Annotated in this window: 38 protein-coding genes and 3 pseudogenes (2 of these 41 only partly in view); 17 read left to right on the top strand and 24 right to left on the bottom strand. The window is 60.0% G+C overall.

Annotation, left to right across the window (positions count from 1 at the left end; all coding sequences use genetic code 11):
* Positions 1 to 597: the 5' portion of an aspartate/glutamate racemase family protein gene (locus IEQ42_RS11660; RefSeq protein WP_210703630.1), read on the bottom strand. The gene continues 96 nt to the left of window position 1, outside the view; only the first 597 of its 693 coding nucleotides appear in the window; the start codon lies at positions 595 to 597; its stop codon lies off the left edge, out of view.
* A gap of 202 nt (positions 598 to 799) precedes the next feature.
* Here IEQ42_RS11660 and IEQ42_RS11655 point away from each other — a divergent pair, with 202 nt between their 5' ends.
* Positions 800 to 1,291 (top strand): hypothetical protein, encoded by a 492-nt coding sequence (locus IEQ42_RS11655; protein WP_210703629.1) that lies wholly within the window; start codon positions 800 to 802, stop codon positions 1,289 to 1,291.
* 234 nt (positions 1,292 to 1,525) lie between these two features.
* Here IEQ42_RS11655 and IEQ42_RS11650 read toward each other — a convergent pair whose 3' ends face one another.
* Together IEQ42_RS11650 and ccoN are read right to left on the bottom strand one after the other, a co-directional pair.
* Positions 1,526 to 1,747 (bottom strand): hypothetical protein, encoded by a 222-nt coding sequence (locus IEQ42_RS11650; RefSeq protein ID WP_042558980.1) that lies wholly within the window; start codon positions 1,745 to 1,747, stop codon positions 1,526 to 1,528.
* Positions 1,748 to 1,763: 16 nt separating this feature from the next.
* Positions 1,764 to 3,191 (bottom strand): cytochrome-c oxidase, cbb3-type subunit I, encoded by a 1,428-nt coding sequence (ccoN, locus tag IEQ42_RS11645; protein WP_210703628.1) that lies wholly within the window; start codon positions 3,189 to 3,191, stop codon positions 1,764 to 1,766.
* Between the two features lie 240 nt (positions 3,192 to 3,431).
* On the opposite strand from ccoN, the gene IEQ42_RS11640 reads away from it, so the two are divergent.
* From IEQ42_RS11640 to IEQ42_RS11620, 5 genes are all read left to right on the top strand, one after another.
* Positions 3,432 to 5,105 carry a nitrite/sulfite reductase gene (locus IEQ42_RS11640; protein WP_210703627.1) on the top strand — a complete coding sequence of 558 codons (1,674 nt, stop codon included), beginning with the start codon at positions 3,432 to 3,434 and terminating at the stop codon, positions 5,103 to 5,105.
* Positions 5,102 to 5,581 carry a DUF934 domain-containing protein gene (locus IEQ42_RS11635; RefSeq protein WP_210703626.1) on the top strand — a complete coding sequence of 160 codons (480 nt, stop codon included), beginning with the start codon at positions 5,102 to 5,104 and terminating at the stop codon, positions 5,579 to 5,581. The genes IEQ42_RS11640 and IEQ42_RS11635 overlap by 4 nt, the downstream gene beginning before the upstream one ends.
* Positions 5,582 to 5,803: 222 nt before the next feature.
* Positions 5,804 to 6,778 (top strand): hypothetical protein, encoded by a 975-nt coding sequence (locus IEQ42_RS11630; RefSeq protein WP_042558983.1) that lies wholly within the window; start codon positions 5,804 to 5,806, stop codon positions 6,776 to 6,778.
* Positions 6,779 to 7,249: 471 nt separating this feature from the next.
* Positions 7,250 to 7,927, top strand: coding sequence for a DUF3313 domain-containing protein (locus tag IEQ42_RS11625; protein ID WP_210703625.1), 678 nt, complete (start codon positions 7,250 to 7,252; stop codon positions 7,925 to 7,927).
* A gap of 370 nt (positions 7,928 to 8,297) precedes the next feature.
* Entirely contained in the window at positions 8,298 to 8,507 is a 210-nt protein-coding gene (locus tag IEQ42_RS11620; RefSeq protein WP_210703624.1) for a cold-shock protein, read from the top strand.
* An 89-nt stretch (positions 8,508 to 8,596) separates the two neighbouring features.
* On the opposite strand, the pseudogene IEQ42_RS11615 reads toward IEQ42_RS11620, so the two are convergent.
* A pseudogene (locus IEQ42_RS11615) lies at positions 8,597 to 8,837 on the bottom strand (YciI family protein); the annotation flags it as partial.
* A gap of 186 nt (positions 8,838 to 9,023) precedes the next feature.
* Here IEQ42_RS11615 and tpx point away from each other — a divergent pair.
* The 7 genes from tpx to IEQ42_RS11580 all read left to right on the top strand — a co-directional run bounded on the left by tpx (position 9,024) and on the right by IEQ42_RS11580 (position 22,155).
* Positions 9,024 to 9,524, top strand: coding sequence for a thiol peroxidase (gene tpx / locus IEQ42_RS11610; RefSeq protein WP_034155955.1), 501 nt, complete (start codon positions 9,024 to 9,026; stop codon positions 9,522 to 9,524).
* A 186-nt stretch (positions 9,525 to 9,710) separates the two neighbouring features.
* Positions 9,711 to 11,018 (top strand): MdtA/MuxA family multidrug efflux RND transporter periplasmic adaptor subunit, encoded by a 1,308-nt coding sequence (locus IEQ42_RS11605; protein ID WP_210703623.1) that lies wholly within the window; start codon positions 9,711 to 9,713, stop codon positions 11,016 to 11,018.
* The gene (locus tag IEQ42_RS11600) at positions 11,015 to 14,116 is read left to right on the top strand and encodes an MdtB/MuxB family multidrug efflux RND transporter permease subunit (RefSeq protein WP_210703622.1); all 3,102 of its coding nucleotides are present in this window, start codon (positions 11,015 to 11,017) and stop codon (positions 14,114 to 14,116) included. The genes IEQ42_RS11605 and IEQ42_RS11600 overlap by 4 nt, the downstream gene beginning before the upstream one ends.
* Positions 14,117 to 14,261: 145 nt before the next feature.
* Positions 14,262 to 17,369, top strand: coding sequence for an efflux RND transporter permease subunit (locus tag IEQ42_RS11595; RefSeq protein ID WP_210703621.1), 3,108 nt, complete (start codon positions 14,262 to 14,264; stop codon positions 17,367 to 17,369).
* Positions 17,366 to 18,826, top strand: coding sequence for an efflux transporter outer membrane subunit (locus IEQ42_RS11590; RefSeq protein ID WP_210703620.1), 1,461 nt, complete (start codon positions 17,366 to 17,368; stop codon positions 18,824 to 18,826). Before IEQ42_RS11595 ends, IEQ42_RS11590 begins: the two co-directional genes overlap by 4 nt.
* Positions 18,827 to 19,229: 403 nt before the next feature.
* Positions 19,230 to 21,311: a putative bifunctional diguanylate cyclase/phosphodiesterase gene (locus IEQ42_RS11585; protein WP_210703619.1), complete on the top strand. Its 2,082-nt coding sequence runs from the start codon at positions 19,230 to 19,232 to the stop codon at positions 21,309 to 21,311.
* Between the two features lie 97 nt (positions 21,312 to 21,408).
* Positions 21,409 to 22,155, top strand: a complete 747-nt coding sequence (locus tag IEQ42_RS11580; protein WP_210703618.1) for an SDR family oxidoreductase — start codon at positions 21,409 to 21,411, stop codon at positions 22,153 to 22,155.
* Positions 22,156 to 22,297: 142 nt separating this feature from the next.
* Here the strand turns inward: IEQ42_RS11580 and mapR are convergent, their stop codons facing one another.
* From mapR to IEQ42_RS11565, 3 genes are all read right to left on the bottom strand, one after another.
* Positions 22,298 to 23,707, bottom strand: coding sequence for a GntR family transcriptional regulator MpaR (mapR, locus tag IEQ42_RS11575; RefSeq protein ID WP_150591710.1), 1,410 nt, complete (start codon positions 23,705 to 23,707; stop codon positions 22,298 to 22,300).
* A gap of 226 nt (positions 23,708 to 23,933) precedes the next feature.
* On the bottom strand, positions 23,934 to 25,376 hold the full coding sequence (ccoG, locus tag IEQ42_RS11570) for a cytochrome c oxidase accessory protein CcoG (protein ID WP_210703617.1): 1,443 nt from the start codon (positions 25,374 to 25,376) through the stop codon (positions 23,934 to 23,936).
* Between the two features lie 195 nt (positions 25,377 to 25,571).
* Complete coding sequence (locus IEQ42_RS11565) at positions 25,572 to 25,820, bottom strand: DUF3203 family protein (RefSeq protein WP_210703616.1); 249 nt, start codon at positions 25,818 to 25,820, stop codon at positions 25,572 to 25,574.
* A 122-nt stretch (positions 25,821 to 25,942) separates the two neighbouring features.
* Between IEQ42_RS11565 and IEQ42_RS11560 the strand changes: the two genes are divergently transcribed.
* Positions 25,943 to 26,476 carry an MgtC/SapB family protein gene (locus IEQ42_RS11560; RefSeq protein ID WP_210703615.1) on the top strand — a complete coding sequence of 178 codons (534 nt, stop codon included), beginning with the start codon at positions 25,943 to 25,945 and terminating at the stop codon, positions 26,474 to 26,476.
* 58 nt (positions 26,477 to 26,534) lie between these two features.
* Here IEQ42_RS11560 and IEQ42_RS11555 read toward each other — a convergent pair whose 3' ends face one another.
* On the bottom strand, positions 26,535 to 26,693 hold the full coding sequence (locus IEQ42_RS11555) for a hypothetical protein (protein ID WP_210703614.1): 159 nt from the start codon (positions 26,691 to 26,693) through the stop codon (positions 26,535 to 26,537).
* 218 nt (positions 26,694 to 26,911) lie between these two features.
* On the opposite strand from IEQ42_RS11555, the gene IEQ42_RS11550 reads away from it, so the two are divergent.
* The 3 genes from IEQ42_RS11550 (at position 26,912) to glgB (ending at position 34,650) form a co-directional block, all read left to right on the top strand.
* Positions 26,912 to 28,909, top strand: coding sequence for an alpha-1,4-glucan--maltose-1-phosphate maltosyltransferase (locus tag IEQ42_RS11550; protein WP_210703613.1), 1,998 nt, complete (start codon positions 26,912 to 26,914; stop codon positions 28,907 to 28,909).
* Between the two features lie 165 nt (positions 28,910 to 29,074).
* Positions 29,075 to 32,416: a maltose alpha-D-glucosyltransferase gene (gene treS / locus IEQ42_RS11545; RefSeq protein ID WP_210703612.1), complete on the top strand. Its 3,342-nt coding sequence runs from the start codon at positions 29,075 to 29,077 to the stop codon at positions 32,414 to 32,416.
* A gap of 2 nt (positions 32,417 to 32,418) precedes the next feature.
* Positions 32,419 to 34,650, top strand: coding sequence for a 1,4-alpha-glucan branching protein GlgB (gene glgB, locus IEQ42_RS11540; protein WP_210703611.1), 2,232 nt, complete (start codon positions 32,419 to 32,421; stop codon positions 34,648 to 34,650).
* A 129-nt stretch (positions 34,651 to 34,779) separates the two neighbouring features.
* On the opposite strand, the gene IEQ42_RS11535 is transcribed toward glgB, so the two are convergent.
* The 16 genes and pseudogenes from IEQ42_RS11535 to glgA form a co-directional block, all read right to left on the bottom strand.
* Positions 34,780 to 35,850: an autotransporter domain-containing protein gene (locus IEQ42_RS11535; protein ID WP_210703610.1), complete on the bottom strand. Its 1,071-nt coding sequence runs from the start codon at positions 35,848 to 35,850 to the stop codon at positions 34,780 to 34,782.
* Between the two features lie 320 nt (positions 35,851 to 36,170).
* Entirely contained in the window at positions 36,171 to 38,714 is a 2,544-nt protein-coding gene (locus IEQ42_RS11530; RefSeq protein WP_210703609.1) for an autotransporter family protein, read from the bottom strand.
* 199 nt (positions 38,715 to 38,913) lie between these two features.
* The gene (locus IEQ42_RS11525; RefSeq protein ID WP_210703608.1) at positions 38,914 to 39,696 is read right to left on the bottom strand and encodes an endonuclease/exonuclease/phosphatase family protein; all 783 of its coding nucleotides are present in this window, start codon (positions 39,694 to 39,696) and stop codon (positions 38,914 to 38,916) included.
* Between the two features lie 127 nt (positions 39,697 to 39,823).
* Positions 39,824 to 39,967 (bottom strand): annotated as a pseudogene (locus tag IEQ42_RS27740) (DUF6124 family protein); the annotation flags it as partial.
* Positions 39,968 to 40,105: 138 nt separating this feature from the next.
* Entirely contained in the window at positions 40,106 to 43,873 is a 3,768-nt protein-coding gene (locus IEQ42_RS11520) for a YncE family protein (RefSeq protein WP_210703607.1), read from the bottom strand.
* A gap of 114 nt (positions 43,874 to 43,987) precedes the next feature.
* On the bottom strand, positions 43,988 to 44,746 hold the full coding sequence (locus tag IEQ42_RS11515; RefSeq protein ID WP_210703606.1) for a PIG-L deacetylase family protein: 759 nt from the start codon (positions 44,744 to 44,746) through the stop codon (positions 43,988 to 43,990).
* 155 nt (positions 44,747 to 44,901) lie between these two features.
* Positions 44,902 to 45,588, bottom strand: a complete 687-nt coding sequence (locus IEQ42_RS11510) for a glycosyltransferase family 2 protein (RefSeq protein WP_042559002.1) — start codon at positions 45,586 to 45,588, stop codon at positions 44,902 to 44,904.
* Positions 45,585 to 46,184 (bottom strand): SAM-dependent methyltransferase, encoded by a 600-nt coding sequence (locus tag IEQ42_RS11505; RefSeq protein ID WP_210703605.1) that lies wholly within the window; start codon positions 46,182 to 46,184, stop codon positions 45,585 to 45,587. Before IEQ42_RS11505 ends, IEQ42_RS11510 begins: the two co-directional genes overlap by 4 nt.
* Complete coding sequence (locus IEQ42_RS11500) at positions 46,181 to 46,951, bottom strand: PIG-L deacetylase family protein (protein ID WP_210703604.1); 771 nt, start codon at positions 46,949 to 46,951, stop codon at positions 46,181 to 46,183. The genes IEQ42_RS11505 and IEQ42_RS11500 overlap by 4 nt, the downstream gene beginning before the upstream one ends.
* Positions 46,948 to 47,946, bottom strand: a complete 999-nt coding sequence (locus IEQ42_RS11495; RefSeq protein ID WP_210703603.1) for an acyl-CoA dehydrogenase family protein — start codon at positions 47,944 to 47,946, stop codon at positions 46,948 to 46,950. The genes IEQ42_RS11500 and IEQ42_RS11495 overlap by 4 nt, the downstream gene beginning before the upstream one ends.
* Position 47,947: 1 nt before the next feature.
* The gene (gene glgX, locus IEQ42_RS11490; protein WP_210703602.1) at positions 47,948 to 50,107 is read right to left on the bottom strand and encodes a glycogen debranching protein GlgX; all 2,160 of its coding nucleotides are present in this window, start codon (positions 50,105 to 50,107) and stop codon (positions 47,948 to 47,950) included.
* Positions 50,108 to 50,329: 222 nt separating this feature from the next.
* Positions 50,330 to 50,659 (bottom strand): DUF2934 domain-containing protein, encoded by a 330-nt coding sequence (locus tag IEQ42_RS11485; protein ID WP_210703601.1) that lies wholly within the window; start codon positions 50,657 to 50,659, stop codon positions 50,330 to 50,332.
* A gap of 27 nt (positions 50,660 to 50,686) precedes the next feature.
* On the bottom strand, positions 50,687 to 53,455 hold the full coding sequence (locus IEQ42_RS11480; RefSeq protein ID WP_210703600.1) for a malto-oligosyltrehalose synthase: 2,769 nt from the start codon (positions 53,453 to 53,455) through the stop codon (positions 50,687 to 50,689).
* A complete protein-coding gene (gene malQ / locus IEQ42_RS11475) occupies positions 53,452 to 55,530 on the bottom strand; it encodes a 4-alpha-glucanotransferase (RefSeq protein ID WP_210703599.1) in 2,079 nt (692 codons plus the stop codon). Before malQ ends, IEQ42_RS11480 begins: the two co-directional genes overlap by 4 nt.
* Before the next feature lie 111 nt (positions 55,531 to 55,641).
* A pseudogene (gene treZ / locus IEQ42_RS11470) lies at positions 55,642 to 57,330 on the bottom strand (malto-oligosyltrehalose trehalohydrolase); the annotation flags it as partial.
* Positions 57,331 to 57,348: 18 nt separating this feature from the next.
* Positions 57,349 to 57,671: the 3' portion of a glycogen synthase GlgA gene (gene glgA, locus IEQ42_RS11465; protein ID WP_210703598.1), read on the bottom strand. 1,264 nt of this gene lie beyond the right edge of the window; only the last 323 of its 1,587 coding nucleotides appear in the window; the start codon falls outside the window, past its right edge — the gene reads right to left on this strand; its stop codon occupies positions 57,349 to 57,351.

The following is a 57,671-nucleotide window of genomic DNA, read 5'->3' as shown; positions in this document are numbered from 1 at the left end:
GATTTCCGTGCAACCCAGAATGATGGCCTGGGCGCCGCGAGCGGTCAGGGATTCGATCACCTGCTGGTAGATCTTGCGCGACGCCTCACTGATCACGCCGACGCAGAGTTCGTCGTAGATGATCCGGTGTACTTCTTTGCGCTCAGCGTCGTCCGGCACCACGACCGTCAAGCCTTGGGCGATCAAGCGCTGCTTGAGAAAATCCTGCTCCATGGTGAACGCTGTGCCCAACAGCCCGACCGTATGCGCCTCGATCTTCAACGCCGCTTGCGCCGCTGGTTCGGCAATGTGCAAAAACGGAATGCTGATTGCCGCCTGAATCTGTTCGGCCACCTTGTGCATGGTGTTGGTACACAGCACCACGCATTCGGCGCCGCCCGCTTCGAGCCTGCGCGCGGCGTCCACCAGGATCGCTGCCGCGTCGTCCCAACGCCCGGCATGCTGGGCCTGTTCGACCGGGCCGAAGTCGACGCTGTACATCAGCATCTGAGCCGATCGCAGCGGGCCGAGCTGATCGCGGACTTGCTGATTGATGAGGCGATAGTATTCGGCGCTGGACTCCCAGCTCATGCCGCCGATCAGACCGATGGTGCGCATTCGATTTCCCCGGGCAGGTGCCCAGACGAAAGGCCGGGCCGGAGCCGAGTGTCCATTTGTTCACCGGCGTGCGCCAGCGTAAATCAACTGTACCGATCATCCAGTTGCAAAGTGTTTCGGTGGTCGCTTTCGAGGTTAAACGTACGCCGGTGCTTCGATCTGTCACTATCGGGTATCGCAGGCTCCTCAGAGGAATGTACCCATGAACGACGTACAACAACTGGGCGAAATGCTTCGTCACTATGCCGAGAGTGAGTCGCACAAGAAGCAACAGTTCGAAACGCAGTCGCAGGTTTGGGCGACACGGATTACCGAATTGTTCGGGCAGATTCAGCAATGGCTTGAACCGGTGCAGGCACCGGGTTTGCTGGAGGTCAGCCGTGAGGCGTATGTCGCGTTCGGCCCGAGCACACCGGTCGAGACTTCAACCTTCAAGACCGAGAAACTGACCATTGTGATTGCCGGCAAACCGGTGGAGTTCGTGCCCGACGTGATGGGCAGCTCGGGACAGATTTCGTTGGCGGTGATGGGGTTGACAGCGGCGCGCTACGGCAGTATTTCGCTGGTAGGCCTGCCGGACGGGGAGTGGCAGTGGCGCAAGACCAACGGCCTGAAAGACCCGGATACCTTTGTGTTTGATGCAGACTTCCTGGCGTTGCAGTTGCAGAGCCTGATTCCTCGAGACCGCGGCTAAGATCAAGAGCTTACCCCCTCCCCAACCCTCTCCCCCAAGGGGGCGAGGGGGAAAGGGAGCAGATCTTTGTTGTTGTCAGAGTCTGCGTTCGGCGGGGACTTGAGCAGATTTTGCTGTTTTTGATATGGCATTCACTCTCGATATTTCAGGTCGACGTAGCTCGTATAAACCACTCGGTCAGTCCCCTCTCCCTGTGGGAGAGGGTTAGGGTGAGGGCATTCCAACTGACACCCCTCACATATCCAGGTTGACCCAACCCGGCTTCGCCACCTCCGGCGCCACCGCTTTCACGGCCTTGCCCGTCGCCAGTTCAACCCTTCGCGCCACCTCCGGGTCATCGGCAAACGGCACCATGCTCGCCTCATCCAGACTGTCTGCGGTCTCACGGCGCAAGCAGTACTCCACCGCCAGCCACAGAAACACCACGCCCAACCCATTCAAGAAAAATTCGAACATGACCCGGCTCCCTGTCTCAGGCGATCTGCGCTTCGCGGTGCGCCAGCGCGACGTCCGCGACCCGCACGGTGCGCCAGATGTTGTAAGCCATCAGCAGCATCCCGGTCAGGAAGAACACCCCACCAGCAAAGCGCACGACGAACCCCGGATGGCTGGCCTGCAGCGCCTCGACAAACGAATAGGTCAGCGTGCCGTCCTCATTGATCGCCCGCCACATCAGGCCCTGGGTGATGCCGTTCACCCACATCGAAGCGATATAAAGCACCGTGCCGATGGTCGCCAGCCAGAAGTGCAGGTTGATCAGCGGCGTGCTGTACATCTGCTCGCGGCCAAACACTTTGGGCACCATGTGATACGTCGCTCCGAAGGTGATCATCGCCACCCAGCCGAGTGCGCCCGCGTGAACGTGGCCGATGGTCCAGTCGGTGTAATGGGAGAGGGCGTTGACGGTTTTGATCGCCATCATCGGACCTTCGAAGGTCGACATCCCGTAGAACGCCAGCGACAGCACCAGAAAGCGCAGGATCGGGTCGGTACGCAACTTATGCCAGGCGCCCGAAAGCGTCATCATCCCGTTGATCATCCCGCCCCAGCTCGGCGCCAGCAGGATCAGCGACATCGCCATGCCCAGCGACTGCGCCCAGTCCGGTAGCGCGGTGTAGTGCAAGTGGTGTGGGCCGGCCCAGATGTACAGGGTGATCAGCGCCCAGAAATGCACGATCGATAACCGGTACGAATACACCGGCCGATTGACCTGTTTAGGCAAGAAGTAATACATCATCCCGAGGAAGCCTGTGGTCAGAAAGAACCCCACCGCGTTGTGCCCGTACCACCACTGCACCATGGCATCGGTCGCGCCGGAATACACCGGATAGGATTTGAACCAGTCGACCGGAATCGCCAGGTGGTTGACCACGTGCAGCATGGCGATCACCAGGATGAACGCGCCGAAGAACCAGTTGCCGACGTAGATGTGTTTGGTCTTGCGCTGCACCACAGTGGTGAAGAACACCACGGCGTAGGCAACCCAGACCACGGCCATCCACACGGCACCGGAGAATTCGATTTCGGCGTATTCCTTGGTGGTGGTGTAGCCCAGCGGCAGGGTGATCAACATGATCACGATCACCGATTGCCAGCCCCAGAACGTGAACGCGGCGAGCTTGTCCGAATACAGCCGCACCTGGCAGGTACGCTGCACGGCATAGTAACTGGCAGCGAATTGCGCGCTGCCGGCGAAACCGAAAATCACCAGGCTGGTGTGCAACGGTCGCAAGCGGCCGAAGGTGGTCCACGGCACGTCCAGATTCATCTGTGGCCATACCAGTTGCGAGGCGATCCATACCCCCATCGCCATGCCCACGACACCCCAAAAAACAGTCGCGATGACGAATTGGCGGACGACCTTGTAGTTATAAGCCTGTCCGATTGTTGCTGTGCTCATGGTCAGTTCATCCACGGTTGCAAAGTCTTGCCAGGCCACCCGGTCTGGCATGGGTTGCACTGTAGAAACCCCACCGGAAACAAAACAGGCTCAGGAATCTTTCATTTATGCGGATCAGATTGAAGTGCTGCCTGCGGCCATCTGACGCGCCCTGATACGGTTTTTATCCGTTCAGGTGAATCTGTAACGCGCTGCGCCGCTCCGTCATAGTGCTGTTACGAAAACTGTGGGAGCCGCTGCATGTATCAATACGACGATTACGACCGCGCACTGGTGTTCGAGCGCGTTGCGCAGTTTCGCGATCAGGTCGAGCGCTTCATGGCCGGGGAATTGAGTGAGGAGGAGTTCCTGCCGCTGCGTCTGCAAAACGGTCTGTACCTGCAAAAACACGCTTACATGCTGCGTGTGGCTATTCCCTACGGCACGCTCAGCGCCGCGCAAATGCGCACGCTGGCGAGCATCGCGGCTGACTATGATCGTGGTTACGGACACTTCACCACGCGGCAAAACATGCAGTTCAACTGGATCGAACTGGCTGAGGTGCCGGATATTCTCGAACGCCTGGCGCAGGTCAACATGCATGCGATCCAGACCTCCGGCAACTGCGTGCGCAACATCACCACCGAAGCCTTCGCCGGGGTTGCGGCAGATGAGTTGATCGACCCGCGCCCCCTGGCGGAAATTCTCCGGCAATGGTCGACGATCAACCCGGAATTTCTCTTCTTGCCGCGCAAGTTCAAGATCGCCATCTGCTCGGCGAAGCAGGATCGCGCGGCGATCATGATGCACGACATCGGCCTGTATCTTTACCCCGGGCGCGATGGGCAAATGCTTTTGCGAGTGATCGTTGGTGGCGGTCTGGGACGCACGCCGATCCTCGGTTTGCAGATCCGTGACGGCTTGCCGTGGCAGCACTTGCTGTCCTACGTCGAGGCGGTGCTGCGGGTTTACAACCGCCATGGCCGGCGCGACAACAAGTACAAGGCGCGGATCAAGATTCTGGTCAAGGCACTGGGCATCGAAGCCTTCGCCAAAGAAGTCGAAGAAGAATGGCAGCACCTCAAGGACGGCCCGGCGCAGTTGACCGAGGCCGAATATCAGCGGGTCGCCAGTGCTTTCGTGCCACCGACGTATCACACGCTGCCCGACACCGATCTGGACTACGGCACGCGGCTGGCCGAAAACCCGGCGTTTGCCCGTTGGGTCGCGCGCAACGTGCAGCCGCACAAAGTGGCGGGTTACACCAGCGTAGTCTTGTCGACCAAACCCGGTCAGGCCGCGCCGCCGGGGGACGTGACGCAGTTGCAGATGCTGGCTGTGGCCGATTGGGCGGAGCGCTTCGGTTTCGGCGAGATCCGCATCGCCCATGAGCAGAACATCGTCCTGCCCGATGTGCCGAAAGCCGATCTGTATGCGCTGTGGCAACTGGCGTGCGGGTTAAATCTGGGGACGGCCAACGTCGGCTTGTTGACCGACATCATTGCCTGCCCGGGCGGGGATTTCTGCGCACTGGCCAACGCCAAATCGATCCCGATCACCCAGGCGATTCAGGCGCGTTTCGACAATCTCGACTACCTGCACGATCTGGGTGACATCAGCCTGAACATCTCCGGCTGCATGAATGCCTGCGGCCATCACCACATCGGCAATATCGGCATCCTCGGCGTCGACAAGAACGGCAGCGAGTGGTACCAGATCACCCTCGGCGGCGCGCAGGGTAAGCACAGCGCGCTGGGCAAAGTCATCGGCCCGTCGTTCAGCGCAGCAGAGGTGCCGCAGGTGATCGAGCGGATCATCGGCACTTTTGTGCGTTATCGCGAGAGTGAGGAATTGTTTGTCGACACTTTGGCGCGGATCGGACTGGAGCCGTTCAAGGAGCGTGTGTATCCCAAAGCTCTGGAGGAGTCGGCATGAACAATCTGCTGCGGTTGCAGGAGGGCGTGGCGCAAATAGTCACGGACGATCCGTGGACGCTGGTCCGCGAGCCTGTGTTGGCCAGTGCTCCGGGATTGCTGATTCTGCCTTTGATTCATTGGCTGGAACGACCTTCGACCCACGCCGTGTGGCTCGGCCCGGATGATGACGTCGAAAGCCTCGTGCCCTGGCTTGCGTCACTGCCGCTGATTGCGCTGGACTTTCCGAGTTTTCGTGACGGTCGCGGCTACAGCCAGGCCTATCTGTTGCGCAGCCGTTTCGGCTGGACCGGGGAATTGCGCGCGATTGGCGACGTGTTGCGTGATCAACTCAGCCATATGCGCCAGTGCGGGTTTGACAGTTTTGCCGTGCGAGAAGACAAATCGGCTGAGGATGCGCTGAAGGGGTTGGCAGGGATGAGCGTGCTGTATGGCCGCTCGGTCATCGAGCCGCGCCCGTTGTTTCGTAGACGCTGATGAATCAAAAGATCGCAGCCTTCGGTAGCTCCTGCATGGGAATGCAGCTCCTGTAGGAGCTGCCGAAGGCTGCGATCCTTTGATCCTGGCCATACCGGGGAAACCCCTAGAACCCTGGCTCATTCGGGATTTTTCCTTGGGTCGATGGTGGCCTTTTGGTAGAGTCGCCGTCGCCAGCGGGTTTTCGGCTGGACGGTAGAATCGAAGAAGGGAGTCTGATCAGTGAGTCCGGGCAAGAAAATCCTGGGCCTCACCGCGTTGCTTTTGATGCTGACGCTGTGGGCCAGTTACTTTTATGTATTCAATCAAAACCGCGACGGCCAACTCGGCGGTGTCGGCGAAAGCACCGCATGGTGTGGCACGCCGCCGTCCACTGAAGCGGCGCTGCTGGGCAAGGACCAACTGACCTTGCGCGTCACCAACAACCTGCGTGGCGAGTTCATGCTCAGCGGTTCACTGGTGGTCTCCGAACGCACATTCAACCGCTACGATCTGGGCCGCAACGAACTGCGTCTGCGCCTGGAACCGTTGCAGTGGTCCTACGGCGCGACGCCGATCTTCCTTGAGCAGGTCAAGGTCCAGCCCCTGAGTCGCAACCTCTCAGCCACCAACAAAAGCGCATTTGCCGAACTTGAACCGCGTCCGATTGGCGTGCAGGGGCAGGTCACCGAGTTCCCGTTCGACACCTACCGTTACGGCTACAAACCGGTGCTGTATTACGTCAAAGGCAGCGAGCGCATCGACCTGCGCTTCAAGAACATCACCACGCTGATGGAGATGTCCAACACCTTCACGCCGATCCAGAAGTACAACCGCGTCGACTACATCAACGAGAAGACCTCGCTGATCCGCGACGAAGACTACAAGGCCTACGGCCCGCACGAATGCGCATTCAGCGTTGAGCGCAAGGGCTCGTTCAAAGCCGTGGTGCTGTTGTTTCTGCTGGTGCTGTGTCTGCCGCTGTTGCTGGTGTTCTATCGCGAAGAGCCGGGGATCGACTTCCTCGCCACGCTGGTGGGTGTTGCGCTGGTGCGGGTGCTGCTGATCGGGCCGGTGGAGGATTTCCGGTTGTACAACATCGACTTCCTGTTTGGCGCGGCGATTTTGCTGGTGGGCACGGTGTCGTTGTACAAGGCTATGCGCGCCAATACCCGGCGAGAGATAGCGTTGCGCAGTGGTGAAACCTCTTCCTGGTGACGGGCTGAAGATCAAAAGCCCCTCACCCTGACTCTCCCGAAACGTAGGACCGCCCGGAGGGAGAGGGGACTGACCGAGTAGTGCGACGATCTACACCGACTTGAAAGACCGAGTCGGCTATGGATTCACAGAGCATTGTTCTCGTCGATGAATCTCCTGAGCATCCCCCAATCGGTCCCCTCTCCCTCGGGAGAGGGCTAGGGTGAGGGGACAACAATCTCCAGCCGGTCACTTCAGCGCCGGGTCACCCATGTAAATCCTCTTCCACCCCTGCAACAGCACCTGCGCCCTTGGTTCCTCGCCGTTTTGCACCGCGAGAGCCGCGCATTGCGCTTCAACCGGTTGTACCTTGGACGACCCCTCCAGAATCACGCTTTTTTTGTGGTTTCAAATCGCAATTGCTGCGGTTTTAGCTATACCTGTATCTCCCCCTCACGCAATACATTCAGGCCTTCTGACAGGAGTTACAGCATGAAGCTAGCAGTAATGATGGGCACGCTGTGCATCGCCACCCTCGGCGTGGTGGGCTGCTCAAGCAAAACCGTCGCTCCCGATGAATATTCGGGGTTTCTCAAGGACTACAGTCAGCTGAAGGAGGCCAAGTCACCGTCCGGCGCCGAGGTGATGCGCTGGATGGACCCGAAACTCGACGTCAACACATTCACCAGCGTTTATGTCGAGCCGAGCCAGCTCTATCCCAAACCACAAGCGACTGCAAAGGTCCCGCAACAAACTCTCAACGGCATTACCAGCTACTACGATCAGGCGCTCAAGCGTGAGCTCGGCAAGTCGTTGCCACTCGCCACCGGCCCTGGTCCTGGGGTGATTGTCGTGCGTCCGGCGATCACCGCTGTGAGCAGCAAGACCAAAGGCCTGCAGGTTTATGAAGTGATCCCGATTGCACTGGTGGCGGCAGCAGTGAGCACTGCCACGGGGATCCGCGATCAGGAAACTACCCTGGCCACTGAAGCGGTGTTCATGGATGGCGGCACCAACAAGGTCGTCGCTCAGGTCGTGCGTAAAGGGACTGGCAAACCGCTGGAGAACGACTCGCAAGTGATGCAGGCCAATGACGTCAAAGCCGTGATCGATGGCTGGGCTTCGGATCTGCATCAGTCGTTTCTCAAGCTGAAAGCTGAAGCTAAATAATCGCGCACCCTGTAGGAGCTGCCGCAGGCTGCAATCTTTTGACTCTGATTGTTTAAAACAAGATCAAACGATCGCAGCCTGCGGCAGCTCCTACAGTGGGCAGCATCACTGCCCGACAAGCCACCGAAAATACCGAATCGCGCGATCTCCCTGCATCACCTCGCGAATATCACGTCCCCACGCATCCCGATCACCCTCATGCGCAGGATGACAGCGAAATTGTTTACCGAGTAGTTAGTGACGCAGACGCACTGTAGATATTTACACCCTGTCAGGTTTGACAGTTGTCGAGATTAGGGGAGGGGCGTTTGATGCTTGTGTACCGCGCAGCATTATTGGCGTGCGCGCAAATGAGCGAAGAGAGGTGGGTATGGCTACGGGGGTTGTGAAGTTTTTTAATGCAACGAAGGGTTTTGGCTTTATTCAACCAGATGACGGCAGCCAAGATGTATTCGTTCATATTTCCGCGGTTCAGCAGGCCGGACTGAATAGCCTCAGCGTGGGTCAGAAAGTTTCATATGAAATAACAGTTGATAATCGCAGTGGCAAACAGGCCGCTGAAAATATCCAGGCAATCTGACTAGTCAAATGTAGGAGCTGCCGAAGGCTGCGATCTTTTGACTCTAATTGTTTAAAACAAGATCAAAAGATCGCAGCCTGCGGCAGCTCCTACAGTAGGTCGCGTTCACGGAGGACTGCTCGGGGCTTTTTCGCTTGCTCGCGAATCCGCTCTTCCTGCTCCCGCAGCTCAGGCGTGAACTCTGCACCGAAATCCTCTGCCGAGAAGATCTGCCGAATCACAGCCCGGCATCGGGTTGGGGCAGCGCTTGACCCATTCGATAGCTTCCTCTTTCGACTTCACGTCCCAGATCCAGTACCCGGCCACCAGTTCTTTGGTTTCGATGACGGGTCACTGTGCGTTCATCACCCAAGCCCCTGAGCTGCGGAACGCCGCGCCTACAGGGGTTACGAGTTGTATGCAGTTTTCATTTCAGAACATGACAATTTCAGCGCGGGCATAGGTTGTCGAACAATTTCGTGGTTAACTTCGGCCCCTGCGTGATTTTCTAAAACAACGTTCAGAAGGACTCAAGTCATGGCTCAAGTCACCCTCAAAGGCAACCCGGTTCAAGTCAACGGCCAGTTGCCACAAGCCGGTTCCAAGGCGCCAGCCTTTTCCCTGGTTGCCGGCAATCTGTCCGACGTCACCCTGAAAGACTTCGCCGGCAAGCGCAAAGTGCTGAACATCTTCCCAAGCGTCGACACCCCGACCTGCGCCACCTCCGTGCGCAAGTTCAACGCTCAGGCCAACGACATCAGCAACACCGTGGTGCTGTGCATCTCGGCTGACCTGCCGTTCGCCCAGGCGCGTTTCTGCGGTGCCGAAGGTCTGGAAAACGTCCAGAACCTGTCGACCCTGCGTGGCGCCGAGTTTATCGAGAACTACGGTGTTGCCATCGCCGACGGCCCGCTGAAAGGCCTGACCGCCCGTGCCGTTGTAGTACTGGACGAGAACGACAACGTCCTGCACAGCGAACTGGTCAAGGAAATCGCTGAAGAGCCGAACTACGACGCTGCTCTGGCGGTACTGAAGTAAACTGCGCAACAGCGCTTTTACAATTGTTAACGGCCTGGCCCTGTCCAGGCCGTTTTCATTTGTGTATCAGTGTTTTGACTCACACCTTGAAACGTAAGTTGAAGGTAAATTGCCGGTAAAGCTGCTTTGCTTAATTCCCGTCAGTGCTTATCGTTCAGCCTCCCGTAGAAGAAGCCCACGCGCCCAATGGTTAATCACTCCATGCAATCGTCTCCCCGCAACTCCCGTCGCTGGCTGTTCAGCCTGCTTGTCTTGTTGGTTATCGCCGTACTGTGCTGGAAATTCTGGCCCGCCGGTTCAGCCGACAAGGAGGGCGGCGAGAAGGCTGCAGCCGGCCATACCGGGCGTTCCGGGATGATGCGGCCGGGCTTTGGCGGCGGCACCGGGCCAATTCCTGTGCGCGTGGCGCCGGCGGTCACGGGTGACTTTCCGCTGTATTACAAAGCGCTCGGCACCGTCACTGCGCTCAACACCATCAACGTGCGCAGTCGAGTGGGTGGCGAATTGGTGAAAATCCATTTCGAGGAAGGCCAGATGGTCAAGGCGGGCGATTTGCTTGCCGAGATCGACCCGCGCTCCTACCAGAACGCCTTGCTTCAGGCGCAAGGCACTTTGATGCAGAATCAGGCGCAACTGAAAAACGCACAGGTTGATGTCGAACGCTATCGCGGTCTGTTCAAGGAAGACAGCATCGCCAAGCAGACGCTGGACACCGCCGAAGCGCTGGTCGGCCAGTATCTGGGCACGGTCAAGACCAACCAGGCGGCGGTCAACGACGCGAAACTCAATCTCGAATTCACGAAAATCCGCGCCCCCATTGCCGGTCGCGTCGGTCTGCGTCAAGTGGACGTCGGCAACCTCGTTGCGGCCAACGACACCACGTTTCTGGCGGTGATCACCCAGACTCAGCCGATCAGCGTCGCCTTCACCCTGCCGGAAAACAACCTCGAAACCGTGCTCGCCCGTTATCGCAGCGGCGCCAAGCTGCCGGCTGAAGCGTGGGATCGCGGCGACACCAAACTGCAAGCCACCGGTGTGCTGCAAAGCCTCGACAACCAGATCGATGTGGCCACCGGCACCCTGAAATTCAAGGCCCGTTACGATAACCGTGATCAGTCGCTGTTCCCCAATCAGTTCGTCAACGTGCACCTGCTCGCCGATACCCTGAAAAACGTTGTGTTGGCACCGTCCGCCGCGATTCAGTTCGGCACCAACGGCACCTTCGTCTACGCGCTGGACGGCGACAAGAAAGTCACGATTCGTCAGTTGAAGATCGGCGCCAGTGACGGTGAAAACACCGTGATCACTGAAGGCCTGGCCGCTGGCGACCGCGTAGTGCTGGAAGGCACCGACCGACTCAAGGAAGGCAGCGAAGTGGAGGTGGTCAACGACAGCAATCAAGTGCCGACCACACCGACCGAACACCTGCAAGGCAAGTCCGCCGCTACCCCGACTGATGCCGCTGTTACTGACAAGGCCAAGAAGGGCGCATGAACATTTCGCGGCTGTTCATCCTTCGTCCGGTAGCCACCACCCTGAGCATGCTGGCCATTGTGCTGGCCGGCCTCATCGCTTATCGCCTGCTGCCAGTTTCGGCGCTGCCGCAAGTCGATTACCCGACCATCCGCGTCATGACCCTGTATCCCGGCGCCAGCCCGGACGTGATGACCAGCGCCGTCACCGCGCCGCTTGAACGTCAATTCGGGCAGATGCCGGGCCTGACACAAATGGCCTCGACCAGCTCCGGCGGCGCCTCGGTGCTGACCCTGCGTTTCAGCCTCGACATCAACATGGATGTCGCCGAGCAACAGGTGCAAGCGGCAATCAACGCTGCGACCAATCTGTTACCGACCGACTTGCCGGCGCCGCCGGTGTACAACAAGGTCAACCCGGCGGACACCCCGGTGCTGACCCTGGCCATCACCTCGAAAACCATGCTACTGCCCAAACTCAATGACCTGGTCGATACGCGCATGGCGCAGAAAATCGCCCAGATCAGTGGCGTCGGCATGGTCAGTATCGCGGGCGGTCAGCGTCAGGCCGTACGGATCAAGGTCAACCCGGAGGCGTTGGCCGCCAATGGTCTGAACCTGTCGGACGTGCGCACCTTGATCGGCGCTTCGAACGTCAACCAGCCGAAAGGTAACTTCGACGGCCCGACCCGGGTGTCGATGCTCGATGCCAATGACCAACTGACGTCGCCCGAGGATTACGCCAACCTGATCCTCGCCTACAAGAACGGCGCGCCGTTGCGGCTCAAGGATGTCGCGGAAATTGTCGACGGCGCCGAGAACGAGCGCCTGGCCGCGTGGGCCAATCTGAATCAGGCCGTGCTACTGAATATTCAGCGTCAACCGGGCGCTAACGTCATCGAGGTGGTCGACCGGATCAAAGCCTTGCTGCCAAGCATCACCGACAATTTGCCGGCCGGCCTCGAAGTCACTGTTCTCACCGATCGCACCCAAACCATTCGCGCCTCGGTCACAGATGTGCAGCACGAACTGCTGATCGCCATCGCGCTGGTGGTCATGGTGACGTTCCTGTTTCTGCGCCGTTTCAGCGCGACGATCATTCCGTCGGTGGCTGTGCCGCTGTCGCTGATCGGTACATTCGGCGTGATGTATCTCGCCGGATTCTCGGTCAATAACCTGACCCTGATGGCGCTGACCATCGCCACCGGTTTCGTGGTCGACGATGCGATCGTGATGCTGGAAAACATCTCGCGCTTCATCGAGGAGGGCGACAGCCCGATGCAGGCCGCGCTAAAAGGCGCGAAGCAGATCGGCTTCACCCTGATTTCCCTGACCCTGTCGCTGATAGCCGTGCTGATCCCGCTGCTGTTCATGGCCGACGTGGTCGGGCGGCTGTTCCGCGAATTCGCCATCACCCTGGCGGTGGCGATCCTGATTTCCCTCGTGGTCTCGCTGACCCTGACGCCAATGATGTGCGCGCGTCTGCTCAAGCGCGAACCCGAAGAACATGAGCAGGGCCGGTTCTACCGGGCCAGCGGCGCGTGTATCGACTGGATGATCGCCGAGTACGGTCGGATGCTGCGCTGGGTGCTCAAGCATCAGCCGCTGACGTTGCTGGTCGCCATCGGCACTCTGGCATTGACTGTGTTCCTCTATATGGTCGTGCCGAAGGGCTTCTTCCCGGTGCAGGACACCGGGGTGATTCAGGGTATTTCCGAAGCGCCGCAGTCGATTTCCTTCGCCGCCATGGGTGAGCGTCAACAGGCATTGGCCAAGGTCATTCTTGAAGACCCGGCAGTGCAGAGCCTGTCGTCTTACATTGGCGTCGATGGCGATAACGCCACGCTCAACAGCGGGCGGTTGTTGATCAATCTCAAACCACACAGCGAGCGTGATCTCACCGCCACCGAAATCATCGCGCGCCTGCAACCGCAACTGGACAAACTGGTCGGCATTCGTCTGTTTATGCAACCGGTGCAGGACCTGACCATCGAAGACCGCGTCAGCCGCACCCAGTACCAGTTCAGCATGTCCTCGCCAGACTCCGAGCTGTTGAGCCAATGGAGCGGCAGATTGGTCCAGGCCCTGGCGCAACGTCCGGAGCTGACCGACGTCGCCAGTGACTTGCAGGACAAGGGTTTGCAGGTTTATCTGGTGATCGACCGTGATGCGGCGTCGCGCCTCGGTGTGTCGGTGGCGAACATCACCGATGCGCTGTACGACGCCTTCGGCCAGCGGCAGATCTCGACCATTTACACTCAGGCCAGCCAGTACCGCGTGGTATTGCAGGCGCAGGCCGGGGAAAGGATCGGGCCGCAGGCGCTGGATCAGATTCACGTCAAGACCACTGACGGCGCGCAGGTGCGTCTGTCGAGTCTGGCCCATGTCGAGGAGCGCCAGGCGCAACTGGCGATCACCCACATCGGCCAGTTCCCGGCGGTGATGATGTCGTTCAACCTCGCACCAGGCGTAGCGCTGGGGCATGCGGTGGACGTCATCGAACAGGTGCAGAAAGACATCGGCATGCCGGTCGGCGTGCAGACCCAGTTCCAGGGCGCGGCCGAAGCGTTCCAGGCATCGCTGTCGAGCACCTTGCTGCTGATTCTGGCGGCGGTGGTGACCATGTACATCGTGCTCGGCGTGCTTTACGAGAGTTATATCCACCCGATCACCATTCTCTCGACTCTGCCGTCAGCGGCGGTCGGTGCGTTGTTGGCATTGCTGCTCAGTGGCAACGACCTAGGCATGATCGCGATCATCGGCATCATCCTGCTGATCGGCATCGTCAAGAAGAACGCGATCATGATGATCGACTTCGCCCTCGATGCGGAGCGCAATCAGGGTATGGCGCCGCAGGAGGCGATCTATCAAGCGGCGCTGCTGCGTTTCCGGCCGATCCTGATGACCACGCTGGCGGCGCTGTTCGGCGCCGTGCCATTGATGCTCGCCACCGGTTCCGGGGCTGAGCTGCGCCAACCGCTGGGTCTGGTGATGGTGGGTGGTTTGTTGGTGAGTCAGGTGCTGACGCTGTTCACCACACCGGTGATCTACCTGTATTTCGACCGTATGGGCCGACGTTTTGGCAAGACCAATGCCGACCGCGAAGAGGTGGCGGTATGACTTTGCAAACAGCGCACATCCCAGGTGGGAGCGAGCCTGCTCGCGAAAGCGGCCTGTCAGGCACCATCATTGTTGAATGCACGATTGCATTCGCGAGCAGGCTCGCTCCCACAGGGGAATTGTGTGAAGTCGGGGATCGCGGTCAATGAATTTGTCCGGTCCTTTCATCAAGCGCCCGGTGGCAACCATGCTCCTGAGCCTGGCGATCATGCTGCTGGGCGGTGTCAGCTTCGGTTTGCTGCCAGTGTCTCCGCTGCCGCAAATGGACTTCCCGGTGATCGTCGTGCAGGCGAGCCTGCCCGGCGCCAGTCCGGAAGTCATGGCGTCCACCGTGGCGACGCCGCTGGAGCGTTCGTTCGGCGCCATTGCCGGCGTCAACACCATGAGCAGCCGTTCGAGTCAGGGTTCGACCCGGGTCATTCTGCAATTCGATCTCGACCGCGACATCAACGGCGCGGCGCGGGAAGTTCAGGCCGCGATCAATGCTTCGCGCAATCTGTTGCCGAGCGGGATGCGCAGCATGCCGACCTATAAAAAGGTCAACCCGTCGCAGGCACCGATCATGGTGCTGTCGCTGACCTCGGATGTGCTCGAAAAAGGCCAGCTCTACGATCTGGCGTCGACGATCCTCTCGCAGAGCCTGTCGCAGGTGCAGGGTGTCGGTGAGGTGCAGATCGGCGGCAGCTCGCTCCCGGCGGTGCGCATCGAACTCGAACCGCAGGCACTCAACCAGTACGGTGTAGCGCTCGACGATGTGCGTAAAACCATCGCCGATGCCAACGTGCGCCGGCCGAAAGGTTCGGTCGAGGACGGTCAGCGGATGTGGCAGATCCAGGCCAACGATCAGCTGGAGAAAGCCAAGGATTACGAATCGCTGATCATCCACTACGCCGATGGTGCCGCGCTGCGCCTGAAGGATGTGGCCAAGGTCAGTGACGGTGTCGAAGACCGTTACAACAGTGGTTTCTTCAACGATGACGCGGCAGTCCTGCTGGTGATCAACCGGCAGGCCGGCGCCAACATCATCGAGACGGTCAACGAGATCAAGGCACAGTTGCCGGCGCTGCAGGCGGTGTTGCCGGCCAGCGTCAAACTGAATCTGGCGATGGACCGCTCGCCCGTAATCAAGGCAACCCTGCACGAAGCCGAGATGACGCTGTTGATCGCCGTGGGGCTGGTGATCCTGGTGGTGTTCCTGTTTCTGGGCAACTTCCGCGCCTCGCTGATTCCGAGCCTGGCCGTGCCGGTGTCGCTGGTCGGCACGTTTGCGGTGATGTACCTCTATGGCTTCTCGCTGAACAACCTGTCGCTGATGGCGCTGATTCTCGCCACCGGGCTGGTGGTGGACGACGCCATCGTGGTGCTGGAAAACATTTCCCGGCACATCGACGAAGGCGTCAAACCGATGCAGGCGGCGTATCTGGGCGCCAAGGAAGTCGGCTTTACCCTGCTGTCGATGAACGTGTCGCTGGTCGCGGTGTTCCTGTCGATCCTGTTCATGGGCGGGATTGTCGAGAGCCTGTTCCGCGAGTTTTCGATCACGTTGGCCGCGGCCATTGTGGTCTCGCTGGTGGTGTCCCTGACGTTGACGCCGATGCTCTGTGCGCGGTGGCTCAAGCCGCATACGCCGGGCCAGGAAAACCGCTTGCAACGCTGGAGTCGCAGAACCAACGACTGGATGGTCGCCAGGTACGCCACCAGCCTCGACTGGGTGTTGCGCCACCGTCGCCTGACGTTGCTCAGCCTGTTTATTACCATTGGCGTCAATGTCGCGCTGTACGTGGTGGTGCCGAAAACTTTCATGCCGCAGCAGGACACGGGGCAGTTGATTGGTTTCGTGCGCGGTGACGACGGTCTGTCGTTCAGCGTCATGCAGCCGAAAATGGAGATCTTCCGCCGCGCCGTGCTCAAGGATGGAGCGGTGGAGAGTGTCGCCGGGTTCATCGGTGGCAGCAACGGCACCAACAACGCCTTCATGCTGGTGCGTCTGAAACCGATCAAGGATCGCCAGTTGTCGGCGCAGAAGGTTATCGAGCGCCTGCGCAAGGAAATGCCCAAGGTGCCCGGTGCGCAACTGATGCTGATGGCGGATCAGGATCTGCAATTTGGCGGTGGCCGCGAGCAAACCTCGTCGCAGTACAGCTACATCCTGCAAAGCGGCGATCTCGGTGAACTGCGTAAGTGGTATCCGAAAGTGGTTGCCGCGTTGCGAGCCTTGCCGGAGTTGACGGCGATCGACGCCCGCGAAGGCAAGGGCGCACAACAGGTGACGTTGATCGTCGATCGCGACCAGGCCAAGCGTCTTGGCGTGGACATGGACATGGTCACTTCGGTGTTGAACAACGCCTACAGCCAGCGCCAGATTTCGACGATCTACGACAGCCTCAACCAGTATCAGGTGGTCATGGAGGTCAATCCGAAATACGCCCAGGACCCGGTGACGCTCAAGCAAGTGCAGGTCATCACTGCTGACGGCGCGCGGGTGCCGCTGTCGACGTTCGCTCACTATGAAAACAGCCTCGAAGACGATCGCGTCAGCCACGAAGGCCAGTTCGCTTCCGAAGATATTTCCTTCGACATGGCCGAAGGCGTGACCGTGGAGCAGGGCAGTGCCGCCATCGAGCGGGCGATTGCCAAGGTCGGCTTGCCGGAAGACGTGATTGCGAAAATGGCCGGCACCGCCGATGCCTTTGCCACGACGCAGAAGAGCCAGCCGTTCATGATTCTAGGTGCGCTGCTGGCGGTGTATCTGGTGCTGGGCGTGCTCTATGAAAGCTACATCCATCCGCTGACGATTCTGTCGACGCTGCCCTCGGCCGGGGTCGGCGCGTTGCTGTCGATCTATGCGCTGGGTGGTGAGTTCAGCCTGATCTCATTGCTCGGGTTGTTCCTGTTGATCGGTGTGGTGAAGAAGAATGCGATCCTGATGATCGACCTCGCTTTGCAACTGGAACGGCATCAGGGCATGACTCCGCTGGAGTCGATCCGCAGCGCGTGTTTGCAACGGCTGCGACCTATCCTGATGACCACGCTGGCGGCGATCCTCGGCGCCTTGCCGTTGCTGCTCAGCCGCGCCGAAGGTGCCGAAATGCGCCAGCCATTGGGCCTGACCATCATCGGCGGGCTGATTTTCAGCCAGGTGCTGACGCTTTACACCACGCCTGTGGTTTACCTCTATCTCGACAAGCTGCGCCATCGCTTCAACAAATGGCGTGGCGTGCGTACTGATGCCGCTCTGGAAACTCCGCTATGACTGACCGTTCGCTTTTCAATCTGGCCACTGCTCGCGGCTCGCGCCTGTTGAGCCTGTCATTGTGTGTGGCAATGCTCAGTGCCTGCGCCGTCGGCCCGGACTACCAGCGCCCACAGACAGCGGAAATCGCTCAATACAAGGAAGCCGAAGGCTGGCGCCAGGCCAACCCGAGCGATTCGCTGGCCCGTGGCGCCTGGTGGGAGTTGTACGGCGATCAGCAACTCAACGGCCTGATCGAGAAACTCAACAATGCCAACCAGACGGTCGCGCAGTCGGAAGCCCAGTACCGTCAGGCCCAGGCCTTGGTACGCAGTGCGCGTGGAGCGTTTTACCCCAGTGTCGACCTGAGCGTCGGCAAGACACGCTCCACTCAGGGCACCGGCAGCAGCAGTTCGAGCCTGAGCAGTTCTTCCAGCGGTATTCGCGATACCTACAACGCGCAATTGGGCGTCAGTTGGGAAGCCGATATCTGGGGCAAGCTGCGCCGCGGCCTGCAGGCCGATGAGGCCAGCGCCCAGGCGAGCTTCGCCGATCTGGCGGCGATGCGTTTGAGCCAGCAGTCGGAGTTGGTGCAGAACTACCTGCAACTGCGGGTCATCGATCAGCAGAAGCGTTTGCTCGAAGCCACGGTTGCGGCGTATGAGCGTTCGCTGAAGATGACCCAGAACCAATACCGCGCGGGCGTTTCCGGGCGTGACGCGGTAGCCCAGGCGCAGACGCAGCTCAAAAGTACCCAGGCTGATCTGGTCGATCTGATCTGGCAGCGGGCGCAGTTTGAAAACGCCATTGCCGTGCTGACCGGACAAGCGCCGGCAAACTTCGACATTGCCGAAACCCAGACCATTCCGAACCTGCCGCAGGTGCCGTTGAACCTGCCTTCGCAACTGCTTGAGCGCCGCCCGGATATCGCCTCGGCCGAGCGCTCGGTGATTGCAGCCAACGCCAACATCGGCGTAGCCAAAGCCGCCTATTACCCGGATCTGTCGCTGAGTCTGAGCGGTGGCTACAGCAGCAGTACGTCAAACGACCTGATCAGTCTGCCGAACCGCTTCTGGTCGGTGGGGCCGCAACTGAACTTGCCGCTGTTCGACGGCGGCATACGTTCGGCAGAGGTCGATCGTACTGAAGCGGTGTACGACCAGACGGTGGCTAAGTACCGTCAGACGGTGCTCGATGGTTTCCGCGAGGTGGAAAACTATCTGGTGCAACTCAAGGTGTATGAGGACGAAGCGGCGGTGCGCCAGGAAGCGCTGGATGCTGCCCGTGATTCGCTGCGCCTCACCGAAAACCAGTACAAGGCCGGGCTGATTGCCTATATCGATGTGGTGGTGGTGCAGGCCACGGCGCTGAGTAACGAACGCAATGTGCTGAATATCCTGCAGAGCCGGCTGATTGCCAGTGTGCAACTGATTGCTGCGTTGGGCGGTGGATGGGATGGGGACCTGCCAGCCGAATGACCTGTGCAGGAGCTGCGCAACGCTGCGATCTTTTTATCCTGGTCTCTAGAGGCAAGATCAAAAGATCGTCCGATCGCGGCCCGAGCCTTCGGCAGCTCCTACAGTTAACGCAATGACTACAGGTTAACGAATGACCTGTAGGAGCTGCGGCACGCTGCGATCTTTTGATCTTGTTTTTAGAATCAGGATCAAAAGATCGCAGCCTTCGGCAGCGCCTACAAGGGGTTTTTGGGGGCTGTGATTGCCGCGCCAGAGCCTTGTAGGGCGATCAAACAAGCGTTTCATCGGGTTGATGGCAAAATGGTTACTTTGTCAGTGCGTTCTTCTGCGCAATCAGTACAATCGCCGCATTTGCCCGACCGAGAATGGACGCAAGCCGGTATGGGTAGCCTCGAGAATCCGCATGCTCATCGGTAGTTATTCCTCCACTCTGGTTTTCATCTCGCTGTGTGTCGCGATTCTCGCTTCGTACACCGCGCTCGACCTCACCGGCCGCATCACCACCGCCAAGGGCCGTGCGGTGCATTTCTGGACTGCCGGTGGTGGTTTCGCCATGGGCATTGGCGTCTGGTCGATGCACTTCATCGGCATGCTCGCCTTCAAGCTACCGATCGAACTTGGCTACGATATCGCCCTCACGGCGCTCTCGCTGCTGATCGCGGTGCTGTCCTGTGGTTTTGCCTTGTGGCTGGTGAGTCAGCCGAAACTGCCAATTCTGCAATTGGCGTTTGGCGCGCTGATCATGGGCGCCGGCATCAGTGCCATGCATTACACCGGCATGGCGGCGATGCGCATGACCCCGGGAATCGACTACGATCCGACGCTGTTCAGTGCGTCCTTGTTGATCGCGGTCGGTGCTTCTGCAGCGGCGCTGTGGATCGCTTTTCGCCTGCGCCAGCATTCGCCCTATGTCCGTTTGATTCGCGCTGGCGCTGCAGTGATCATGGGCATCGCCATTGTCGGCATGCATTACACCGGCATGGCCGCCGCGCAGTTTCCGGACGGCAGTTTCTGCGGCGCGGCGATTGATGGCCTGAAAGGCAATGGCCTCGACAGTCTCGTGCTGATCACCACGCTGGCGGTGCTCTCGATTGCCTTGCTGACCTCGATACTCGACGCGCGTCTTGAAGCGCGCACCGCCGATCTGGCGCACTCCTTGACCGTGGCTAACCGCGAGCTCACGCAACTGGCGCTGCACGACACCCTGACCGGGCTGCCCAATCGCATGCTGCTGGACGACCGTATCAATCAGGCGATGAAAAAGGTCAATGAGCAGGGTGGCTGCTTTGCACTGATGTTCATTGATCTGGACGGCTTCAAGCCGGTCAATGACGCATTCGGCCATCACATGGGTGATCAACTGTTGCGTGAAGTTGGCGTGCGTCTGCGCGAAGATTTGCGCAGCCTCGACACGCTGGCGCGGATCGGCGGCGATGAATTCGTCTTGCTGGTGCGCCTGACCGAGCCTGACGACGCCTTGGGCCTGGCAGCACGCCAGGTCGGGCTGATCGCGCAGCCATTTCACGTGGCTGAACATGACTTGCAGATTTCCGCCAGCATCGGCATCGCCCTGTACCCTGGCAATGGCGAGAGTGCTCAGGAATTGCTGATGAACGCCGATGCGGCGATGTACCACGCCAAGGGGGGTGGCAAAAACGGCTACAGTTTCTTCGACGTATCGATGAATACCAATGCGCGCAAACAGCTGCAATTGCTGCAGGATTTGCGCGCAGCGCTGGAGCATGACCAGTTCAGCCTGCATTACCAACCCAAATTCGACGCCGCCAACGGTCGACCGGTCGGCGCCGAAGCGCTGCTACGCTGGCGGCACCCGATCCACGGCATGCTGATGCCAGACAAATTCATCGATCTGGCGGAGAAAACCGGAGTCATCATCCCGATCGGCGAATGGGTGCTCAACGAAGCCTGCCGACAGATGCGCGAGTGGTACGTGCTCGGCTACACCGACTGGCGCATCGCGGTGAACCTTTCGGCTTTGCAGTTCTGCCACGCAGGGCTGGTGCGCAGCGTTGCCAAGGCGCTGGCGACCCACCAGTTGCCGGCCAACAGCCTGACCCTGGAAATCACCGAAACCACGGCGATGAGCGACGCCGATGCGAGCATGACGGTGTTGCAGGAGTTGTCGGACATGGGCGTCGATTTGTCCATTGATGACTTTGGCACCGGCTATTCGAGCCTGATGTACCTCAAACGCCTGCCGGCCAACGAGTTGAAGATCGACCGTGGATTTGTCCGCGATCTGGAGCATGACAGCGACGACGCTGCGATCGTTTCGGCGATTGTCGCGTTGGGCCAGGCGCTGGGTTTGCGCATTGTTGCTGAAGGTGTTGAAACGGATTCGCAGCAGGATTTCCTGACGCAACTGGGTTGCGATTCGTTGCAGGGGTATCTGCTGGGGCATCCGCTACCGGCGGATCAGTTCATGCGTGACATTGCCCGGGGCGAGAGTCTGGCGACAGTTTGACAGAGCGCGTCATCGTTCATCGCGAGCATGCAAAACCCAACAATGGCGGTTATTCTTCCCTGCGACGGTTACGTGTGCATTTGGGGGAAAGGCCAGCATGGATAAAGTCATTGTGATCACCGGTGGCGGGCGCGGAATTGGCGCCGCCACGGCGTTGTTGGCTGCCGAACAGGGCTATCGGATCTGCATCAACTACCAGTCAGACGAACAGGCCGCGCACAGTGTGCTCGAGCAAGTCCGTGCGCTGGGCGCACAAGCCATTGCGGTGCGCGCCGACGTCAGCATCGAAGACGAAGTGATCCCACTGTTTCACCGGGTCGACACCGAACTGGGGCGAGTGACCGCGCTGGTGAACAACGCCGGCACCGTCGGGCATAAGTCGCGTGTCGATGAGATGTCCGAATTCCGCATCCTCAAAATCATGAAAACCAACGTCCTGGCGCCGATTCTCTGTGCCAAGCACGCCATCCTGCGCATGTCGCCCAAACACGGCGGGCAGGGCGGCAGCATCGTCAATGTCTCGTCGGTGGCGGCGCGCCTCGGTTCGCCGAATGAATACGTTGACTACGCGGCCTCCAAAGGCGCGCTCGATACCTTCACCATTGGTTTGTCCAAGGAAGTGGCGGGCGAGGGGATTCGGGTCAACGCGGTGCGTCCTGGTTACATCTACACCGATTTCCACGCGCTGAGCGGCGATCCGGATCGGGTCAGCAAGCTTGAGTCGGCGATCCCGATGGCCCGTGGCGGGCGGCCGGATGAGGTGGCAGAGGCGATTATCTGGTTGCTGTCGGACAAGGCTTCGTATGCGACGGGGACGTTTGTTGATTTGGGGGGCGGGCGCTAGATTGGCGGTGTCTGGTCTGGCCTCATCGCTGGCAAGCCAGCTCCCACAGTGATTTGTGTTGAACACGCAATTTGTGAGCGACATCGAATCCTGTGGGAGCTGGCTTGCCAGCGATAACGCCGGTGCCATCAACCTCAAACTGTCAGAACGACCGCACAATCCGCCCCAGCGTCTCCATCGCTTTCTCCGAATCCTCGGTCCACGGGCTGCCATAATTCAAGCGAATGCAGTTCCTGAACCGCTGCGTCGGCGAGAAAATCGGCCCCGGCGCGATGCTGATGCCTTGCGCCAGCGCCATCTGGAACAACTTCAACGAATCCATCTGCGGTGGCAATTCCAGCCATAGAAAGTAGCCCCCCGCCGGCTGACTGACCCGCGTCTGCGCCGGGAAATACCGGGCAATCGCCGCCAGCATCGCGCTCTGCTGTTCTTCCAGCGCATAACGCAGTTTACGCAGGTGCCGATCGTAGCCGCCGTGTTGCAGGTAGTCGGCAATCGCCGCTTGCGCCGGCATCGAGGCGCACAGCGAGGTCATCAGTTTCAGCCGTTCGATTTTCTGCGCGTAGCGCCCGGCTGCGACCCAGCCGATGCGGTAGCCGGGGGCCAGGCTCTTGGCGAACGAGCCGCAATGCATCACCAGCCCTTCGGTGTCAAAGGCCTTGGCCGGTTTTGGCGCCTGTTGGCCGTAATAGAGTTCGGCGTAGACGTCGTCTTCGATCAGCGGCACCTGATGGTGGCGCAGCAGTTCGACCAGTTCCTGTTTCTTGGCCTCGGGCATGGTTGCGCCCATCGGGTTCTGGAAACTGGTCATGCACCAGCAGGCCTTGATCGGATGGCGCTCCAGCGTCTGCGCAAGCACGCCGAGGTCGATACCGTCGCGCGGGTGCACGGGGATTTCCACGGCTTTGAGTTTCAGTCGTTCCAGCACTTGCAGGCTGGCGTAGAACGCCGGGGCTTCGATGGCGACCAGATCGCCGGGTTCGGTGACCGCTTGCAGGCACAGGTTCAGCGCTTCGAGGGCGCCGTTGGTGATCAGCAGTTCCTCCATCGGCAACATCAAGCCGCCGACCATGTAACGCAGGGCGATCTGTCGACGCAGTTGCGGGTTGCCCGGCGACATGTCGGTGACGACCATGCGCGGGTCCATCTCCCGCGCGGCGCTGGCCAGTGACCGCGACAGCCGTTGCAACGGGAACAGCGTCGGGCTGGGAAATGCCGAGCCGAATGGCACGGTGCTTGGGTCCTTGATCGATTCCAGCACCGAGAACACCAGTTCGCTGACGTCGACTTCGGTGGAATCGTTGACGTGGCTGCTGATCACCGGCTCCGAGAACGGGCTCGGTGCATGGGTGTTGACGAAGTAACCGGAGCGGGGCCGGGCGCGAATAAGACCCCGACGTTCGAGCAGGTAATAGGCCTGAAACACCGTGGATGGACTGACGCCGTAAGTCTGGCTGGCGTAGCGCACCGATGGCACGCGCTGACCGGGGCCCAGGACGCCGGAGCGGATCAGTTCTGCGATGTCTTCGGCGAATTTTTCGTAGCGTTTCATCGAGGGCCTTGGTGCTTGTTGGTTGTGTGGGGTGCCAGGTAACTGCCCCTCACCCTAGCCCTCTCCCATAGGGAGAGGGGACTGACCGTGTTGGATGTTTCAAGCACGTGCTTGTCTGAACCCATAATCGACTCGGTCGCCCAGGTCGATGCACAGCGAATGACACCTCGGTCGGCCCCCTCTACCTCTGGGAGAGGGCTGGGGTGAGGGCAGAGATTCTAACGACTCAGCGATTCATCGGCGCGACAAACCTGCTTTTCGCCACGCTATAAACTTCAGGCTCATCGCTGTCGGCAATCTTGAAACTCAAGGTCTGCGAGCTGCTGCTCGGCCGCTCCGTGGTCATCGCCACCGACACCGGTACATCGACAATCTCACCCGGCGCCAGGCTCAGTTCGGTTTTGCCTTGCAGCTGGAAGCCCTCGCCGTCGACCAGGCTCAAATGGTAATCCTGGCGCTGCTGGGTCTTGTTGATGACTTTGAGGCTGTAGATGTTTTCGATCTGGCCCAGACCGTTTTCGCGGAACAATCCGCGATCCTTGGTCACGTCCAGCGACACCATCGGCCGCTCCACCAAGGCCAATGCCAGTGCGCCGATCATCACCAGCAGCACCGCCACGTAACCGACCAGCCGTGGCCGCAACAGATGTGTTTTGCCGCCCTGCAATTCGCGCTCGGAACTGTAGCGGATCAAGCCGCGCGGGTAGTTCATCTTGTCCATGATCGAATCACAGGCGTCGATGCACGCCGCGCAACCGATGCACTCCATCTGCAAGCCATCACGAATGTCGATACCGGTCGGGCACACCTGCACGCACAACTGGCAATCGATGCAATCGCCCAGCCCGGCCTCGAGCGGTTTTACATCACGTTTGCGCGGGCCACGGTTTTCGCCGCGGGCCACGTCGTAGGAAATAGCCAGGGTGTCCTTGTCGAACATCACGCTCTGGAACCGCGCATACGGGCACATGTGCATGCACACCGCCTCGCGAAGCCAGCCGGCATTGATGTACGTCGCGGCGGTGAAGAACAACACCCAGAACAGGCTGACCCCGCCGATTTGCAGGGTCAGCAGTTCTTCGGCCAGCGGCCGGATCGGCGTGAAGTAGCCGACGAAGGTCAGGCCGGTGAGCACGCTGATCGCCAGCCACAGGGTGTGCTTGGCCGCGCGGCGCGCCAGTTTGTTCAGGCCCCAGGGCGCGGCTTGCAGTTTGATTCGTTGGTTGCGCTCGCCCTCGGTGATCTTCTCGCACCACATGAAGATCCACGTCCACGAACTCTGCGGGCAGGTGTAACCACACCACACACGCCCGGCGAACACGGTGATGGCGAAGAGGCCGAACGCGGCGATGATCAACAGGGCCGAGAGCAGGATGAAATCCTGTGGCCAGAAGGTCGCGCCGAAGATATGGAATTTGCTTTCCGCGAGGTCCCACAACACAGCCTGACGACCACCCCAGTTCAACCACACCGTGCCAAAGAACAGCAAAAACAGAAAACCCGCGCCGCTCATGCGCAGCGTGCGGAACAGACCGGTGAAACTGCGGGTATGAATCTGGTTGTCGCTGGACCTGGCCGTCGCCTTCATTGGGCGTGCGGGCACCTTTTTTATATGAGGAGCTATGGTGGGGGTTGCTTCTACGGTTCGGACGGGGATTTGTTCGCTCATGGTCATTCGCTCATCAGCCTCCATCAGGCCGATGAACTATGAGCGTCGATCTGTTTGCATAACAGACTCAGCTAAATCAATAAAAACCGTATCAGATGAACTTTGATGCAAAGCCTGCGACAACTTGAAGCAACCCGCAGACTAGGGCGCAAACGCCTGACCCAGACGTTTGCGCGAAGTGTTGACCAAGGTCAATCAAATCACCGAATCACCGGTGTCGGCTTTCAAATGTTTACGCCCATCCTTGGCGCCTGCAACGGTCAACGCGTCGGCCTCTGCTTCGGTGATGTAGACGCGCCGCTCTTCGATTTCTACGAATGACATGGCTTTTTCGCTATCTGTCTTGAGCTCAAGGGTGTCGCAGGTGCGAATTTCCTCGCCATTTTCCACGGTGAAAAAACACACTTTTGAGTCGGGATTGGATTCATCGATTCGAACGGTCATGAGGCGGTCCTTTTTTCACGGGTATCTGAAAGGTTAGGGCACAGGACTCGCAGATCGTTCTGCGCAACTGATTAGTGGTCGCCGCTGTCCATCGCTTATAAAGCCATAACAAGGACTGCACGATGAACGCGTGGTGGGAAGAGGTGCTGGATACGCTTCAAGCGGAATTCGCCGACATTGGCGATGCGTCGCAACTGACAAGAATTACCGTGCGCCTGCTGATGGCGGCAATACTCGGTGGGATCCTCGGTTTTGAGCGCGAGCACAAGGGCAAGGCTGCCGGGGTGCGAACGCACATGCTGGTGGCGTTGGGTGCGGCGCTGTTCGTGTTGGTACCGCAGACCTCGGGCGCAGAGGCCGACGCGATGAGTCGGGTGGTGCAAGGGATCATTGCCGGTATCGGGTTTCTCGGGGCAGGCACTATCCTGAAAAATCAGGAGGGTGATGAAGGCCACGTCAAAGGACTCACCACTGCCGCCGGCCTTTGGATGACCGCCGCCATTGGTGTGGCGGCAGGCCTGGGTAAAGAGGCAACTGCGTTGCTCAGTACCCTGTTGGCGTTAGGTATTTTCAGCGTGATGCCGCGGATCGTGCGTGTTTTCGAGAAGGACGATCAGAATTTCGAGAAAGATGAGCAGAAAAACGATCGTCTGTAGTGCCTTTGGTGGATGTTCCCACGCAGCGCGTGGGAACGATTGTCGCGGTTGATGCGTGTCAGACAATCACTGGCGGCATCGTCGACGGTGGCTCTTCCTTGGGCGGTGGCGTGGTACCTGGCGGCTCCTGCTCGGGGATCGGTTGCGGCTCGGTCTCGGGAATGGTCGGGTTGTCGATGTTCGGATCGGGCGTTTCCGCCGGGAACGGGTTGTTCATCAGGTAGACCTCCGTGTGGCACATGGCGTGAGAAGTGCTTAAGTGGATTGACCACCTCGCGACGAATTCGATCCGCCGGTTCAAACAGACAAATCGCTGTGAACTTTTCTCGGCCGCGGTCGCTCGGAACCTAAGTGAGTTCATTCCGGGGCAGGTGCTTTGTTGTGAAGACTGAACCGGCACAAGAGCGTCCTTGGGGCGTAAAGGAGAGATGCTCGATGACTGCTGAAAAACCCTCAGAGCTGAGCTACAACCCGCACATGCCGCTGTCGCAGGCATTGCTGCTGCCTCGCATTGTTATCGAAGACACCATGCCAACCCTTGATGGCGGCCAGTTCGCCGTTAAGTCGATTGCCGGTCGCGCCGTGGTCGTTACCAGCAAGGTGTTTGCCGACGGTCACGACAAGCTTGCCGTGCGCATTCGCTGGCGCGAGGAAGGTCAGGACGCCTGGCAAAGCGAAGTCATGTCGGAGCTGGGCAACAACGGCTGGCGTGGCAGTTTCCGCCCGGAGCACCAAGGGCGATTCGTGTATTGCGTCGAAGCGTGGATCGACCATTTCGCCAGTTTCCAGTACGAACTGGAAAAGAAACACAACGCTGCCGTCCCGGTTTCACTGGAGCTGCAAGAAGGTCGCAGCATGGTGCAACATGCCGCCGAGCGCAGTGAAGGTCAGCTCAGCGAACAACTGGCCGCGCTGCACCATGAACTGTCTGGTTTGCTCGAAACCGAGCAAGTCGCGCTGTTTCTGCACTCGCGCAGTGCGCAACTGATGGCCCAGGCGGATCACCGCGCTTATCTCAGCGTCAGCGCTGAATTCCCTATGGATGTCGAGCGCGAACTGGCCGAGTTCGCCAGTTGGTATGAGTTGTTTCCGCGCTCGATCACCGACGATCCCAACCGTCATGGCACTTTCAATGACGTGCATTCGCGGTTGCCGATGATTCAGGACATGGGTTTCGACGTGCTGTACTTCACGCCGATCCACCCGATTGGTCGCGCCCACCGCAAGGGCCGCAACAATTCCCTGACTGCTGGGCCGGATGATCCGGGCAGCCCTTACGCCATCGGTAGCGAGGAGGGTGGCCACGAGGCGATTCACTCGCAACTCGGCACGCGTGAGGATTTCCGTCGGCTGGTGGCTGCGGCCGCCGATCACGGTCTGGAAATCGCCCTCGATTTCGCGATCCAGTGTTCCCAGGATCACCCGTGGCTCAAACAGCATCCGGGCTGGTTCAACTGGCGGCCGGACGGCACGATCAAATACGCGGAAAACCCGCCGAAGAAATATCAGGACATCGTCAACGTCGACTTTTATGCGCCGGACGCGATCCCGAGTCTGTGGGTCGAGCTGCGGGACATCGTCATTGGCTGGGTCGAGGAGGGCGTGAAGATCTTTCGCGTCGACAATCCGCACACCAAGCCGCTGCCGTTCTGGCAATGGCTGATTGCCGATGTGCGGGCGCTGCACCCGGAAGTGATTTTCCTCGCCGAGGCCTTCACCACGCCGGCGATGATGGCGCGCCTGGGCAAGGTTGGTTACACCCAGAGCTACACCTATTTCACCTGGCGCAACACCAAGGCCGAGTTGGCCGCGTACTTCACCGAACTCAACGAATCGCCGTGGCGCGAATGCTACCGACCGAACTTCTTCGTCAATACGCCTGACATCAATCCGGCGTTCCTGCATGAATCCGGGCGTCCGGGTTTTCTCATTCGTGCGGCGCTGGCGACCATGGGCTCGGGCCTGTGGGGCATGTATTCGGGGTTTGAACTGTGCGAAGCGGCGCCGGTACCGGGCAAGGAGGAATACCTCGATTCCGAGAAGTACGAAATCCGCGTCCGCGACTTCAATGCGCCGGGCAACATCATTGCCGAAATTGCCCAGCTCAACCGCATCCGCCGGCAAAACCCCGCGCTGCATACCCATCTGGGCTTGCAGGTCTACAACGCGTGGAACGACAACATTCTGTATTTCGGCAAACGCAGCGCCGATGGCAGCAATTTCATTCTGGTGGCGGTGAGCCTCGATCCGCATAACGTGCAGGAAGCGAATTTCGAGCTGCCGTTGTGGGAAATGGGCCTGCCGGACGATGCAACCACGCACGGCGAAGACTTGATGAACGGGCACCGCTGGGACTGGCATGGCAAGTACCAGTTCATGCGCCTTGATCCGGCGTATCAGCCGTTCGGCATCTGGCGGATCAGTCATTCCTGAGCCCGACAACTATCAAATGTGGGAGCTGGCTCGCCAGCGATTGCGTTCTGGCAGCTTGCATGTTTATCGCTGAACCACCGCTATCGCTGGCAAGCCAGCTCCCACAATGACCACCATTTTTTCAGGACGCCGGTTGGCTTCCAGAATTGAACGCAGGAGTTTCAAATGGCGAAGAAACCCAAGGCAGCCACCTTTATCAAAGACCCGCTCTGGTACAAGGACGCGGTGATTTATCAGGTTCACGTCAAATCGTTTTTCGACTCTAACAACGACGGGATCGGCGACTTTCCCGGTCTGATCGCCAAACTCGATTACATTGCCGAACTCGGCGTCAACACCATCTGGCTGCTGCCGTTCTATCCCTCGCCACGTCGTGATGATGGCTACGACATCGCCGAATATCGCGGCGTGCACAGCGATTACGGCACCATGGCCGACGCCAAGCGCTTCATCGCCGAGGCGCATAAGCGTGGTTTGCGAGTGATCACCGAGCTGGTCATCAACCACACCTCCGACCAGCATCCGTGGTTCCAGCGTGCGCGCAAGGCCAAACCCGGTTCGGCGGCGCGAGACTTCTATGTGTGGTCGGACGACGACCAGAAATACGACGGCACGCGGATCATTTTCCTCGACACCGAAAAGTCCAACTGGACCTGGGACCCGGTCGCCGGCCAGTACTTCTGGCACCGTTTCTATTCCCACCAGCCGGACCTGAATTTCGACAACCCGCAAGTGATGAAAGCAGTGCTGTCGGTGATGCGCTACTGGCTGGACATGGGCATTGACGGCCTGCGTCTGGACGCGATTCCGTACCTGATCGAGCGTGATGGCACCAACAACGAAAACCTTCCGGAAACCCACGACGTCCTCAAGCAGATCCGCGCCGAGATCGACGCCAACTACCCGGACCGCATGCTGCTCGCCGAGGCCAACCAATGGCCGGAAGACACTCAGCTGTATTTCGGTGACACCGACGCCGAAGGCCTGAATGGCGACGAATGCCACATGGCTTTCCACTTCCCGTTGATGCCGCGCATGTACATGGCGCTGGCTCAGGAAGATCGCTTTCCGATCACCGACATTCTGCGCCAGACCCCGGAAATTCCTGCCAACTGTCAGTGGGCGATTTTCCTGCGTAACCACGATGAACTGACGTTGGAAATGGTGACCGACAAGGAACGCGATTACCTGTGGAATTACTACGCGGCTGACCGTCGCGCGCGCATCAACCTCGGTATTCGCCGACGTCTGGCGCCGTTGATGGAGCGCGATCGTCGTCGCGTCGAGTTGCTCAACAGCCTGCTGCTGTCGATGCCGGGTACGCCAACCCTGTATTACGGCGATGAAATCGGCATGGGCGACAACATCTACCTAGGTGACCGTGACGGTGTGCGCACGCCGATGCAGTGGTCGATCGACCGTAACGGCGGCTTCTCCCGCGCCGATCCGGCCAGCCTGGTGCTGCCACCGATCATGGACCCGCAATACGGTTATCTGTCGGTCAACGTCGAAACCCAGGCCGGCGATCCGCACTCGCTGCTGAACTGGACGCGGCGCATGCTCGCTGTGCGCAAACAGTCCAAGGCGTTCGGGCGCGGCACGTTGAAAATGCTTTCACCGAGCAACCGACGGATTCTGGCCTATACCCGTGAATTCACCGATGCCGACGGCAAACACGAGATCATTCTTTGCGTGGCCAACGTGTCGCGCAGTGCTCAGGCAGCTGAGCTCGACCTGTCTGCCTACACCGGGATGGTGCCGGTGGAAATGCTCGGCGGTAATGCTTTTCCGCCGATTGGCCAGTTGAATTTCCTCCTGACCCTAGCGCCGTACGGCTTCTACTGGTTCGCCCTGGCGACCGAAAACCAGATGCCGAGCTGGCACGTGGAACCGGTACAGAGCCTGCCGGACTTCACCACTCTGGTGCTGAAAAAGCGTATGGAAGAGCTGCTCGAAGCGCCATCCCGCACGACGCTGGAGCAGAGCATTCTGCCGAGCTGGCTGCAAAACCGTCGCTGGTTCGCCGGCAAGGATGCGGCCATCGAGAAGGTCAATCTGGCTTACGGCGTGCGATTTGGCGATGCGCAGCAACCCGTGTTGCTCAGCGAAATCGAAGTCACCAGTGGTGGCCAGACCAGCCGTTATCAGCTGCCGTTCGGCTTTATCGCCGAAGATTACGTCGGGCCACCGTTGCCACAGCAATTGGCACTGGCCCGTGTGCGTCGGGTCCGTCAGGTTGGTTTGATCACTGACGCCTTCAGCCTTGAAGGGTTTGTCCATGCGGTGCTGCAAGGCATGCAGAACAACACCGTGCTGGATTCGACCGATGGCGAAATCCGTTTCGCACCGACGGCACATCTGGAAAAACTTAACCTGGGTGCCGATTCTGAAGTGCGTTATCTGTCGGCCGAGCAATCCAACAGTTCCGTGGTGATCGGCAACAGCCTGGTGCTTAAGTTGATCCGTAAAGTAGCGTCTGGCGTACACCCGGAACTGGAGATGAGCGCTTACCTGACCGCTGCCGGATTTGCCAATATATCGCCGCTGCTGGGCTCGGTGATCCGTCGCGACGCCAAGGGCGAAGATAACCTGCTGATGATCGCCCAAGGTTATTTGAGCAATCAGGGCGATGCGTGGGAATGGACGCAGAACAACCTCGAACGGGCGTTGCGCGACGAATTGGCCGACTCCATGTCCGAGCAGGATCAGCACTACAACGCTTTGGGCGAGCTGAAGGATTTTGCCGGTATGCTCGGCCAGCGCCTCGGTGAGATGCACCAGCTGCTGGCTGCGCCGACCGACAACGCCGATTTTGCGCCACAGGCGAGTTCGACCAAGGATATGCAGGCGACCGGCAAGGATGTCGTGGCGCAGGTCGAGCATGCGCTGAAACTCTTGAAGCAACATCAGGGGCAACTCAGTGCTGCGGATCAGAAACTGGTCGCACGGCTGCTCGACGAGAAGAAAACCATCCTTGCCCATGTGCAGGATCTGGCGAAAAAAGCCGTCGGTGGTTTGCGTATTCGTGTCCACGGTGACTTGCACCTGGGCCAGGTGCTGGTGATCAAGGGCGATGCTTATCTGATCGATTTCGAGGGTGAGCCCGCGCGACCACTGAGCGAACGCCGTGGCAAGCACAGTCCGTACAAGGATGTCAGCGGAGTGCTGCGTTCTTTCGACTACGCCGCAGCGATGACCATCAACGTGCACAACGTCGATCACAGCTCGGAATCCGAAGACGCTCGCCGTCGGGTGGCGCAACGGTATCTGCATGAGGCGCGCGCAGCATTTGTCGAGGCATATCGCCAAGCGACAGCTAGTCTTGATCATGCCTGGCAGGATCCTGAAGGTGCCGACGCCGCGCTTGCGCTGTTCGGTCTGGAGAAGGCGGCCTATGAAGTGGCCTATGAAGCCGAAAATCGCCCCACGTGGCTGCCCGTGCCGTTGCACGGTTTGTATGGGTTATTGACGGGTCTTAAACCCTTTTCCGATCTTGGTGGAGAGTAGTCATGAGTTTCTCGAACAAGGAACAGGGTCACGCTAAAGAAGCGTTACTGCCGTCGGCGAAAGACATCGACGCGCTGGTACGTGCGGAACACCCGGATCCATTTTCCATTCTTGGCCCGCACGGCGATGGCGCTGGCGGGCAGTTCATTCGAGCCTATCTACCCGGTGCGCTAAGCGTTGCCGTGCTGGCCAAGGACAGCGATGAAGAACTCGGTGCGCTGGAGCAAACCGAGACGCCGGGGCTGTTCGTCGGCCACTTCAACGTGGAGCGGCACTATCGCTTGCGCACCCGTTGGGCCGGTGGTGAACAGGTTGCCGAGGATCCTTACAGCTTCGGGCAGTTGCTCGGCGAAATGGATTTGTACCTGTTCGCCGAAGGCAATCACCGTGACCTCAGTGCATGCCTTGGCGCGCAACTGAAAACGGTTGATGGCGTCGACGGTGTGCGCTTTGCCGTGTGGGCGCCGAATGCCCGGCGGGTTTCGGTGGTCGGTGATTTCAACGTCTGGGACGGCCGTCGCCACCCGATGCGCCTGCGTCATCCGTCCGGGGTCTGGGAATTGTTCATCCCGCGCCTGCAAGCGGGGGAGCTGTACAAGTACGAAATCCTTGGTGCTCACGGGATTCTGCCGCTCAAGGCTGACCCGATGGCGCTGGCCACCAGCCTGCCGCCGGACACCGCGTCGAAAGTCGCCGCGCCATTGCAGGTCAATTGGCAGGATCAGGACTGGATGAACAGCCGCCGCGAGCGGCAGAAACATGCAGCGCCGCTGTCAATCTACGAGCTGCATGCCGGGTCGTGGCAATGCGAGCTGGATGATCTCGGTGAAGTGGCGCGCCAGTACAGCTGGCCGGAACTGGCTGAACGGCTGATTCCGTACGTCAAGGAACTGGGTTTCACCCACATCGAGCTGATGCCGATCATGGAGCATCCATTCGGCGGCTCGTGGGGTTATCAACTGCTCTCGCAGTTCGCCCCGAGCGCGCGTTATGGCACGCCGGAACAGTTCGGCGAATTCGTCGATGCCTGCCACCGTGCCGAGATCGGGGTGATCCTCGACTGGGTGCCGGCGCACTTTCCAACCGATACCCACGGTCTGGCCCAGTTCGACGGCACGGCGCTGTATGAATACGCCAATCCGCTGGAAGGTTTCCATCAGGATTGGGACACGCTGATCTACAACCTCGGGCGCACCGAAGTACATGGCTACATGCTTGCCTCGGCGTTGCATTGGTTGAAGCATTTTCACATCGACGGTCTGCGCGTCGATGCGGTGGCCTCGATGCTTTATCGCGACTATTCGCGCAAGGCTGGCGAATGGGTGCCGAACCGCCATGGCGGACGCGAGAATCTGGAAGCAATCGACTTCCTGCGCCACTTGAACGATGTCGTTGAGTTAGAGGCGCCGGGTGCCTTGGTGATCGCCGAGGAGTCCACCGCGTGGCCGGGCGTCAGCCAGAGTACGCAGCAGGGCGGCCTGGGCTTTGCCTATAAATGGAACATGGGCTGGATGCACGATTCGCTGCATTACATTCAGCAGGACCCGGTCTACCGCGCCCATCATCACAACGAGCTGAGTTTTGGTCTGGTTTACGCATGGTCCGAGCGCTTCATCCTGCCGATTTCCCATGATGAAGTGGTGCACGGCAAGCATTCGCTGATCGACAAGATGCCCGGCGACCGCTGGCAGAAGTTTGCCAACCTGCGCGCCTACCTGAGCTTCATGTGGACCCATCCGGGCAAGAAGCTGCTGTTCATGGGTTGCGAGTTCGGTCAGTGGCGCGAGTGGAATCATGATCAACAGCTCGACTGGTATCTGCTGCAGTATTCCGAGCACATAGGCGTGCAGAAATTGGTCGGCGACCTCAATCGCTTGTATCGCGAAGTGCCGGCGCTGCACGATCAGGATGACGCGCCGCAGGGTTTTCAGTGGCTGATCGGTGACGATGCGATCAACAGCGTTTACGCCTGGTTGCGTTGGAGCAAGGACGGCGAGCCCGTGTTGGTGGTGGCTAACTTCACGCCAGTGCCGCGTCAGGCGTATCGCGTTGGCGTGCCGTTTGCCGGGCGCTGGACTGAACTGCTGAACAGCGACGCCGACACCTACGCCGGTTCCAACTATGGCAACGGCGGCGGGGCGTTTACCGAAGAAGTACCGAGCCACGGCCAGGCGATGTCACTGGAGCTGAACCTGCCGCCGCTCGCGGTGTTGATCTTGCGACCGCAGGGCTAGCCAGGCGCCGCATAACCTGTGGGAGCGGGCTTGCCCGCGATGAGGGCGTGACATTCAACATCACTGTTGCATGATCCAACGCCATCGCTGGCAAGCCAGCTCCCACAGGGATCTTCGGTGACCCGAAGATCACCAACGCATCCGCACACCCAAACTGCCTATCAGCCCATTCAAATCATTGTCATCGACGTCACTGCTGTAATCGGCGCTGACGTACAGGCTGACCACGGGTGTCACCCGCGCCACCAGTCCCAATCCCAATTCCACAGTTGATGACTTGCGACTGCTGCTGATCTTGTCGACCTGGTCCAGGGTCACCGTGCTGCCGGTATACACCGTGTGCCACAGATTGGTCCGCACATAGGGTTCGACCGGCAAACCGTTCAAGTCATAACTGCCTTTCAACCGTGCGCCGACGCGACCGCTCCATGAGGTCAGGTCGTTTGACGACGCATTGCCCGAGCCTGCTGACGGTGTGTCGAGGGTGATGCGTTGATTGATCAGTTGTGCCTGCGGTTCGACCACCCAGTTTTCGCTCAAGCCAATCGGGTAGCCGCCCTCGACCGAGAAGGTGATTGCGCTGCCTTCGGTGGCTTGCCGCGCACCTTGTTGATTGCGACTGAAACCACTGACTCGCCCGCCGCTGGCCGAGAGGTCGACGTGCCAGCCTTGCGCCCCCGTCAGGCTGTAATAGGCGCCGAGGCTCTGGCCTTCCAGATTCAGGGTGGCGGTGGACGGGGCGGCGAGGGCACGACTGGTGAGCGGGCCGTTGCCGTTGGCCTGAATCTGGTTGACGCCGCCAATCAAACCGATGGTCTGGGTGGCGCCGCTGCCGCTTTGCAGTGTCAGGATTGCAGGACCTTTTGAATGGCCACCGCCGGGTACTGCGAAACCTGATGACAGCACGTCATTTTGCGCTTGGCGTGAGCTTTGGCCGTAGAACCGCTCCCAGGCTCCGGGCGCGAGGTCTTCGGTGATCAGGCGGGAGTCTTGCAAGTCAGGGCGCTGGCTGAAGCGTTGCGGACCGGGGGTGATCACCGTCGCGGGCAAGGTCAACACCGGGACGTTCTCTCGATACCAAGGGGACGTTTCATCCGCCGCAGAACCGGCCTGCGCCTCCATGGATGAGCACAGCAAGATAGAACTCGACACTGTGCAAAAAGTGATTTTGATCTCGTGTGGGGTGATTGACGTTTTCATGGAGGTCTACCTTGCGGGCGCATGCGGCATCTCGATGTGGCGCCTCTCCTACCCCGAACGAGGGGCGACCGAATGGAGCGAGGCAAACCGTGGGCACTCGATTTCGCGAGAGTCCGAAGGCTTGCCCCGGTTAGGATTCCGGGGGTAGTAAGGTAGAGATAAGAAGAGTGAAGGGCGCGCGTCAAGAAATTGAACGATGAGCGGTAGTGGCAAATTGTCCGGCGCAAGCGTTTGTTTTTCTGCACATAACTAAGTGGTTGTTTGCATGGAAAAACGTAACGAAAGCGCCGGCCCAGAGCATTTTCTTACCGACGGAAGGTTCACCAGCTAATGCGGATCCCGATGTTTCCCGACATGCCGCGCAAGTCATTGCTGTCAATATTGCGGCTGTAATCGGTGCTGGCGTAGACACTCACTGCGCGGTCGAGGGTCAGCACCACACCGAGCCCGACATCCGCCGTTGAGGATTTTTGCTCAGTGCTGATCACATCACTGTCGTCGAAAGTCACCGAATCGGTGCCGGAGAACGTATGCCACAGGTTGGCACGCAGATACGGCTCCAGCGGCATACCGCTGACCTGATAGCGACCCTTGAGCCGCGTGCCGAGGCGACCGGTCCAGGCGTCGTCGGAGTCGAAAGACACTCGGGAAATGCCATCGTCCTGGCTGTCGAGGGAGATTTTCTGGTGGATGACTTGCACCTGCGGCTCGACTACCCAGGTGTCGTTGAGCGCAAAGGGATAACCGGCTTCCGCCGAGAGCGTCAGCGCATGTCCGCGGTTGTCCAGTTCGACACCGCGGTCGGAATGACTGTCGCCGTCGAAGCGGGTGCCCATCACCACCGTGTCGATGTACCAGCCATACGGATCGGTCAGCGTCCAGTACAAGCCGTAACTGTCGCCTTCAAGTTTGACCTTGCCGGCGCTGTTGTCCTGAAAACCTTCGTTGAAGCCGTCGACATCACCTTGCAAGCGGCTATGGCCAATGAAGAAACCGAGACGTTGGGTCTGGCCACCCGAGGTCAGCGAACTGTATAGGTCGTTGCCAACCTGAAAACCATTGAGTGAGCCGTCCAGGCGCGGTGTGACGGTGCCGGCCCAGGTCTGATCGAGGTTTTTGCCATAAACCCGGCCCCAACCTGCACCGAAGGCGCCGGTCTCGCTGAGCAAGCGCTGATCGCCCTGACGATCATGGAATGTGCCCAGTGCGTTGAGCGTCAACTGCGCCGCAGCGGGTGGCAGCACCGACCAGGTCGGGACTTCCGGACGATAGAGAGGAATCGGCTCGGCGCCCGGCACAGCCGCCGGCAGGACCGGCAGTGCCGGCGACGACGGGTTAGGCGCGGGTTGACCAGTTGAGCTGGCAATAGGCGTGATGGCCGCCGCGACGGGGGTGGTGACTACCGGAACCAGAATCGGCGGCAATGCTGGATCGGGATTCGGCACGCTGATCACCTGCGGCGCAACCACGGCTGAGCGCAAGTACCAACTGTTCTGCGTACCGGCAGTCACGCCGCCCTTGAACAAGTAGTAATCGTAGGCGCCGGCAGACACCGGGCCACTGAGGGTAAACGCGTTATCGGTACTGACCGTGCTGCCCTGCGCCTGCACCAGTTGGATGCCGTTGACCTGAGTCAGTGCGCCGAGTCCGCCGACGTTGCTGACGCTGATCACCGTTGCACCGCCGAGGCTGCCGTCGTTGACCACCAGTTTGTCACTCGGCGAATCATCGCCAGCCACCACGCTTTGCAGCAGTAGCTGGCCGCTGTTGCCGACATAGTTACCCTGAACCGTGAGCGTGTCGTCGGTGCGGTTGTTGCTGCGGGTGAGGTCAATGGTGCCAGCGTTATTGAACGTCACCGCTTGCCCGGCCACTGCGGGAGCGACAGCCCCTTGCGTCGCGAGCACAACGCTGCTCGCATCGACATTGAGCACGCCACTGCCGGTTCCGGCGTCGCCCAGCACCAGGCTGCCCGACCCCAGATCCAGTTGCGAAGGGTTACTCAGATTGACGGTTTCCCAGTTGATAAACCGCGCGGGCAGGGCCGTGCGCGTATTGTCGAAAGTCAGCACATCGGTACCGACACCGCCATTGACGCTGGGGGTCAGCGCGAGAATGCTGTCATCAAGGTTGCGCAAGGTGGCGCTGTCATTGCCGACGTCCATGAGGATTGCCGATTGAATAATGCCACCGCCGTCCCACAGTAAGGTGTCATTGCCAGTACTGGCGCGGATCTCGCCGCCGATTTCTCCGCCGGTCACGGTGATGCTGTCGTTGCCGCCGCTGACACTGACATTGCCGCCAACGCGCCCGCCGGAGACGATGATGATGTCGGTGCCGAAACCCGTCACCAGGTTGCCGATGATCTGCCCGCCGGACAGATCGAAAATATTGTTGTCGAGTTTCATGTCGACCCGGCCGATGCTGCCGCCGGTCATGCGCGCGACATCGCCGTCTTCGAAAGCGGCGGCGATGCTGCCGCCGGTCATCAGGAAAGTGTCGCGACCGTCCCCCTGAGCGAGGAACCCGAGCGAACCGCCGTTCATGACGAAGTCATCAATACCATTACCCTGATTGACGGCGCCGGTGATGACGCCGGAATTGATCTCGACGCGGTCGGTGCCGTCGCCAAAGGTCACGCTGCCGTTGATCCGGCCTGTGCCATTGGTGGGGAGAGTCAGGCTGTTGTTGCCCGCAAGGTCGGTCAGTGAACCGCTGGTGCCGCTGTCACAGGTGAAGGCGTCGTTACCGGCGCCGGGCGTCAACACGCAGGCGGACCAGGCCGGCGGGCTGACGAGCAGCAGGATGGAAGCGGGCAGCAGTAAAGTGTGCGGCAAAGCCTTCAAAGAATTTATAGATCGCATGTTGGCAGTTTCCATGGAGGAACCAGTGGGTATTAATCCTTGGATGGGTGCCTGATCTAAAAAAACCTTGAACTGCTGATGAACTACGTGAGATCTGAACCCTAACGTTATGAAAGTGCTGTCCTTAGCCTTTACAGGTGTAGGAGGTTTTTCCGCCGTCGGACAGCATGTCTGACGAACGGTCCTGCACAATGCAATGCTACAGATGCACTTCAACCGCCAGCGGCAGGTGATCCGACAGGTGTGTCCAGGGCTTGTTGCCAAGGATCTGAGGGTCATGACTGCTGGCGTTACGCAGGTAGATCCGGTCCAGACGCAACAAAGGAAACCGTGCCGGATACGTCTTGGCCGGGCGACCGTGGTGGCGTTCGAAGGCTTCGTGCAGATAAGCACGACGGGCGAGGGCGGCGTTGCCGTGCAACTGCCAATCGTTGAAGTCGCCAGCGATGATCACCGGTGCGTCGTCCGGAAGGGATTCGAGCAACTGGCAGAGCAGTTGCAGCTGCAATTGGCGATGGCTTTCGAGCAGACTCAAATGCACGCAGATCGCGTGCACTTCGGCGTGCCCCGGCACCTCCAGCACACAGTGCAAGAGGCCACGGCGCTCGGGGCCGGTGATCGAGACGTCGAGGTTGCGGTATTCGCGGATCGGGTATTTCGACAGCAGCGCATTGCCGTGATGGCCATCGGGATAGACCGCGTTGCGCCCGTAGGCAAAATCGCTCCACATGCTGTCGGCGAGAAATTCATATTGCGAGGTTTGCGGCCATTCGTTGTAGCGGTTCGAATGCCGCTCGTGTTCACCCACCACTTCCTGCAAAAACACCAGATCGGCCGAAGTGCTGCGTACCGCTTCACGCAATTCCGGCAGGATGAAACGCCGGTTGAACGCGGTAAAACCCTTATGGGTATTGACCGTCAGCACCCGCATGCGATGGATGGCGGGTGCGTCGACGGCGTGAGGCTTGGGATCGCTGGACACGGTTACTCCTCTGAATCCTGAGTGCCTGTTCATGCGACTGATGGGTGGGGGTGGCAGTTCCGTTGGAATGCGCACACCCACCCACCGATAGAGTCGCCCCATTTGTGGTGATGGGGTGTCACAGCGGTTAGCCCGGCAATGCCAGATTATCCAGCACACGATTCACCGCCAGCTCCCCGAGCATGATCAGTTGCGCGATCCCCAACAGCGTCCGGCGCTGTGACGCTGGCAAGAGCCGGGCGAAGTCTTGGGCGATGGTTTCGGCCGAGGCCGTACCGGGGGAAGGTGCGGGCGTCGAGTGACGGAACTCCGGATTGCGTGGCGAAGAGGGGGCGCAGAGCGGACATGTGTGTCGTAGCGGACGTAATCCGCTACGACAGATCGCTCATTTAAATTTCCAGGAAAATCCTTATAGCCAAGAGAAATCCCATATGTTGCCGTCCTGAGAATTGCAGATGTATACGCGCTGACCGTCCTTGCTGAAGGCTACTGCGGAAGGCCTGCGGCCAGCAGGGATGGGGCGAGCATTCAGTGTGTTGGTATCGAATATTGTGGCTTCGTTATTATTTTCAGGCCCGACACCACACAAATGTTTTCCATCTGGCGTGATTGCTAACTTTGCTATTTTTAACTTGGTTGGAATGCGGCGTGTAACCTTATTTGTGCGGGTGCTGATTTCGATTAATTCATTTGAACTTTCCCTTGTGACATATAAGAATTCCCAGTCAGGGCTTGCGACCATGTCGGAAGGGTTGTGTCCGGTCTCAATTACGTCAATAAGTCTCAAAGTGCTGGTGTCAATTACGCCAACTCCTCCTTCCGCAGTACCTATACTATTTCGGCTTACAACATAAACTCGACTGCCTTCGGGATTTATAAGGTTTTTTTCCACGTTATATCCCAAGTCTATTGTTTGAATAGTCTGGCCGTCGGCAATATCAATTACCTCCAGTTTTCCAGGGGGTGAAGATTGGCTGTCAGAGATTACGCAATAGAATCGGGTGTTGTCAGGGCTTAAAGCCAATGATGCAGGGTGATACTTGAGAGTGTAGGTCCGTTCGAGCGTCAAGTCAGTTGCATCGTACTCGACGATGTTGCCCGCACAAACGTAGATTCGCCTGCCGTCTGGGGAGAGTACTGCACGAGGGAGGAAGTCCATGTCCACAGTTTTCGTTATCGTCTGTGTCGCGAGATTGATCAGGTTCAGCGATCTATCATCTGTACGATATGGCTCTTCCCTACAGCCTACATAGGCGAATTTTCCATCGGGACTTACCGTCATCTCCTGTGGATCTTGAATGTATGTGATTTTCAGTTTGTCTGCCACGGTGAACGTCCGGACTGCCGACTCTGCGCCCGAGCCGTACAAGGCCTTGGCTTTGAAACTGTGCGCAGCCACGCTAAGTTCGTTAACGGCCAGTTCCCAGAGGCCGGTGGTCGCATGAACTACGGGCTGCCCCTTGGACGTCGTGCCGTCGAACACTTCAACTTTCTGGCCTTTGGTGGCAGTGCCAGTCAGGGTGACGGCGGTTTCCACGGTAATGCCACCCTCGAGAATTTCATCCCCGCTCGGTGAGCCTTTGATGGATGTAATTTGCGGCTTCAGATCCTCCACAGCCTTGATGGTATAGGTGCGCACCGGAAAAGTTACCGCTTTGCTTTCATCGGGGCTGTGATCAAAGCCGACCCTGAACTCAATCCGCACCCGCGCTCCGTTCGGCAGTGCCTTGAGTGCAGCCACCGGAGTATCGGGATACATCCCGTTGGGCAGTCCCGCCGCAGGGGTTGGCGTGGCCTCGTAAGTTATGGCGAAGGGCGTAGGGTCGTCGTCTTTCAGATAGAGCAACCACAGGGGTTGCCCCTGTGCGTTATGCGACCAGCGTGCAATGCGTGTTTTTGCGCCGCGGGCCAGCGTGGTGGTGTCCAGTTCGGAGCTGGTGTTGCCATTGATGATCGGGCTTGGCAGGCTGTGGTCATGATCCTTGATCGGCAACACCGCCAGCAGCAACAGCTGCGAATCTTTGGATTCGCCATCACGGCTCACGGTGCAGTGCACACTCACAGATTTGCCGAAGTTGAAAGCCAGAACCGAGGTGTCGATCTCAATCTTCTGCACACCAATGGTGGTCACGTTCACTGGCGCCGTGGTGTGCGAGCCGCCGGCCGGGGTGCCGGGGGCGCCGGTCAAGGTCACGGTGATTTTGTCGCCAATGCGCATGTCGTAATTGATAATTGCGGTCAGCGCATCCTCCGCCGCAAAGGGATCGAGGGTGGAACCATTCGGCGCTTGTTCGATGGCGGGGGCTTTGAGCTCCAGCGCCACCCCGACACGGAACGTCAGCGGGTTGGAATGACTGGTGCCACCCGCCGCGCGTTTGATGGAATATTTCGCCTCAACCATCCCACCTTCATTGTTCTTGATCAGCCCGGCCCCGATGGTGAACTGGATGGGTTTGCCCGCGGTGAACGAGTTCAGTGTGATCGAGTCGCAGACCGTGCCGGTTTTTGAGCCGACCCAACAGTAGGTCACGACATCGCCGGGATGTGTGTCCAGGTAGGACACGGTCAGCGTGGTGCCGTCTCTATCGGGCGGCATGACACCGTTGACGACGCCGGCCACTTCCGGCTCCGGCAATTCCAGGCGCGGCTCGCCGACTTGCAGGATCTCGGCGTGGATCGATTCGCGGGTAGTATGGGTGGCGTTGACCCGGTTCATCGTGCCGAGCACCGTGCTTGCAATGTGCGACAGGTAGTACGCCTCCATCGTGCCGCCCTTGGCCAAATCCAGTAGCGGATCACGGGAGGCGTTTATTTGCAGCGGCTCTTTGGCCGCGATGTCACCATTGGTGATCGTGCGTAACGGCAACTTGAGCAGGTAGGGGGTCAGGTCGGAACGAATGATGAGGCAGTGCAGTTCGATGGAGTCGCCGGCGACGAACGATTCATCGAACGGGATCAGAAAGACCACCTGCTCCAGTGTCGGGTCCAGCGCGCCATCCGAGGCGTCCCGGACAACCGGTGCGGCCAGCCGCTGCACCTCACCGATGGCACTGATGAACTGGGTTTTGGAGCGCAGCTCTGGAGAACCGTCGGCACTTGGCAACCAAAAGGACAACGCAAATTGCGTTTTGGCAAATTGTCCCAGTACAGCGTTGGGCACCGATATGTTGACAATGCTTGGCACGCTGACCAGCGGTTCACTCTTGATCTCGATATCGATGGGCGCACCTTCCACCGGAGTTCCCTTGATGCGCAAAATGATGATGTCGCCCACTTTGAATTTGCTGGGGTCCAGGGCGACGATCTGCGCCGTGCCGTCGGCGGTGCCGAGCTTGTCGACATCCAGCACGTTGTTGACGGCTTCCTCGAGCAGCGGCGCGTCCAGGAGGGTCGTGTCGATGGCAACCACCACGCGTTGCTCGAAGCTCCAGTCTTCGGAACGGTTGTCCACCAGATCGTAGACCTCGAAGACCACCGCTAAACCTTTGGAATCGGAGTCGCCAGCCTCGCGCAGGGTGGCTTCGCCGATGTGAATGGTGATCGCTGTCTTGCCGTCGGCCTGATCCTGAGTGAGCCCCTCGTTGAGCACAAATACCCCGCCAACGCTCACCTGGATCCGATCACCGGCCGCTGCGAATGGGTAGGGCGGCAAGCCGTCTGCCTTGCCGATGGTGATCAGGAAACCGTCGGCGACGTTGTCCTTGTCAATGCCGCCGCTGATGATCTCCGGCGGGATGCTCATGATCAGCTTCGAATGCCCCGGCCCATCGTCTTCGTCGTGACCGCCGGGGAGGGTATCCTTGAACAGATAGCGCGTGACCTCTGAATTTTCAGGCGTCTGGTTGAGGCGGGTGACCGTGTAGGAGACGGTCAATGGACCTTCGTGGAGGCGGGCTGCGGGCACGAACATCTGCAGCTCTGTGCCGACCTCGTGCTCCTTGACGATTTTTTTCTCGACTTGCTGCCCTTCAATTTTAATATCGAGTGCGTCGCCAATGCTCATCACATCCCACGGCCCGGCCCGGCACAACAGGCCCTGACGGGGGAAGTTGTCATGCGCAGCTGCCCGGTTGATGCCCCATATCTCAGGCTCTTCGGATACCGGGCCAGTGCGGCCGGGGATGTCGAGTTCCTTTAAGGTCAGGGTGCTGTTTTCGGGCAGGTCATTGGCGGACATGGGCGGGAACTCCGGTCGTTAGGGGCCGGAGTCATTACGCGCTGAATGGGAAGATTGCGCACCTGTCAGATCTGACAGGTGCCGACGAATGGTCATTCGTGCGAGAGTGCCAAGTCAGACGAAAACAATCTCATACGGCAAACGCATCCGCTCAAGAATAACCGGCGGCAGCATCGGTGCGATGCCCAGTGCCGGTTCGCCCTTGAGCTGGCTGGCGTAAGCGTGGGTGGCGTGGCTTTTGCGGGCAACCGTCCAGGTGTCGAGACGCAGTTTTCTCGCTCGCTGCCAAGGGATCAATTGCTGGTCGCGCTCTGGCCAATGCCACGCCCAGACCGGTACGTCGTGGAAGGTCGCCCCGGCCAGTTCTGAGGCTTCGGCGGCGGCGCGACCGACTGCCTCATGGTCGTCGTTGCCGTCGCCGCGCCAAGTGCTGAACACCACGTCGCCGGGCCGCAGGTAACGGCCGATGAACTCGGTCAGCTGGCTGTGCTGATCGCTCAGGGCGTTGTCGGTGAAGCCGCCGCGCACCCATTTCAGGCTGTGCATCGGCAAGCCGAGGCGGCGCAGGGCTTCGACGCTTTCTTGCGGGCGGAATACGCTCAGGCGTTTTTCCGACCATTGTCGCGAACCGGGATGGCTGGCGCTGCCATCGGTGATGGAGAGCAATTGCAGTGGATGGCCCAGGCTTGAAAGTAATTGCAGCAGGCCGCCGCAGGTCACCACTTCGTCGCCGGGATGCGGCGCGATGATCACCGCGCGTGCGCCGGTGGGCACCAGGCTGCGGGTGTTGATGACGGGGATGTTGTCGAGTTGCGCCGCGCTATTCCAGATTTGCGCCGACGAAGGACCTTCAGTTAGCGATAACGGTTTCATGGGTGTGACGTCCTTGTTTGTCTCGCCCTCGATCGCGCTCACCGTCATGAAATCCGACGTGGTCGACCCCTGAAGGCTGGTTGATTGCCTGGCAGCGCTCCGAATCCTGGATTGCCGCGCACAGGAGTATTGCCCATGAACTCAGATTCGTCGCGTCACAGATCAATCTGATCCGGTTTTTTTGCGTCCAACTGTGCCAGATGACGCAAATAGTCGCCAAAACCGCCGCGGGCCCGACTGTCCAGGCGAGCGCTGGTATGAACCTGTGGGCGATGACTCCAAGCGATGTTGGCACCGACCAGTTCCAGCTCCCGGACCAGTTGCACATCTTCGTCGCACGCCAGCGGTTTAAAGCCTCCGGCCCACCGATAGGCGTCAGCACTGATGCCCAGATTGGCGCCGTGGATATGCCGATGACCATCGCAGGCCCGGTAGTTTCGGTGATAGTGGATTTGCGCCGCTTCATCGAATGACTCATGCCAGCGCTCGACAGTGACCGTGCCGCACACCGCGTCCGCGCCCAGCCCGAGTTGAGCCACCAGCCAGTCATCGGCGACCCGGCTGTCAGCATCCGAGCAGGAGATCCAGCGGGCGCCGCGCTCCAGTAACAGTTGTGCACCCGCGGCGCGGGCCTGGCCGACGTTGCGTGCCTCAATGTGCAGACTCTGCACTGGATAGCGGCTGACGATTTGCGCCGAGCGATCAGTGCAGCTGTCGAGCACCACCAGCACTTCGACTCGCTCTCCAGCGAGCAAACCGTGCTGGCTGGCGCGTATGGCCGCACTCAGGCATTCGTCGAGCAGGTCTTCTTCGTTGTGCGCCGGGATCAGAATGCCAATCATCGCAAGCCCTCCAATGCTGCCACCGAGCGCGGCTCGCGGCTCCACACCTCGAGAATGAAGTCCGACTCCTGGTGCAGCGCCACACGCGGCAGCCGCAATTGTTCGTGAATCAGATCGTGAACCTGCCGTGCGTTCAGCGGGCAGCCTTCAATGGGCGGGCGCCAGTGACAGGCCAGCAATTGCCCGTCGGCGGTCAGGGAATCGCTGATCCGACGGATCACTTCTGTCAGATCCTTGCTATCGAGGTAGTAGCCGATTTCGCTAAATACAATCAGGTCGAATTTTTCCTCCGACCAGTCGCCGGGCAAGCGGCTCTGGCGGACTTCGGCGTGATCAAACAAGCCCAATCGGGTTCGCGCCAGTTTCACCGCAGCACTTGCCGTGTCACAGCACAACAGTCGGTCACAACGGCTGGCCAGTTCTGCGCTCAACTCGCCATTGGCACAGCCCGGTTCGAAAATCGCCCGATAGTGCGCACGAGGCAACGCCGCGAGGGTAACCGCGCGTTTGCGCTGTTCGTACCAGCGTTCGCGGAAGGCCCAAGGGTCATCGTTGCCTGCGAACAGGCCTTCGAAATACCGATCCTCGACGCTCATAAAAACACCACTTCGAAGGGCTGGAGTAGACGCTCGAGAATATGCGGCGCCAGCACCGGGGCGAGTCCGGCGGCGGGATCACCTTCCAGTTGACTGGCGAAGGCGTGCACTGCGTGGCGTTTGCGTGCGACTTGTTCGGGCGTCAGCAGAATCTTGCGTGCTCGTTGCCACGGCACGACCGCGTCTTCGGGGGTTGCCCAGTGCCACGTCCACACAGGCAGTTCGTGGCAGCTTGCCCCGACCCTGCGCGCAGCGTCGGCACTGGCGCGGCCGACGGCTTCGTGGTCGCAATGGCCGTCTTCACGCCAAGTGGTAAACACCACGTCGCCGGGACGTAGATAGCGCTCGATAAAGTCGCTCAATGCAGACTCCTGAGCGGCCACCTGGGTGTCGGCGAAACCACCGCGCAGCCACTTCAGTTGATGCATCGGCAAGCCGAGCCGGCGCAAGGCTTCGGCGGACTCTTGCGGACGGACCACGCTCAGGCGTTCCACCGGCCAGCGCTCCGAGCCGGGGTGACTGGCGCAGCCGTCGGTGACCGAGATCAGTTGCACCGGGCGGTCGGCGGCGGCAAGCAGTTGCAACATGCCGCCGCAGCCCAGCACTTCATCGTCCGGGTGCGGTGCAATGATCACCGCCCGGGCGCCCGCAGGCACAAGCTCGAGGATATCGATGCTGTCCAGTTCCGCCAGATGCCGCGAGTTCTGCCATTGCTGCAAGGACGTGCCGTGACCCACGATCGGATTGTCTTTCTGCGCAGCGTTCATAGCGTCCAGGCCTCAGCGGATTGCGCGGCAACTATTTGGCCGAGGGCGGCGAGGTCGCGTTCGGCGTGGCTTTGCCGCAGGAACACGGGCAAGTCGGCGATGAGGCGGGCGAAATGCCGATCCTTGCAATACGGCCCGGCGCCTAGTGCGCGGCCAGCTTCGCGAATCACCTGCTCAGCCGACTGTTCGACCACGGCGCGGGCGCGACGGGCGAGGAGTTCAGCGTTCTCTTCCGGATGCGCATCGATGTGCAAGGCACTGAAACGCAACACATCGGCGGCCGCCTGCAACGCCGTATCGACTGCGCCGAGGTGGGCGAGGGCGTGTGGTTCTTGTCGCTGCGTGCACTGTTGGCGCAACACTTCGCCAATCTGCCGTGCCGCGCCATACCAGCAGGCTGCGATGCCGATCCCGCCCTGCCAAAACCCCGGACGTTGCAGGTAGTCGCCGGGATTGCCAATGGCCTGGGCTTCGGCGCCGTCGAACAACACTTCGACGCTACCGGTAGCGCCCATGCCAACGGCTTGCCAGCCCTGGTCGGTGACGGTCACGCCCGGTTGATCGAGTGCGACCGCAACCAGTTGCTGTTGATCATCGGCGTCCCACGCAGTAAGTAGCGCATGGCTGAGAACGGCAGCGCCAGAACACCAGGCCTTGCGTCCATGCAACGTGACCAAGTGCCCGGCGGGTCTCACCTGCACCCGCGCCTGCGGCGGTTCTGCCGCCCACATGCCCCACGTGCTGCCCGGCGTTGGCGAACCGCCCAGTTGCTCGATGATAGCCAGCGCGTCGGTGTGGCCTTCATAGAGTTTGCACAGCCCCAGATCGTGGCCGCTGACATTGGCCAGATGCTGCCAACGCTGCAGCGTGTGACCGCTGCCCGGCAGCGGCAAGCGGTCGAGTCCTGCCTCGACCATCGCCCGCAAGCAACCACCCAGCGCTAAGGTATCGCTGTAGTCCGGGGGGCGGCGGGCGAGATAGTTTTGCAAGTCCATATCAATCTTCTTCATCACGTTGCAGTTCAAACAGCAGCAGCGAACGCCCGGTGACCGAGTACTCGTGGCCGAAGTCGAAGCGTTCCTGACCACGGATCGACGGCTGATTGGTGTCGATCATGCACGTCCAGAAGCTGCCCTCAGGCACTTCCGGCAAGGTGAAGTTGACGACGTCGTGGTGGGCGTTGACCACCAGCAGCAGGGTCGCATCGGCGCCCTTGCGGCGGATGCCGGTTTCCTGCGCGCGGCCATCGAGCAGCATGCCCAGGCAACGGTTATTGGCGTCGTGCCAATGCTCGGTGGTCATCTCGGTGGCATCGGGTGCCAGCCAGGTCACGTCCTTGACGCCGATGTCTTCGTTGTATTCGCCGACCAGGAAACGGCCACGGCGCAGGATCGGGTAAGCAAGGCGCAGCTTGATCAGGCGTTTGACGAATTTCAGCAGGGCTTTGCCGTCCTCGCTCAGGTCCCAATTGACCCAGCCGATTTCGCTGTCCTGGCAATATGCGTTGTTGTTGCCGTCCTGAGTCCGCGCGAACTCGTCACCGGCGACGATCATCGGGGTGCCCTGGGACAGCAGCAGGGTGGCGAAGAAGTTGCGCATCTGCCGATGGCGCAGGGCATTGATCTCGGGATCGTCGGTCGGGCCTTCGACGCCATGGTTCCACGACAGGTTGTTGTTGCTGCCGTCCTGATTGTTCTCGTCGTTGGCCTCGTTGTGCTTGTCGTTGTACGACACCAGGTCATTGAGGGTGAAGCCGTCGTGGGCGGTGATGAAGTTCACCGACGAATACGGCCGCCGACCACGCTGGTTGAACATCTCGCCGGATGCGGTCATGCGGGCGGCGAAGTCGGCCACCTGGCCGTCGTCACCTTTCCAGAACGCACGCACGGTATCGCGGAACTTGTCGTTCCACTCGACCCAGCCCGGCGGGAAGTTACCGACCTGATAACCACCGGGACCGCAGTCCCAAGGTTCGGCGATCATTTTCACCTGACGCAGCACCGGGTCCTGACGGCAGGCCACAAGGAAGCTGTGACGCTCGTCGAAACCGTCGTGATAGCGACCGAGAATGGTCGCGAGGTCGAAGCGGAAACCGTCGACATGCATTTCACTGGCCCAGTAACGCAGCGAGTCGGTGACCATTTGCAGCACGCACGGGTGACTCAGGTCCAGGGTGTTGCCGGTGCCGGAATCGTTGATGTAATAGCGTTTGTCATCCGGCATCAGGCGGTAGTACGACGCGTTGTCGATACCGCGCATCGACAGGGTCGGGCCTTGCTCGTTGCCCTCGGCGGTGTGGTTGTAGACCACATCGAGGATGACTTCGAGGTTGGCTTCGTGCAGGTGCGCGACCATCTCCTTGAACTCGGCGATCTTGCCGCTGGCCAGATAACGCGGGTCCGGGGCGAAGAACGCGATGCTGTTGTAACCCCAGTAATTGGTCATGCCCTTGTGCAGCAGATGCTGGTCGTTGACGAAAGCGTGGATCGGCAGCAACTCCACCGACGACACCCCGACGCTGCGAATGTGCTTGAGCACATCGTCATTCATCAAACCGGCGAAGGTGCCGCGCACGTTTTCCGGCACCGATGGGTGTCGCATGCTGATGCCGCGCACATGGGTCTCATAGATGATGGTTTTGTCCCACGGCACGCTGACGCGCTGGTCATTGCCCCAGGTGTGCGCCGGATCGATGACCTTGCACTTGGGTACAAATGGCGCACTGTCGCGTTCGTCGAAACTGAGGTCGGCGTCGGGGTGGCCGATGGTGTAGCCGAACAGCGCTTCCGACCATTTCAGTTCGCCAACCAGTTGTTTGGCATACGGGTCGATCAGCAGTTTGTTGTGGTTGAAGCGGTGACCGTTGGCCGGGTCATACGCGCCATAAACGCGGTAGCCGTAGATCATCCCCGGGTGCGCGTCGGGCAGGTAGCCGTGATAGATCTCGTCGGTGTATTCCGGGAGTTCGATGCGTTCGAGTTCGACTTCGCCGGCATCATCGAAGATGCACAGTTCAACCTTGGTGGCGTTGGCGGAGAACAGGGCAAAGTTCACCCCCAAGCCATCCCAGGTCGCGCCGAGCGGGAAGGGCAGACCCTCACGAATTCTCGATGGTTCAGCGTGTGCGGCGGGCTCGGCTTTATTTGGACGGGTCATGATTGCTCCTGCAAAATTCGGGGTAGTTCGTATTACACAAGCCCCTGTGGGAGCGAGCCTGCTCGCGAAGGCGGTGGGTCAGCTGACAGCAATGTCGGATGTACCGACGTCTTCGCGAGCAGGCTCGCTCCCACAGGTGTTTGTGTGCTTTTTTCAGCGAGTGAGCCCTCGGTGGCGAGCACGCTCGCCACACGGTGGTTCAGTTCAATAATCGGAAGAGCGTCAGTTCGCCGGGGGCTTGCGTGCGGCTCGCGGTTTTTTCTCGGCGGCTTTTTCGCCCGGCGGGATCACCGAGGCAGGGCTTGCAGGCTTGGCCTTGGACGCCGCTTTAGGTTTTGCCGCTGCGGTTTTGCTGTCTGCTGTCTTGGCGGTTGCAGACTTGCCAGCGGTTTTACTGCCGGCAGCCTTGGGCGATTTTTTCGGCGCCAGTGCTTCGGCCTCGGCCAGTTTGCGCGCCATCTCCCAGTGGCGTTCTTCCTGGCCTTGCGGTTGACCTTCAGATTCCCAGATCTGATAGGCGAACTCGCGAATGCGTTTATCGTCGGTACTCATCGCAATACTCCTGAACTGAACTCACGCTTAGGTTAAGTGTTGGATATAGAGATTGACCGGGACATCCCCCAGCGCGTCGCTGACTTTCAACTCCCTGTTTTTTGTGACTGCGCGGGTTGCAAAAAGTCCCTTCAGGTTTGTGTCAGAGGCGGCGAACGGTAAAACCACTCGCGTATCGCCCCAGCGCAGCGCATCGACCTGCGGCACAGCACTGTTTTCCAGCAAGCTCGCGCAGCGAATCGGCACGATGACGATAGCTTGCAGCCCTGCATGTTCGCGGACAAAGGCGAGCACGTTGTGCGCCTGGCTGCCCAGCACCTCCAGGGCCTGATACGAGCCGCGGCGGAACAACTCGGCATGCTCGACGCGCAGGTTCAGCACCTGGGCAATCAAGGCCTGCTTGATGCGCCCGTCACGCCAATTGTGCAGCAACTCCCCGACCGGTAACGCTGCTTCCAGAGCGTGCTCGCGAGCGGCGTAATCCACCGGCCGACGATTGTCCGGATCGACCAGGCTGAAGTCCCAGAACTCGTTGCCCTGATACAAATCCGGCACACCCGGCACGGTCATGCGCAGCAAAGTCTGCGCCAAGCCGTTGAGCGCGCCGGCGGCAGCGATGCTGTTGACGGTCTTGTGCAGAGCCCCCCGCAGCAGTTCGCCCTCTTCGCCGGTGAGCAGTTTTTCGGTGAACGACTGCGCGGCGTTTTCATAGGCTTCGTTGGGAGCGCTCCAACTGCTTTGCAGCTTGGCTTCGCGCAACGCTTTCTGCTGCCACTGCCAGATGCGTTTGGCGTAGTCAGCCAATCCGGCCTGATCGCCATCTTGCAGATCCAGCGGCCAACTGCCGAGCAGGGCTTGATAGAGAATCAGCTCATCGCCGGTCGACGGCATTTGATCGTCACTGCGCACCGGGCGGGCGAGGGCACGCCACAGTTCGATCTGTTCGGCGTACCAGTGGCTGCGCTCGCTGAGAACAGCGAGGCGCGCGCGGGTGTCTTCGCCGCGTTTGTGATCGTGGGTGGCGGTGGCCAGCAGGTTGTCGGGGAACTGCTCCAGACGCTGCTGATTGATCTCGTGGAAATCGCTGACCGGTGCGCTGAACTGTTCGGTGTTGTAGCCGACGTCATTGCGCGACAACAACACGGCCGAACGATACAGCGCCGTGTCTTCCACGGCTTTGGCGGCTGCCGGTGAAGTCAGTTGCTGGAAGCGTACGCAAGCGTGCTTGAGGATCTTGCGTGAACGCCCGCGCGGCTTCTGCCGCCACGGCGTGCCACCGAGCCAAGCCGCGACGCAGTCGAGCACCGGCCAGTCGCCTTCGCCGAGGGTCTGCCGCGCACCGTCCATGGCCTGCTGGAAAAACACCTCATCCTGAGCGGAGCGGCCCATCGCGCTGATGTAGGTGCGATACACCGGGAAATGCACAATCAACGCCTGCAAGACCCGGCGGATGGAGCCGAGGGTCAGGTCGCGGGTCATCAAGTCATCGCGGGCCACTTGCAGTAACGCCTGCGCAACACTTTCGCAATCGCTGGCCAGCGAGCCGTTGAGGATCTGCTGACGCGCCAGTTGCGCCTCTTCGATGAACGCGGCAGGGCGTTCGGTGCGGCGTTGCCACAAGTCGCCCAGCACGTGTTCACCGTCGGGATCGTGTTGCAGCAGCGACAGTTGATTCATGAACTCGTAACCGGTGGTGCCATCTACCGCCCAGTCGCGGCGCGGGGTTTCGCCGGCACCGAGGATCTTCTCGATGTAGATCGGCAAATGACGCCCCGGCGCGAGCAGATCGACACGCCGGCGCAACTTGCGGCAATAACCACGCGGGTCGGCCAGGCCGTCGATATGGTCGATGCGCAGGCCATCCACCAAACCTTCGGCGATCAACTGGAAGATTTTGCCGTGAGTCGCTTCGAAGACCGCCGGACGTTCGACGCGCAAACCGCCCAGTTCATTGATGTCGAAGAAGCGCCGCCAGTTGATGTCATCCGCCGCCGTGCGCCAACTGGCCAGGCGATAACTTTGGCGTTCCAGCAACTGATGCAGCTTCTGGAAACCTTCTTCGGTGGTGGAGTCGTAATGCGCCAGATTGCTGTCAATGGCTGCGAGAATCTGCGGCTCGCTTGCCAATTGCCGAAGCTCTTCTTTCAGAGGAATGGCCAGCGAATGAGCATCGGTCTGGTAGCTGAGTGAGCTGAAACGATCGGCCAGGGATTTCAGCGCTTCTTCGGATCTCAGCAACTTGCCGTAATCGTTCGGGCAGATCGGGAAATGATGGTCATAGTGCTCGACGTAAAAGCCGCCGGTTTGCGCATTGAACCGCAGCTTGAGCGTGCCCTCTTGCAGCGCGACACCGTAATCACTGCCCAGAAACGGCAACAGCAACTGGCCTTCCATCAATGGGTCCGGCGAGTGCCACTGAATGTCGAAGAACTCGCCGTAAGGGCTCAGACGCCCCCACTCCAGCAAGTCCAGCCACCACGGATTGTCGTTGCCGCCCACAGCCATGTGGTTGGACACGATGTCGAGGATCAGCCCCATACCATGTTCGCGCAGGGTACTGACCAAACGGCGCAGCGCAGGCTCGCCACCCAGTTCCGGATTGACTTGCGTCGGGTCGACCACATCATAGCCGTGCATAGAACCGGCGCGTGCGGCGAGCAGTGGCGAGGCATAAATGTGGCTGATGCCGAGGCGGGCAAAGTACGGCACCAGAGGCACGGCTTGTTCGAGGGTGAAGCCTTTATGAAATTGCAGTCGCAGGGTGGCGCGCAACGGTTGGATGTTCGCCTGGTTCATTGGTCACGCTCGGCAGCTTGCAGGCGCGCGCACGCCAAGAGTTCCAGACGCCGCGCGGCATCCGCACCGTCAAGCAATGCTTCGCTGTTGCCGGGCAATCGCCGCGACCAGTTCGGGTGCGTGTCAATGGTGCCCGGCAGATTGGCTTGCTCGTCGATGCCCAGCGCATCCTCCAGCGGCAGCAGCACCAGCGGTGCGCGGGTATGGCCGAGGTAACGCACAGCGGCGTCGACGATTTGATCGGCTTCGTGGGACTCTTCGCGAAAATTCTGTGGGTCCTGACTCAAGGCACTGCGCAAGCCTTCGCGCTCACGCTGGCGGTAGCGGCGCCATTCGATTTCGCCGTTGCCGTCGACAAAACCGAGTCGGGAGTTCCAGTCGATATCGCGACCATGCCACCAGCCGTTGAGCGTCGGCAGGTCGTGGGTGCTGGTAGTCGCCAGTGCGTTGTCCGGCCAGTCGAGAATCGGTTTGAAATGGGTGTTGTTCTGTTCGAACAACAGCACGCGCATGCCAAGTATGGAGCGGGCGATGAGTTTTTCCCGCAGACCGTCGGGCACGGTACCGAGGTCTTCACCGAGGACGATGGCTTGATGGCGGTGGGACTCAAGGGTGAGCAAACGCAGCAAATCATCCACCGGGTAATACAGGTACGCACCGTCAGCCGGCGCCGATCCATTGGGAATCACCCACAACCGCTGGAGGCCCATGACATGGTCGATGCGCAGGCCGCCGGCATGGGCGAAGTTGGCACGGAGCATTTCGATGAATGCACGAAAGCCATTGCGGATCAGACCTTCGGGAGAAAATGCGGAAATCCCCCAGCCCTGACCGGAACGATTGAGGATGTCGGGCGGCGCGCCAACGGTCAGCGAGGCGAGCAGCTCATCCTGAAAACTCCAGGCCTGACTGCCACCGCCATCGGCACCGACCGCCAGGTCGGCGATCAGGCCAATACCCATGCCAGCACTGCGTGCAGCGGTTTGGGCGCGTTCCAGGCAGCGGTGGATCAGCCATTGGCAAAAGGCGAAGTAGCCGATGCGCTCGGCGTGCTCCTCGGCGAATGCGCCGAGGGCAGCGCCACGCGGGTCGTGCCAGTGCTCGGGCCATTCGCGCCAGTCAAGGCTTTCGCCACGGGCGGCGCGCATTTCCTGAATGGCTTCAAAGCGGCAGTGGTTTTCCAGCGCATCACCACCGGCGTGACGGAAACTGGCGAAGTCGGGGTGCAACGGATGGTCGCCAGCGACAAAGCCTTCATACAAGGCTTGCAGCAGTTTTTGTTTGGCGTCGGCGGCAGTTGGCCAATCGACCAGTTTCAGGTCTTCGAGTTGCGCGAACTGCGCCGCCAGGCCTGCGCTGTCGATGGCATCGCGCAGGGCGCGCTCGCCGAGAATCGCGCCGGGCGCTGCATACAGGGAATTCAGAAACAAACGACTGGATGGCGAATAAGGGCTGTATCGCCCGGTGTCGGCGCTGAACATCGCGTGCATCGGGCTGATCGCCAATGCATCGGCACCGCGCTCGCCGGCAACCCGGGCCAGTTCTTCCAGGGCCTGAGTATCACCAAAACCGCCATCGCCGGCCCGACGCAGGCCATACAACTGCACGCTCAGACCCCAGGCGCGGGGGAGCGGGTTGTCGACTGCATCGCCGACACTGAAGCAACGTTCCGGCGCCACGGCCAGCGTGAAGTACTGATCGTCGATGTGCACTTGCTGATAGCCGACCGGGACCACGCCAGGCAGCATGGCTTCCGAATCGAGTTTCAGGTTCATCCGCGAACCGTCTTCAAGGTGGATTTCGCACGGCGTCTCGGGTTTGAAAAAGCGGGCCAGGTCAACGCTGACGCCCACGTCACTGGTCAACAGCGGCGGCAGATGGCGGTCTTGCTGGACTTTTTGCAATTCAAGCAGGCTGGCGTCGATTTCCAGCGCCGTGCTGGCGGGGTGGCCGAGGCCGATCAGAACATTGCGCAGCACCGCCGGGGCGACTTTTTGCGGCCGCCCGTTGGCGTCAATCCAGTCGACGGCAAGGCCGGCTCGGCTGGCAAGAATTTCCAGTTGCGCATCGCTCATAGGCGCTCTCCATTCAGAGGTTGCAAGGGGGGTTGCGGCCGTGAGGCTGACGAGCGCGCAATACGGTGGCAGCAGGCCTTCATCCGACAGTTCGACGGCGGGCGGCTTTTGAAACAGCCACACCGCGCCGGACCGTGGAGGGTTGACCACTGCGGTATCGCTGAGGTTCAGGTCGATTCGCAGCTCACTGCCATCGCCCAGACGCCAGCGCGCACTGACGGCCGCATAACCCAGCATTTGCGCGCCAAGGGCCTGTGTGCCACTGAGGTGCGGAATGATGTGCTGATGGCGCAATTGCAGAAGTTGCCGGTACAACGCGAGGGTTTCCTGCTGCTGCGCGGTGCCGCCGTCTATCAGTCGTGGCTGCGAGGCGTGGAAGGTTTGCTCGGCATTGGGATCGGGAATCTGCTCGCGTTTATGCGGATCGGCGAAGGCGCTGAACGCGGCGAATTCATTGCGCCGGCCTTCGCGAACCAACTCCGCCAGTTCGCCATGATGGCTGGTGAAAAACAGGAACGGCTGTTCGGCGGCGAACTCGTCGCCCATGAACATCAGCGGAATCATTGGTGACAACAGCAGCAACACGGTCGCGGCCTGCAAGGCTCGAGGGTCGGCCAGTTGATGCAGGCGTTCGCCAAAGGCACGGTTGCCGATCTGGTCATGGTTCTGCAAGAACAGCACGAAAGCGGTGGACGGAAGATGTTCGCTCGGTTCACCCCGAGGCTCGCCATGGCGGGTGATGTGCCCCTGAAACACAAAGCCCTGGCTCAGGCAGCGCACAAGTTGCTCGGTCGGCTGCAGCGCGTAATCGGCGTAATACGCATCGGTTTCGCCGGTCAGCAGCACGTGCAGGGCGTTATGCCCATCATCGTTCCACTGCGCGTCGTAGTCCTCTTCGAGCAGGCTCGACTGGTTGAATTCGTTCTCCACAGTCAGCCAGACGTGCCGGGAAGGATCGACCTGCTGGCGGATGCGTCGGGCCAGTTCGCGCAGGAATTGCGGGTCTTCAATGGCATGCACCGCGTCCAGGCGTAACCCGTCGAAGCGGTATTCCAGCAGCCACATCAAAGCGTTTTCGATGAAAAAATCACGGATTTCCAGGCGGCGGAAATCGATCCCGGCGCCCCACGGCGTGTGCTTGTCCTCGCGGAAAAAGCCTTTGGCATAGCGGTTGAGATAATTGCCGTCGGGTCCGAAGTGGTTGTAGACCACGTCGAGAATCACCGCCAGACCATGGCCGTGCGCGGTATCGATCAGGTGTTTGAGCTGTTCGGGCGTGCCGTAGGACGCTTGCGGTGCGTAGTGCAAGACGCCGTCGTAGCCCCAATTGCGATCGCCGGGATACTGCGCGATCGGCATCAGTTCGATAGCAGTAATGCCCATTTCGGCCAGTCGCGCGAGATGCGTTTCAACCGCCGCAAAGCCGCCGAGCGCGCCAACGTGCAGTTCGTAAATCACCGCCTCGTGCCACGGGCGACCGTGCCAGGTGAGGTGTTGCCATTGATAGGCGAGAGGGTCGACCACCACACTGTGGCGATCGATGTCACCGTCCTGGGCTCTGGAGGCCGGGTCGGGCACCTCCAGTTCGCCATCGATGTTGTAACGGTAGCGAGTACCCGCCGGACAGCGGGTCTTAACCACAAACCAGCCGTCTGCCTGAGGCAGCATCGGCAGCGACTCTCCATTGTCCAGTTCTACACTGACGTAAAACGCGTCAGGTGCCCACAGCGCAAATTGTGTGTGTTCGGCGTCCAGCTTGATCGCGCCGTGGGGCCAGTTCTCTTGGGTCCGTAACGGCATCGTTAAAAAACTCCCTGCTTATTTGTGGTGAGCCTTACCCAGTGCCTTGGCGACCAGTTTTTCGTAAAGTTCAGCGTACGGCTCGACCGCTTTGCACCAGTTGAACGGCGCAGCCATGGCGCGGCAACGCATGGCGTTGAGCAGTTCAGGGAAAGCGAAAACCTTGAACGCGCGGCTCAGCGCTTCGCGATAGCTTTCAGGCGTGGATTCGTCGAAGAGGAACCCGGTCATGCCATTTTCAATGGTGTCGGCCAGCCCCCCGGTGTTGCGCGCCACGGGCAGCGAACCAAAGCGTTGCGCATACATCTGGCTCAGGCCACAAGGCTCATAACGCGAAGGCA

Source organism: Pseudomonas iridis (assembly GCF_017980685.1).
Classification (GTDB): domain Bacteria; phylum Pseudomonadota; class Gammaproteobacteria; order Pseudomonadales; family Pseudomonadaceae; genus Aquipseudomonas; species Aquipseudomonas iridis.
The sequence above is the reverse complement of the archived record's forward strand: the minus strand, read 5'-3'. Positions and strand labels throughout refer to the sequence as shown.

Bases quoted from the DNA above. Each gene is read 5' to 3' on its own strand.
- IEQ42_RS11590 (WP_210703620.1), top strand. From the start codon at position 17,366: ATGACTGACCGTTCGCTTTTCAATCTGGCCACTGCTCGCGGCTCGCGC.
- IEQ42_RS11535 (WP_210703610.1), bottom strand. From the start codon at position 35,850: ATGAAAACGTCAATCACCCCACACGAGATCAAAATCACTTTTTGCACA.
- IEQ42_RS11530 (WP_210703609.1), bottom strand. From the start codon at position 38,714: ATGCGATCTATAAATTCTTTGAAGGCTTTGCCGCACACTTTACTGCTG.
- IEQ42_RS11635 (WP_210703626.1), top strand. From the start codon at position 5,102: ATGAACAATCTGCTGCGGTTGCAGGAGGGCGTGGCGCAAATAGTCACG.
- IEQ42_RS11595 (WP_210703621.1), top strand. From the start codon at position 14,262: ATGAATTTGTCCGGTCCTTTCATCAAGCGCCCGGTGGCAACCATGCTC.
- malQ (WP_210703599.1), bottom strand. From the start codon at position 55,530: ATGAGCGATGCGCAACTGGAAATTCTTGCCAGCCGAGCCGGCCTTGCC.
- IEQ42_RS11485 (WP_210703601.1), bottom strand. From the start codon at position 50,659: ATGAGTACCGACGATAAACGCATTCGCGAGTTCGCCTATCAGATCTGG.
- treS (WP_210703612.1), top strand. From the start codon at position 29,075: ATGGCGAAGAAACCCAAGGCAGCCACCTTTATCAAAGACCCGCTCTGG.
- IEQ42_RS11555 (WP_210703614.1), bottom strand. From the start codon at position 26,693: ATGAACAACCCGTTCCCGGCGGAAACGCCCGATCCGAACATCGACAAC.
- glgB (WP_210703611.1), top strand. From the start codon at position 32,419: ATGAGTTTCTCGAACAAGGAACAGGGTCACGCTAAAGAAGCGTTACTG.
- ccoN (WP_210703628.1), bottom strand. From the start codon at position 3,191: ATGAGCACAGCAACAATCGGACAGGCTTATAACTACAAGGTCGTCCGC.
- IEQ42_RS11550 (WP_210703613.1), top strand. From the start codon at position 26,912: ATGACTGCTGAAAAACCCTCAGAGCTGAGCTACAACCCGCACATGCCG.
- tpx (WP_034155955.1), top strand. From the start codon at position 9,024: ATGGCTCAAGTCACCCTCAAAGGCAACCCGGTTCAAGTCAACGGCCAG.
- IEQ42_RS11640 (WP_210703627.1), top strand. From the start codon at position 3,432: ATGTATCAATACGACGATTACGACCGCGCACTGGTGTTCGAGCGCGTT.
- IEQ42_RS11520 (WP_210703607.1), bottom strand. From the start codon at position 43,873: ATGTCCGCCAATGACCTGCCCGAAAACAGCACCCTGACCTTAAAGGAA.
- IEQ42_RS11500 (WP_210703604.1), bottom strand. From the start codon at position 46,951: ATGAACGCTGCGCAGAAAGACAATCCGATCGTGGGTCACGGCACGTCC.
- IEQ42_RS11650 (WP_042558980.1), bottom strand. From the start codon at position 1,747: ATGTTCGAATTTTTCTTGAATGGGTTGGGCGTGGTGTTTCTGTGGCTG.
- IEQ42_RS11580 (WP_210703618.1), top strand. From the start codon at position 21,409: ATGGATAAAGTCATTGTGATCACCGGTGGCGGGCGCGGAATTGGCGCC.
- IEQ42_RS11565 (WP_210703616.1), bottom strand. From the start codon at position 25,820: ATGACCGTTCGAATCGATGAATCCAATCCCGACTCAAAAGTGTGTTTT.
- mapR (WP_150591710.1), bottom strand. From the start codon at position 23,707: ATGAAACGCTACGAAAAATTCGCCGAAGACATCGCAGAACTGATCCGC.
- IEQ42_RS11510 (WP_042559002.1), bottom strand. From the start codon at position 45,588: ATGATTGGCATTCTGATCCCGGCGCACAACGAAGAAGACCTGCTCGAC.
- IEQ42_RS11655 (WP_210703629.1), top strand. From the start codon at position 800: ATGAACGACGTACAACAACTGGGCGAAATGCTTCGTCACTATGCCGAG.
- IEQ42_RS11515 (WP_210703606.1), bottom strand. From the start codon at position 44,746: ATGAAACCGTTATCGCTAACTGAAGGTCCTTCGTCGGCGCAAATCTGG.
- IEQ42_RS11585 (WP_210703619.1), top strand. From the start codon at position 19,230: ATGCTCATCGGTAGTTATTCCTCCACTCTGGTTTTCATCTCGCTGTGT.
- IEQ42_RS11600 (WP_210703622.1), top strand. From the start codon at position 11,015: ATGAACATTTCGCGGCTGTTCATCCTTCGTCCGGTAGCCACCACCCTG.
- IEQ42_RS11560 (WP_210703615.1), top strand. From the start codon at position 25,943: ATGAACGCGTGGTGGGAAGAGGTGCTGGATACGCTTCAAGCGGAATTC.
- ccoG (WP_210703617.1), bottom strand. From the start codon at position 25,376: ATGAGCGAACAAATCCCCGTCCGAACCGTAGAAGCAACCCCCACCATA.
- IEQ42_RS11505 (WP_210703605.1), bottom strand. From the start codon at position 46,184: ATGAGCGTCGAGGATCGGTATTTCGAAGGCCTGTTCGCAGGCAACGAT.
- IEQ42_RS11625 (WP_210703625.1), top strand. From the start codon at position 7,250: ATGAAGCTAGCAGTAATGATGGGCACGCTGTGCATCGCCACCCTCGGC.
- glgX (WP_210703602.1), bottom strand. From the start codon at position 50,107: ATGACCCGTCCAAATAAAGCCGAGCCCGCCGCACACGCTGAACCATCG.
- IEQ42_RS11605 (WP_210703623.1), top strand. From the start codon at position 9,711: ATGGTTAATCACTCCATGCAATCGTCTCCCCGCAACTCCCGTCGCTGG.
- IEQ42_RS11620 (WP_210703624.1), top strand. From the start codon at position 8,298: ATGGCTACGGGGGTTGTGAAGTTTTTTAATGCAACGAAGGGTTTTGGC.
- IEQ42_RS11480 (WP_210703600.1), bottom strand. From the start codon at position 53,455: ATGAACCAGGCGAACATCCAACCGTTGCGCGCCACCCTGCGACTGCAA.
- IEQ42_RS11495 (WP_210703603.1), bottom strand. From the start codon at position 47,946: ATGGACTTGCAAAACTATCTCGCCCGCCGCCCCCCGGACTACAGCGAT.